The organism is Alteraquisediminimonas sediminicola (genome assembly GCF_019740335.1).
Taxonomy (GTDB): domain Bacteria; phylum Pseudomonadota; class Alphaproteobacteria; order Sphingomonadales; family Sphingomonadaceae; genus Alteraquisediminimonas; species Alteraquisediminimonas sediminicola.
Genome location: NZ_JAHXZS010000001.1, coordinates 398866 through 456536, shown reverse-complemented (window position 1 = coordinate 456536; position 57671 = coordinate 398866). Strand labels below are relative to the sequence as shown.

Sequence of the window (57671 nt, the reverse complement as noted above, 5' to 3'; positions counted from 1 at the left end):
CAGCGCATGGTGGCTTCGCACCGCCTGATCGCGAAGATGCCGACGATTGCGGCCATGGCCTATAAATATTCGGTCGGTCAGCCGTTCATCTATCCGGACAACAATCTGAGCTACACCGGCAACTTCCTGCGCATGACTTTCGGCGTGCCGGCAGAGCCTTATGTCGTCGATCCGGTGGTCGAAGATGCGATGGACAAGATTTTCATCCTCCATGCCGATCACGAACAGAATGCATCGACCTCGACCGTGCGTCTCGCCGGTTCGTCTGGCGCCAATCCGTTCGCGTGCATCGCGGCGGGCATCGCCTGTCTGTGGGGTCCGGCACATGGCGGCGCGAACGAAGCTGCGCTCAACATGCTGCGTGAAATCGGCACTGTCGATCGCATTCCGGAATATATCGCCCGAGCCAAGGACAAGAACGATCCGTTCCGTCTGATGGGCTTTGGCCATCGCGTGTACAAGAATTACGATCCGCGCGCGAAGGTCATGCAGAAGACCGCGAACGAAGTGCTTGAACGCCTTGGCGTCAAGGACCCGATCTTCGACGTGGCCCGCGAACTGGAACAGATTGCGCTGAACGACCCGTATTTCGTCGAAAAGAAGCTCTACCCGAATGTAGACTTCTATTCCGGCGTGATCCTGTCGGCCATCGGTTTCCCGACCACGATGTTCACCGTGCTGTTCGCACTGGCCCGCACCGTCGGCTGGGTTGCACAGTGGAACGAAATGATTTCGGACCCTGAACAGAAGATCGGTCGTCCGCGTCAGCTGTATACCGGCGCGACCCATCGTGATTATGTGGCGGTCGAAAAGCGCTAAGCTTCGATCACACCGATCTGCTTAAGCGGATTTGAAAAGACCCCGCTCTCCTTGATGGAGGGCGGGGTTTTTTTATGGGTAATGTAAAGGTCGCAATGTCGAGATTAGTTTGCTGGAGTGCAGCGATACTCTCGAGCACTGTTCGCGCGCTTTAATCCTGTTATTGCCTTCTGGCATTCATCATAATCGCCCAAATACCCAAAGATGAGCCCGGTTCTCTCCCATTCTCCGGATATATTTCTCATCTCTATCCAATTGTCAGAGTCCTTTCCGACACGATTGTGTGTAACGAGAACCTCAAGGTTGTCGTAGCCGGGGACATTGTCCTCGTTTCCACAGGAGGTAAGCAGCAGTAATACCGTGCTGATGGCGAGCGTCGTAAACCTCATTCCGTCTCACCCTTTACTTGTCCTGAAGTGAGGTCCTCAATACCGGCGCAATAGTCCGGCCAAGCGGCCCTGAATGCGGACCTGACGCGGGTCATAACGCTGTGGGTCATAAGCGCGATTGGCCGGGTCGAGGCGGACCATCGAGCCTTCCTTGCGGAAATATTTCAGCGTCGCTTCATTCTCGTCGATCAGGGCTACGACGATTTCGCCATCGCGCGCGCTTTCGGTACGGCGGACCAGTGCATAATCGCCATCGAGAATTCCGGCGTCGACCATCGAGTCCCCTGCGACTTCAAGCGCATAATGTTCGCCGGGGCCAAGCAGGGCGGCGGGGACGGCGAGGTGGGAATGGCCCTCCAGCGCCTCGATCGGCATACCAGCGGCAATGCGGCCATGCAGCGGGATTTCGAGCACGTCATTGGCAGCGGACGCGCCTGTCTGCGGCTTGGGCGTCGCGGTGCGGGCAGGGGCGAGTTCGACTACATTGTTGTCCGCGTGATCGGCCTGCACATGGCCACGTGATTTGATCGGTGGTGCGCCCTCCGGCACTTGCAGCACTTCCAGCGCGCGGGCGCGGTTGGGCAAGCGGCGGATGAAAGCGCGTTCTTCCAAGGCCGAGATCAGGCGGTGAACGCCCGATTTGGATTTCAGGTCCAGCGCCTCTTTCATTTCCTCGAACGAAGGAGATACCCCGGTCTCGACCAGTCGGTCACGGATGAAGCAGAGCAGTTCAAGTTGCTTGGCAGTGAGCATGGCCATACCTTCGTTCATCTGGAACAATATTCGAACGTATAGGCAACATATTGGAACAGGTCAAGCCGGTAGCCGCTAGATCTAGGATGCGTGGCAATAATGCGGGGGCTTTGTCTTGACCCTTTGCGGGCGGGGGTTTAGAGCGACTTATCTCTCCCGAACCATCCGGGACCGGCGGTGCATGCGCAGTATTGCCACAGAATAGGATGGATCGGGTTCTAAATGCGTTAGAAGCTGCTGTCGCTCATATGAGTGGCTGGCGGCTTTTTGTGCGTTACTGCGCAGGTCAATCGACTGAAGTGCAACGGTTTTTAGCGAAGAAGGCGAAACGCTACATGGCAACCAAGGCAGCCCCATCGGGCTCATCCAAGCGCATCCGCAAGGTGTTCGGCAACATCCACGAAGTCGTGGAAATGCCCAACCTGATCGAGGTGCAGCGCGAATCATATGAACAATTCCTGCGCTCCAATCCAGCGATCGGCTATGTGTCCGGTCTCGAAAAGACGCTGCGCAGCGTGTTCCCGATCCGCGACTTCGCAGGCACTGCGGAACTGGATTTCGTCAATTACGAACTGGAAGAGCCGAAGTACGACATTGAGGAATGCCGCCAGCGCGGGATTACCTATGCCGCACAGATGCGCGTGACCCTTCGTCTGATCGTGTTTGAAGTCGACCCGGATACGGAAACCCGCTCGGTGCTCGATATCAAGGAGCAGGACGTATATATGGGCGATATGCCGCTCATGACCGGCAACGGTACGTTCGTGATCAACGGGACCGAGCGCGTTATCGTGTCGCAGATGCACCGTTCGCCTGGTGTGCTGTTCGACCATGATCGCGGCAAGACCCATGCATCGGGCAAATATCTCTTTGCTGCCCGCGTTATTCCGTATCGCGGTTCGTGGCTCGATTTCGAATTCGACGCCAAGGACATCGTGAACGTCCGCATCGACCGCAAACGCAAATTGCCGGTCACATCCTTGTTGTTCGCCCTTGGCATGAACAGCGAGCAGATCCTGCATCACTTCTACAATCTGATCGTGTGGGAACGTGGTCAGGGCGGCTGGCGCATTCCGTACACCGCCGAAGCATGGCGCAACCAGAAGCCTGCGTTCGACGTGGTGAACGCCGAAACCGGCGAGATCGTGTTCGCGCAGGGCCAGAAGGTCAGCCCGCGCGCTGCCAACAAGGCGGCCAAGGATGGTCTCAACACGCTGCTGATCCCGACCGAGGAAATCTTCGGTCGTTATGCCGCGAATGACCTCATCAACGAAGAAACCGGTGAGATCTACATCGAGGCTGGTGATGAAGTGTCGCCGGAAAATCTCGAAAATCTCGATAAGGCGGGGATTGATCGTCTCGAACTGCTCGACATCGATCATGTCAACACCGGCCCGTGGATCCGCAACACCCTTGGTGCCGATAAGGCCGAGGAACGCGATCAGGCGCTGGATTCGATCTATCGCGTGATGCGTCCGGGCGAACCGCCGACGAAGGAAACCGCCGAGGCGCTGTTCGCTGGCCTGTTCTTCGATGGCGAGCGTTATGACCTGTCGGCAGTGGGCCGCGTGAAGCTCAACATGCGTCTTGGCCTTGATTGCGCCGATGATGTGACGACTTTGCGTTCGGAAGATATTCTGGCCGTGGTCAAGACTCTGGTCGATCTGAAGGACGGCAAGGGCGAAATCGACGATATCGATAACCTCGGCAACCGTCGTGTCCGTTCGGTCGGCGAATTGCTGGAAAACCAGTATCGCGTCGGCCTGTTGCGGATGGAGCGTGCGGTCAAGGAGCGCATGTCGTCGGTCGATGTGTCGACGGTGATGCCGAACGACATGATCAACGCCAAGCCTGCGGTGGCTGCGGTGCGTGAATTCTTCGGCTCGTCGCAGTTGTCGCAGTTCATGGATCAGACCAACCCGCTGTCTGAAGTGACGCATAAGCGTCGTGTTTCGGCGCTCGGGCCGGGCGGTTTGACCCGCGAACGCGCTGGCTTTGAAGTCCGCGACGTTCACCCGACCCATTATGGCCGTATCTGCCCGATTGAAACGCCGGAAGGCCCGAACATCGGTCTGATCAACTCGCTGGCATCGTTCAGCCGGGTGAACAAATATGGCTTTATCGAAACGCCATATCGCAAGATCGTGGACGGCAAGGTGACAACGGATGTCGTCTATCTGTCGGCGATGGAAGAAGCCAAGCACACGATTGCGCAGGCATCGGCAGCGTTGAGCGAAGACGGCAGCTTCATCGAGGAACTCGTGTCCTCGCGTCAGGCTGGTGAATTCCTGATCAGCCCGCGTGAAAACATCACGCTGATGGACGTTTCGCCCAAGCAGCTTGTGTCGGTCGCGGCCTCGCTCATTCCGTTCCTGGAAAACGATGACGCCAACCGCGCACTCATGGGTTCGAACATGCAGCGTCAGGCTGTGCCGCTCGTCCGCGCCGAAGCGCCGTTTGTCGGCACCGGCATGGAATCGACCGTGGCACGGGATTCGGGCGCGGCCATCACGGCCAAGCGTTCGGGCATCGTCGATCAGGTCGATGCGACCCGTATCGTGGTGCGTGCATCGGGTCAGGTCGAAGCGGGCAAGTCCGGCGTCGACATCTACACCTTGCAGAAGTTCCAGCGTTCCAACCAATCGACCTGCATCAACCAGCGTCCGCTGGTGAAGGTGGGCGACATTGTGACCGGCGGCGACGTGATCGCCGATGGCCCGTCGACCGAATTGGGTGAATTGGCGCTGGGCCGTAACACGCTCGTCGCGTTTATGCCTTGGAATGGGTACAACTACGAAGATTCCATCCTGATCTCGGAACGGATCGTGAAGGACGACGTGTTCACGTCGATCCATATCGACGAGTTCGAAGTCATGGCCCGTGATACGAAGCTCGGGCCGGAAGACATCACGCGCGACATCCCGAATGTCGGCGAGGAAGCGCTCCGCAGCCTCGACGAAGCGGGTATCGTGTACATCGGTGCGGAAGTTGAGCCGGGCGATATTCTCGTCGGCAAGATCACGCCAAAGGGCGAAAGCCCGATGACGCCGGAAGAAAAGCTGCTGCGCGCCATTTTCGGCGAAAAGGCATCGGATGTGCGCGATACGTCGCTCCGTCTGCCGCCGGGTGTATCGGGTACGGTCGTCGAAGTGCGCGTGTTCAACCGTCACGGCATCGACAAGGACGAACGTGCCATGGCGATCGAACGCGAGGAAATCGACCGTCTCGCCAAGGATCGTGAAGACGAACGTGCCATCCTCAACCGCGCCACTTATGGCCGTTTGAAGGACATGCTGCTGGGTCAGGTCGCTACGGCGGCCCCGAAGGGCGTGAAGAAGGGCGTGGACATCACATCGGAGCTGCTCGACGAAGTCGAAAAGCATGAATGGTGGAAATTCTCGGTGGCCGATGATGCGGTGCAGGCCGATCTCGAAGCGGTGAAGGCGCAGTATGACGATGCCGTTGGCATCATCACCCGCAAGTTCGAAGACCGACGCGAGAAGCTGGAACGGGGTGATGATCTCGCGCCGGGCGTGCTGAAGATGGTCAAGGTGTTCGTCGCGGTGAAGCGCAAGCTGCAGCCGGGCGACAAAATGGCCGGTCGTCACGGGAACAAGGGGGTTATCTCCCGCATTCTGCCGCAAGAAGACATGCCGTTCCTCGCGGATGGTACGCCGGTTGATATCGTGCTGAACCCGCTGGGCGTGCCTTCGCGTATGAACGTCGGTCAGATCTTTGAAACCCATCTGGGTTGGGCGGCGCGTGGTCTGGGTCGCCAGATCGCGACGGCGCTGGAAGATTGGCGCGATCAGAACCGTGGCGTTGAAGCGGGTTCTGCCCCAAGCGCGGTGCGTGAGCGGATGAAGACGGTCTATGGACCGATCTATGCCGCCGACATTGATAAGCGTTCGGATGCGGAAATCGTCGAAATGGCGGGCCTGTTGACCAATGGCGTGCCGATGGCGACGCCGGTGTTCGATGGTGCGCGTGAATCCGATGTGGCCGATATGCTGGCGCTTGCTGGTCTCGATAGCTCGGGTCAGGTGGAATTGTTCGACGGGCGTACCGGCGATCAGTTCGACCGCAAGGTGACCGTCGGCTATATCTATATGCTGAAGCTGCACCATCTCGTTGATGACAAGATCCACGCCCGTTCGATCGGGCCGTACAGCCTCGTCACCCAGCAGCCGCTGGGCGGTAAGGCCCAGTTCGGTGGTCAGCGCTTCGGGGAAATGGAAGTGTGGGCGTTGCAGGCTTATGGTGCTGCGTACACGCTGCAGGAAATGCTCACGGTCAAGTCGGATGACGTGGTTGGCCGTACCAAGGTCTATGAAGCAATCGTCAAGGGTGACGATACCTTCGAGGCTGGCATTCCGGAAAGCTTCAACGTGCTGGTCAAGGAAATGCGTTCGCTCGGCCTCAATGTCGAATTGAAGTCGATTGAAGAGGGTGACGGTCTGGCCGAAGCGGCCGAGTAACCGCCACCTAACGCACATCTTGAATTATAACCCCTAACCCCTCCCCAATGCGGGAGGGGGCCGGAGTAAAAAAATGAACGAACTGACCAATTTCGCCAATCCGATTGCCAAGCCGGAAACCTTCGACCAGATCCAGATCGGCATTGCGTCGCCAGATCGGATCCGTAGCTGGTCCTATGGTGAGATCAAGAAGCCGGAAACCATCAACTACCGCACGTTCAAGCCAGAACGTGACGGCCTGTTCTGCGCCCGCATCTTTGGTCCGATCAAGGATTATGAATGCTTGTGCGGCAAGTACAAGCGGATGAAGTACAAGGGCATCGTCTGCGAAAAGTGCGGCGTGGAAGTGACCGTTTCGAAGGTCCGTCGCGAACGTATGGGCCATATCGAACTGGCGGCGCCGGTTGCGCATATCTGGTTCCTGAAGTCGCTGCCGAGCCGCATCGGCCTGTTGCTCGACATGCAGCTCAAGCAGCTTGAGCGCGTGTTGTATTTCGAAAACTACATCGTGCTGGAGCCGGGCCTGACCCCGCTTGAAAAGTTCCAGTTGATGAACGAGGACGAACTTCTCGACGCGCAGGACGAATATGGCGAAGACGCTTTCTCTGCCGGGATCGGCGCAGAAGCCGTGCGCGTCATGCTCGAAAATCTCGATCTCGTTGGCGAACGTGATGATTTGCTTAAGGAGTTGGCTGAAACCAAGTCCGAACTGAAGCCGAAGAAGATCATCAAGCGTTTGAAGGTCGTTGAAAGCTTTATCGATTCCGGCAACCGCCCGGAATGGATGATCCTTGAAGTCGTGCCGGTCATTCCGCCTGAACTGCGTCCGCTCGTGCCGCTCGATGGCGGTCGTTTCGCGACCTCGGATTTGAACGATCTGTATCGTCGCGTGATCAACCGTAACAACCGTTTGAAGCGTCTGATGGAACTGCGCGCGCCGGACATCATCGTCCGCAACGAAAAGCGCATGTTGCAGGAAGCTGTTGACGCATTGTTCGACAATGGTCGTCGTGGCCGTACCATCACCGGTGCGAACAAGCGTCCGTTGAAGTCGCTGTCCGACATGCTGAAGGGTAAGCAGGGCCGCTTCCGTCAGAACCTTCTCGGTAAGCGCGTCGACTATTCCGGTCGTTCGGTCATCGTGACCGGTCCGGAATTGAAGCTGCATCAATGCGGTCTGCCGAAGAAGATGGCGCTCGAACTGTTCAAGCCGTTCATCTACTCGCGTCTCGATGCCAAGGGTCTGTCGATGACCTTGAAGCAGGCGAAGAAGTGGGTCGAAAAGGAACGCAAGGAAGTCTGGGACATTCTGGACGAAGTGATCCGCGAACACCCGGTCATGCTGAACCGTGCGCCGACGCTGCACCGTCTTGGCATTCAGGCGTTTGAACCGGTCTTGATCGAAGGTAAGGCGATCCAGCTTCACCCGCTCGTCTGCTCGGCATTCAACGCCGACTTTGACGGCGATCAGATGGCCGTTCACGTGCCGCTGAGCCTTGAGGCGCAGCTTGAAGCCCGCGTCTTGATGATGTCGACCAACAACATCCTGTCGCCCGCGAACGGCAAGCCGATCATCGTGCCGTCGCAGGATATGGTGCTGGGTCTCTATTATCTGTCGATGTTGAAGGAAAATGAGCCGGGCGAAGGCTCGCTGATGTCCGACATCACCGAAGTGCATCAGGCTTTGTTCAACAAGGCTGTCACGCTGCACACCAAGATCATCAGCCGCGTTCCGCAGGCCGATGAAAATGGCAACCAGTATATGAAGCGTTACGAAACGACGCCGGGTCGTATGTTGCTGGGCGAATGCCTGCCGCAGAACCACAAGGTGCCGTTCGATGTCGTCAATCGCCTGCTGACCAAGAAGGAAATCGGCGACGTCATCGATATCGTCTATCGTCACGCCGGTCAGAAGGAAACGGTGCTGTTCGCCGATGCGATCATGTCGCTGGGCTTCCGTCACGCATTCCAGGCCGGTATTTCCTTCGGTAAGGATGACATGGTCATCCCGGCTGAAAAGGATGCGTTGGTCGATGAAACCCGCACCCTTGTGAAGGATTTCGAGCAGCAATATCAGGACGGTCTGATCACGCAGCAGGAAAAGTACAACAAGGTGATCGATGCGTGGTCGCGTTGCGGTGATCAGGTCGCGAACGCGATGATGAAGGGCATTCAGGCCGTTAAAAAGGGCCCGGATGGTCGTGAACTGCCGATCAATGCGATTTACATGATGGCGCACTCCGGTGCCCGTGGTTCGCAGGCACAGATCAAGCAGCTCGCCGGGATGCGCGGCCTGATGGCCAAGCCATCGGGTGAAATCATCGAAACGCCGATCATCTCGAACTTTAAGGAAGGTCTGACCGTCCTTGAGTACTTCAACTCGACCCACGGCGCCCGTAAGGGTCTGGCCGATACAGCGCTCAAGACGGCAAACTCGGGTTACCTGACCCGTCGTCTGGTCGATGTGTCGCAGGATTGCACCGTGATCGAAGAAGATTGCGGCACAGAGCGCGCATTGTTGATGAAGGCGATTGTACAAGGCGGCGCGACCATCGCTTCGCTGGGCGAACGTATTCTTGGGCGTACGACCGCCGAAGACATCATCGACAGCAAGAATGGCGAGATCATCATTCCGGTCGGCACGTTGCTCGACGAAGCAATGATCCTCGAAATCGAAGCCATCGGCACCCAGTCGGTCAAGATCCGTTCGCCACTGGTCTGCGAAACCCGGATGGGCGTGTGCGGCAAATGCTATGGCCGTGACCTTGCCCGCGGTACCCCGGTCAACATCGGTGAAGCTGTCGGCGTTATCGCGGCACAGTCGATCGGTGAACCGGGCACGCAGCTGACCATGCGTACCTTCCACATCGGTGGTGCGGCGCAGGTGAACGAAACGTCGAGCATCGACGCGATTTCGGATGGTACGATCGAACTTCGTGACATGCCGACCCTGATCGATCCGTCGGGCAAGCGCATCTCGATGGCGCGTAATGCCGATCTCGCGATCATGGATAGCGAAGGCCGCGAACGCGCCACCCATAAGATCGCTTATGGTGCGACCTTGCTCGTCGAGCATGGTTCGAAGGTGACCAAGGGCCAGCGTCTGGCCGAATGGGATCCGTTCATGATGCCGGTCATCACCGAAAAGGGTGGTGTCGTGAAGTTCCAGGACATCATCGAAAACAAGACGATGACGGAACAGACCGACGAAGCCACCGGTCTTGTCCAGCGCGTGATCACGGAAAACCGTGGCACCGGCAAGAGCAAGGAAGATCTGCGTCCGCGGATTACCTTGCTGGACGATGCCTCGGGCGAAGCCGCACGCTACATGCTGGCGGCGGGCGCGATCCTGTCGGTCGAAGATGGCGCGATGGTGGAAGCAGGTACGGTGTTGGCGCGTGTGTCGCGTGAAGCAGCCAAGACCCGCGACATCACCGGCGGTCTGCCGCGCGTTGCCGAACTGTTCGAAGCACGCAAGCCGAAGGAAAATGCGATCATCGCCAAGGTGTCTGGCCGCGTCGAATTCGGTAAGGACTATAAGGCGAAGCGCAAGATTGCGATCCGTCCGGACGATGGTTCGGAACTGGTCGAATATCTGGTGCCGAAGTCGAAGGTCATCGACGTGCAGGAAGGCGATTACGTCAAGCGCGGCGACAATCTGATCGGTGGTTCGCCGGATCCGCATGACATTCTGGAAGTGCTGGGGATTGAGCCTTTGGCTGAATATCTCGTCGCGGAAATTCAGGAAGTCTATCGTTTGCAGGGCGTGAAGATCAACGATAAGCACATCGAAACGATCGTTCGTCAGATGTTGCAGAAGGTTGAAATCACCCATGCCGGCGACACGACGTTGTTGCCTGCGGAACAGGTCGACCTTGAAGAAATGCGTGAAATCAATGCGAAGGTTGAAGCCACTGGTGGTCAGCCTGCGCAGGGCAAGCCGATCCTGCTTGGGATCACCAAGGCAAGCCTGCAGACGCGCAGCTTCATCTCGGCGGCATCGTTCCAGGAAACGACCCGCGTGCTGACCGAAGCATCGGTACAGGGCAAGATCGATACCCTGACCGGTCTGAAGGAAAACGTCATCGTTGGCCGTCTGATCCCGGCAGGTACCGGCGCTGGCATGAACCGCATGCGCATTGCTGCAACCTCACGCGATGCAGCGCTCCGCGCCTCGCAGCGTGATTGGCAGGCGCAGCTTGAAGCCAAGGCCCAGGCGGCACGCGCCGCTGCGGCTGCACCGGCACCGGCACCTGTTGCCGATGTGGTGGTGGAAGAGGTGGATACCGACGGCGAATAATTCGCTGTTCGGCTTTCCGAGCCTGATTAAAAACCCCGTCGGTGCGAGCCGGCGGGGTTTTTGTTTGGGGGTGGAAGGTGAGCCCTTGTGCATAGGGGAAGATCAAAAACGAAAAAGGACCGCCGGGCGTGTTGCCCGGCGATCCCCTAACATGGTCAGCGGCCGAATAAGTTCCAGCCCGGGAAACCATGGCGCGAACCTAAGGGAGTGTCCCTTAGCCGCACATCTCCCGAATGAACCGAACCGACCTCTTAACTGAACCATGAGACATCGGATCACCTCCTTTCGCGCTGTTGATTGCAGATCGAAGGTGACGCAGATTCGAAAAAACAACAAGACTTGTAATAAGTTCTAGATTCGGCAATCCTCGACGGCCCGCGCGGATTCGCCAGATGTCGGTAAAACGAGATCCAGACCGCCTTCTACCTGCACCATGAAACGCCCCTGACTATGGACAATCGCATCCAGTAACGGCGCATTCGCGTCGATATCTTGCGTTGCTATGCGGCTGGGGCTGGCTTGATTTGCGACCATATCGAGCTTTGATGTCACGCTGGTGGTGGTGACGGTGACATGCGCAAGGGCGGGCGAGGGGACCGCTATGGCGGTTGGCGTGGGGGCAGGCATCGGCACGTTGAGCGTGAGTCGCCGGTTTGCGCGGTCGCAGTTGAGGATGACCAGCGCCGGGGCGTTACGCACACCAAATTGCGCGGTGGAATTGCGAACATCGCTCGACCATGTCCACACACCGGGGGTGAGCGGGACATCGCGCCATGTCTCGGCGGTCGGCGCGACCAAGGCAGGGGGCGCAGGCTTAGGTGGCGCGGGGGGCGCAGGGGGTGTCGGCGCGCCTGCGCAGCCTGCCAATACCAGTATGATTGAGAAACCGGGGATCAATCGGGATTGGCGGCTACGCATATCTCAGTTCCTTAATCGACGTCTTCGACCTCGACCTTTTCGCCGGTGACGCGCTGCGACAGGGCGGCGGCCATAAATTTATCGAGATCGCCGTCCAACACATCGCCCGGCGCGGTGGACACAACGCCGGTGCGCAGATCCTTCACCATCTGATAGGGTTGCAGGACATAAGAACGGATCTGATGGCCCCAGCCGATATCGGTCTTGCTGGCGGCGGTGGCGCTGGCTTCGGCCTCGCGACGCTGCAATTCCGCCTCATACATGCGGGCGCGCAGTTGGTTCATGGCCTCGGCCTTGTTCTTGTGCTGCGACCGCTGGTTCTGGCACTGCACGACGATATTGGTCGGGATGTGCGTGATGCGGACGGCGGAATCGGTCGTGTTGATGTGCTGACCGCCCGCGCCCGAGGCGCGATAGGTGTCGATCCGCAAATCGCTTTCGTTGATCTCGATGTCGATATTATCATCGACGACCGGATAGACCCAGACGCTGGCGAAGCTGGTGTGGCGGCGCGCGTTGCTGTCATAAGGCGAAATGCGGACGAGACGGTGGACGCCGCTTTCGGTCTTGGCATAGCCATAGGCGTTTTCGCCCTTGACCAGCATGGTCGCGGATTTGATCCCGGCCTGTTCGCCGCCATGATAGTCGATCAGTTCGACCTTCATGCCGCGACGTTCGGCCCAACGGGTGTACATGCGCTGGAGCATGCTCGCCCAATCCTGGCTTTCGGTGCCGCCTGCGCCCGCATTGACCTCGATATAGGTGTCATTGGCATCGGCTTCGCCCGCCAAGAGCGCGGAGACCTTGTCGCGTTCCGCACGTTCGGACAGCTCGGCCAGCGCTTTCACGCCCTCATCGGCCAGTTCTTCGTCGCCTTCGGCTTCGGCTAATTCGATCAGCTCAATATTATCGGCCATTTCGCGTTCGATATTGCGGGTGGCCGAAATGGCTTCATCCAGACGGCGACGCTCGCGCATCACTTCTTGCGCCGCTTTGGGATCGTTCCAAAGCGCCTGATCTTCGACCTTGGCGTTCAGTTCATCCAGACGGCGCAGCGCCTTGTCCCAGTCGAGAAAACGACGGAGCAGGGCGAGGGCCTGGTTGATCTGATCGACTGAGCTTTGCGCTTCGGCGCGCATATGGAATGTCCTTATCGTCTTAAGTGCGTGGTGATCGTTGTCGGAAAGGCGTTAATAGATGCCTTCGGTGCGATCAAGGAATTGGCTGTCGCGCGATTGCCGTGCGGCCTGCGGGTCGAGCTCGGTTTTTTTCTCAACCTTTTTGTCTTTCAGCTCATCGCGGCGGATCGAGCGGACGGGTTCGCTTTCCGGCTTGAATGCTTCCCAGATCACCGGGGCCTTGGGGTCGTCGGTCGGCCATGTGCCGAACACCTTGCGGCCCGAACGGCGGTCGATGCGAACCATGCGAATACCGGCTGGCGCACGGAAGGGGACGACATCCATGCCCGCGAACACATTGCGCGCGAATTGCTTGAAGATCGGCGCGGCGACCGTGCCGCCTTGTGCATAGCCGCCCAGCGAACGAGGCTGATCATAGCCCATATACACGCCTGCCACGATGTCAGCGGAACCGCCGACGAACCAGACATTTGTCGGGCCGGACGAGGTGCCGGTCTTGCCGAACAACGGGCGGTTGAGGTCGCGCAACACGGTCGCCGTGCCGCGCTGGACCACGCCTTCGAGGATGTGGACGACCTGATAAGCGGTCATCGGATCGAGCGCCTGTTTGGTAAAGCGGGCAGGCGGGCGCGGCATCGGCTGGCCATTCCAATCGCGGGCCGAGCAATTCCGCATGGCCTTGCACCGTTCATCGGCGCGGAAGATCACGCGACCGCGCCGGTCCTGAATATAGTCGATCAGGGTCGGCGCCATTTTGCGCCCGCCATTCGCCAGCATGGCATAGGCGTTGGTGAGTTTCATCACCGTGGTTTCGCCTGCGCCCAGCGACATCGACAGCACCGGCTGATAATCGCCGATACCCATGCCGCTGATCGTTTTCACGACATTTTCCATGCCGGTCTGGGTGGCGGCGCGGACCGTCATCAGGTTGCGCGATTGTTCGACGCCCCAACGCATGGTTTGTGGCCCGGCACCGGCCTTGTTATCGAAGTTGCGGAAGCATTTCTGGCCGAGACGCGCCGATTGATAGATGCAGAACGGGCCGTCGACGATGATCGAGGCGGGCGTCATGCCATTGTCGAGCGCGGACGCATAGACGAACGGCTTGATCGTCGAGCCGGGCTGGCGCAGCGCCTGTGTCGCCCGGTTGAATGATGCGTTGCCAGAGGTCGCAAAGCCGCCCTGCATCGCGATCACGCGGCCTGTGGCGACCTGTTCCGCGACCATGCCGCCCGATACTTCCGGAATGCGTTGCAGCGTCCAGACATTGCCGGATTTGGCGACGGGGATGACATCGCCGGATTTGAGCGTCGAAAAAGCGATGCCGCCGCCGCGCCGTTCGAACCGCGCACTCCATTCGGGCAATTGCCCGGTAGAGCCATCGGCAAAACCGATGCGGAGCGTCAGGCCGCTACGGCTCAACACTACGGCGGTGCGCCATTCGGGCGAGCCGGAACCGATATTGGCGGCGGCCAGACGGCTGGCCCATTTATCGTCGCTGGCATCGATCCGGCCTTCCGGGCCTTTCCACGGCTTGCCGCGATCATAGCGCATCAATCCTGCGCGCAGGGCTTGTTCTGCCGCGGCTTGCGCCTTGGGGTCGAGCGAGGTCCGCACCCATAGCCCGCCGTCATAGACGCTGTTCGGGCTGGTTTTGCTGTTTTCGCCATAAGAGGCTATCAACTGGCGGCGGACTTCTTCGAGATAATAACCGCCGATGTCACGATGCTTGCGCGCGGCGCGGGCGACGATCGACAGCGGCATGGCCTGTGCAGCCTGCATTTGCGCGGTCGTGATGAAGCCGTTTTCGCGCATCTGCTTCAACACCCAATTGCGGCGGATCAGGGCGCGTTCGCTATGGCGTTCGGGGCTGTAATTGCTCGGCGCCTTGGGCAGGATCGCGAGATAGGCCATTTCATGCAATTGCAGGTCCGCCACATCCTTGTCGAAATAGGCGCGCGAGGCGGATTGCACGCCATAGGCATTGCGACCGAGGAATATTTGGTTGAGATATAATTCCATGATCTGCTGCTTGGTCAGCACGCTTTCGATGCGATAGGCGAGAATGGCCTCCCGCAATTTCCGCGAGATCGAATATTCGTCGCTGAGCAGCAAATTCTTGGCAACCTGTTGGGTGATGGTCGAGCCGCCGCGCGCGCGCTTGCCAGAGCCGAGCTTGGTCACATAATCGAACACCGCGCCCGCAAGACCCGGATAATCGATGCCGCCATGGGAGAAGAACGTCTTGTCTTCCGCCGAAATATAGGCGTCGACCAATTGTTTAGGAAATTCGTAAAAAGCAAGTTCGACCCGCTGTTCACGGGCGAAGGAAGAGACCGGCACGCCATCCAGACCACGCACATTGCTGGGCAGGGCGGGCTCGTAATTCAGCAATTTGTCCGCATTGGGCAAAGCGCGCATCAGGACGCCCCAGACCAGCAACAGGATCAACAAGGCGCCGCCGCCTCGGATCATCAATCGGCGCGCGCGTGGGATTTGCCATTGCGCCCGCAGCCAATCGATCGCGCCCGATAACTCGCGGCGCAGGCGATTGCTGAACGGTTCTGGCTGTCTGGGCGTTTCGGACTCCATGCAGGCGCGTCTACCTGATGCAGTGGCGCATGTCCATTTCTGCGCGCGGTAATATCGCCCGTATTAATATCCGCCGGATCAGCGCGAGGCGAGAGCGATGCGGCGGGCGAAATGCGCCTGAATAGCACTGGCAATGCCGCGGCCAATGCGTTGCTGGCCGTCGCTGGAAAACAATTGGCGGGCATCGTCTTCATTGCTGAGATAACCGGTTTCCATCAGCACGGAGGGGACGTCCGGGGCCTTCAGCACGCGGAAATTCGCGAATTGGTGGAAGTCGGTGCGATATGGCACCGTCGATGCCGTTTCGCGGCGCAGGACCATCGCAAAGGCCGATGACATGTTCATCGTTTCACGCTGGGCAAGATCGATCAGGATCGACTGGACATCGCTTGATTGGCGGCCAAGGTCGACGCCGCTGATGACATCCGCCTTGTTTTCGGCTGCCGCGAGACGCGCGGCTTCTTTATCGGATGCCACATCGGACAGGGTGTAGATCGATGCGCCGCGTGCCTGTGGAGAGGCGGCGCTGTCGGCGTGGATCGAGATGAACAGATTGGCCTTCATCCGGCGCGCAATGTCGACGCGTTCCGGCAGCGGCAGGAATGTGTCGCTGTCACGGGTCAACGCGACCCGAACTTGGCCAGAGCGGACCAGCGCATCACGGACGGCGCGGGCGATGGCGAGGGTGGCGTTCTTTTCTTGACGCGAATCGAGCACCGAAATCGCGCCGGGATCATGGCCGCCATGGCCTGCGTCGATCACGACCAGCGGGAGCGAGAGATCGTTCGGGCCAAAGGTCTTGGGCAGCGCGGGCTTGCGATAGGGCGAGGTCTTGGGCAGCGGCACGTTGACGGCGTTGCGGTTGTTGCTGACGCTGGTCGCTGCGGCGCGAAACGCGAGCGGCGGCAGGAATGATGTGCGTCCCGCCTGTGCGGCGGAGGCGAAGCGGACCTGATCCACCGGCTTCAGATTGAGCGTCAGCGTGCGGCCATCCTTGCCATAATTGGCGGCACTGACGATGGCAGGACGGGCAAGGTCAAGCACGATGCGCGCGGTTTGGGCGTTGAACTGGCCCAGACGCGAGGCGGAGACGAGGCCGCCGCTTGAGCCTGAAGTGCCGGGCGTTGCGCCGTTAATGTCGATGGCGATGCGTTGCGGACCGACCAAGGCAAAGGTCGATGCTTTTTCGATCATGCCGTCAAAGGCAAGGGTGATCGCGTTTTCGGTGATCTGCATGTCGCGGATCGTCGCTGCCTCTACCGGTGCGCCAAAAGACAATGCAGGGAGCAGGGTCATCAGCAGCGACATCGTGCGACGGATGCCAGAAATTTGGCCAAAGGGCGAACGGAGTAACATCGGATACGGCGCACCATAATGGGGTTTCGTGTATACGCATTACTGTTACGCCGAGTTACTGTTCACCCTGATGAAGCAAAATGGTTAACAACCCGTTACCCATTTTCAAGGCGTTGTGCGTTAATTTCGTTTAATATGCTTTTTATCGGGGAGTTGCTGTCTGGTGCGGATGCTGCTAGCTAGTCATGTCGGCCCGATGATGGTGCCGATTATCCAGGTTGACGCCGCAATGCAGCATTTTTCTCTCCATTCAGTTCAGACGCGGGCTTTTAGCCGCGCCGAATGGAGCAGGTTTGTCCCGGCCCAGAGTGCCGGACATGCGCAAGCGGCAGAGGCAGTTATCGTCCACAATTATGTACTGGTGCAGCGCCGCAACGCGGCAGTCCTGCCCGGTAATCCCCTATATATGGCAGCTTGCCGGACGGCTTTGCCGCGCCGCAGCCGCCTCCGGAGAATTTTAAATGCCAATTCAAATGCTTATCGATGCCCGCCACCGGGAGGAAACCCGCGTGGCGGTCGTCAAAGGAAACCGGATTGAAGAGTTCGACTTCGAATCGGCGGAGCGCAAGCAGCTCAAAGGGAATATCTATCTCGCCAAGGTAACGCGCGTAGAGCCTTCGTTGCAGGCCGCGTTTGTCGATTATGGGGGGAACCGTCATGGTTTCCTCGCCTTTAGCGAAATCCATCCCGATTATTACCAGATTCCGAAGGAAGATCGCGAAGCCCTGCTGCGCGAAGAAGCCGAATATGCCGCCGAGGAAGATGCGCTGCGGGCAGAACATGGCGATCTGGAGCCGATTGACGGCCATCATGACGATGACGGCCATGATGACGATCGCCCGGAAGCACAGGCTGAATCGCAGAGCGCTGATCATGATAATGGCGAACAGGGCGAAGAAGATCGTCCGCCTGCTGCGATGCAGCTTGGCCGTGATGATGAAAGCCCCGCTGAAAATCTGCGTCAGCGTCGCATGTCGCTGCGTCGTCGCTACAAGATTCAGGACGTTATCCGCCGCCGTCAGGTGTTGCTGGTGCAGGTCGTCAAGGAAGAACGCGGCAATAAGGGCGCAGCGCTCACCACCTATTTGTCTTTGGCGGGCCGTTATTGCGTCCTGATGCCGAATACGTCGCATGGCGGTGGCATCAGCCGGAAGATTTCCTCTGCCGCCGATCGCAAGCGGTTGAAGGCCATCATGGCTGATTTGAACCTGCCGTCGACCATGGGCTGCATCGTCCGCACCGCCGGGTTGCAGCGCACCAAGACCGAGATCAAGCGCGACTTTGATTATCTTGCCCGCCTCTGGGATGAGATCCGCGATAATACGCTGAAATCACAGGCGCCGGCCTTGGTCTATGGCGATAATGACCTGATCAAGCGCGCCATTCGCGATATTTACAATCGCGACATCGACAGCGTGATCGTCGAGGGCGAGGAGGGCTATAAGGCCGCCCGCGCTTATATGAAATTGTTGATGCCGAGCCATGTGCGGCGCATCACCGGCTATGCCGATCCGGTGCCGTTGTTCCAGCGTTATGGCGTCGAAAACCAGCTTGCGGCGATGTATTCACCGACGGTGCAGTTGAAATCGGGTGGCTATCTCGTCATCAACCCGACCGAAGCCTTGGTGTCGATTGACATCAACTCCGGTCGTTCGACGCGCGAGCATAATATCGAGCAAACTGCGCTTTCGACCAATCTTGAAGCCGCCGATGAAATCGCCCGTCAGTTGCGCCTGCGCGACATGGCCGGGCTGGTCGTGATCGATTTTATCGACATGGAAAATCATTCGAGCGTCCGCAAGGTCGAAAAGGCGATGAAGGCCGCGCTCGCCAATGACCGCGCGCGCATTCAGGTGGGCCGTATTTCGTCCTTTGGTCTGATGGAAATGAGCCGTCAGCGTCTGCGCACCGGCGTGTTGGAAGCATCGACCAAGCCTTGCCCGCATTGCGAGGGTTCGGGCCTGATGCGGACGGCGTCGTCGTCCGGCCTGTCGGCCCTGCGCCTGTTGGAAGAAGAAGCCGCGCGTGGCCGTGGCAGCCAGTTGGTGCTGCGCGTCGGTCAGGAAGCGGGGATTTACATCCTCAACAAGAAGCGCGCCGAACTGGCGGAAATCGAAGTGACCTATGGCGTCACGATCGAAGTGCTGATTGAGGTGTCGCTTGAAGGCGCACGGATGGCGGTCGAGAGCTTTGGCCCGCCGCCCGCCCATGCCCCGTTGATCCATGCCATCGTCCCGATTGAGGATGATGACTTTGTGTACGACGAGGAAGAGGAAGAAGAAGAGGTCGAAGAGGCCGCTGCCGATGCGCGTTCGGAAGGACGCGGTGAAGGCCGTTCGGAAGCTCGGGGCGAAGAGGGCGAGGGTCGTAAGCGTCGCCGTCGCAATCGCCGTGGCCGTCGTGGACGTCGTGAAGATGGCGGTGTTGAAGACGAGAATGGCCAGGAAGCTGCGCGTGCCGAGGGCTTTGCCGATGAAGGCGAAGATGAGGAAGGCGAAGATCGCGCTGAAGGCCAATCTGCGGAAGAACGCGCTGGCGAAGAGCGTAGCGCGGAAGGTGGCGAAAACGGCACTCGTCGTCGTCGCAATCGTCGTGGTCGTCGCGGTAATCGCAATCGCGATCAGTCGGCAGTAGCGGCAGAAGTTTCCGCCGAAGCTGGCGAGACTGGCGCGGAAGTGGCGGAAGTGGCTGTGGCGGTTGAAGCTGCCGAACCTGTTGCAGAAGTCGAAGCTGCTGGCGAAGAAAAGCCGAAGGCGCGTCGTCGTCCTCGTGCGCGTAAGGCAGAAGCCGGGGCTGAGGCGGTTGCGGAAACTGCTGCTGCCAAGCCGGTAAAGGCACCGGCAAAGACCCGGGCCAAGGTTGCGCCAAAGGCGAAGGCTGAGGTGGCAGAAGTCGTTGTCGAAGCGACGACGCCAGCGGCTGAGCCGGTCGTGGTGGAAGCTGAAGCCGCGGCCAAGCCCGCCCGCAAGCCGCGTGCCCGCAAGCCAAAGGCAGAGGCGACGGTTGAAGCTGCGTCTGAAGCGGAAGCTGCGCCAGTGGCAGTTGATGCTGAAGTCGCCGCGAGCGATGAAAAGCCCAAGCGCAAGCGCGTGAGCCGCGCTAAGGCCAGCGCCACGGCGGTGCCTGCTGACACGACCGTATCGGCGGAACCTGCTGTAAGCGCGGATGATGCAGACGGGCAGGATAGCAATGAAAATCCGCGTAAAGGCTGGTGGCAGCGCACCTTTGGTGCGTAACACCAGCATGCGGTGAATTAAGGTAAGCGTTGGATGCGTAAAGATGACAGATGAAGCGAAAATCGTTCCTGTCATCTTGTCTGGCGGGTCGGGGACACGGTTATGGCCGGTTTCCCGACCCGACAAGCCCAAGCAGTTCTTGCCGCTGACATCGGCGGACAGCATGTTTCAACTGACATTGGGCCGGGTGGCGGGGCATATTGATTATGCGCCCCCGGTCATTGTCGCCAATGGCCAGCATGCGGCCTTGGTCGAGGCGCAACTAGCGGCCAAGGGCCATGCGCCCCAAGCGATCATCCTTGAACCCTGCGCGCGCAATACCGCCCCGGCGATTGCGTTGGCGGCTTTATCATGCGCCGCCGATGATGTGATGCTGATCATGCCCGCCGATCATGTGATTGCGGATGAGGGGGCTTTTCATGCGGCGGTCGCACAGGCTTTGCCTTTTGCTTCAGACGGGTGGATGATGACTTTCGGTATTGCGCCCAATGGCCCTGAAACCGGCTATGGCTATATTGAAATGGGCGATGCGCTTGGGCCGATAGCGCAAGACGGGGCGCGGCGCGTGTTGCGCTTTGTTGAAAAGCCGGATGTGGAGACGGCGGCGGGCTATCTCGCGACGGGGCGGTTTGCATGGAATGGCGGGATATTCCTGATCCGCGCCGATTGTTATCTGGCCGCGTTGCACGAGTTTGCGCCCGATATCCATCACGCGGTCGCTAAGGCGTGGCAGGCCCGCGATGTGGACGGCAAGATGACCCGCCCCGATTCTATGGCCTTTGCTGCGTCCCGATCGGATTCTATCGATTATGCGGTGATGGAGCGGGCCGAACGGATCGGCGTCGTGCCGGTGTCGATGGGCTGGTCGGATGTCGGCAGTTGGGATGCGCTCTATGACATTGGCGACAAGGATGCCTGCGGTAATGTCGCCTTGTCCGGTACGCAATTGGTCGATGCGCATGGAAATTTTGTCTGGGCGGATGGGCTGGAGGTCAGCCTGATGGGCGTGGACGACCTGATGGTGGTCGTCGGCGATGGCAAGTTGATGATTACGCGCCGGGGCGAGGGACAGCGCGTGAAGGCGCTGGCGGGGTAGCGCTTGCTAATGTGGCGGGTGATTTGGGCTTAGGGGCCGCTCCCGGCCTGACCGCCAGCAATTGCGACAGATTGGAACGGAAACGGGCAAGCTCTGCACCATTCAATTGCGACATCATCGTGTAGCTCACGGCATTCGGGTTGATCGCCTGACCGTTGCGGTAAAGTTCGTAATGGAGATGAGGCCCGGTCGATAGGCCCGTGGACCCGACATAGCCGATGACCTGCCCTTGTTGCACGCGCATGCCGGGACCGGCGGCGATCCGGCTCATATGGCTGTAGCTGGTGGCGAGGCCGCTATTATGGGCGATGCGCACTTGCAGGCCATAGCCGCCCGCTCGGCCCGCTGACTGCACTACGCCATCGGCGGCGGCGACAATCGGTGCGCCATAAGGCGCGCCAAAGTCTACGCCCCGATGGAAGCGATTATATCCCAGCAACGGATGGCGGCGCATGCCGAAGGTCGAGGTCATATGGCCGTTGACGGGCTGGCGCAGCATGCCGCGGCGCTGGCCGACGCCCGAGGCTTCGAACCATTGTACGCTGCCATTACTTTCCCAGCGGACCATCTGGACCTTGCGGCCCGCGCGTTGCAGTCCCGCGTATAGCAGTTCGCCGAATTCCGCCTCTCCCGTTTCGGCCTGCCTGTGCGAGATGATGAGATCGAAACGGTCGTCGGCATAGATGTCCGAGCCGACGGATACCTGCTGGCTGATCGCGCGGATATAGCTTTGCACCGCAGAGACGGGTGCGCCTGCCGCGCGGGCGGAGAGGTAGAGGCCGCTGCCGACCTGACCTTGGATGCGTAGCGGCGTATTATCGACCGCTATCGGGATCGGGCGGGCAATGAGTTGGCCGTTCACGCGTTCGATGGCCAGTTTCAGATCGAAACGCGCGCGCAGCAGCATGTAATCGAGCGGGCGCGGGCGGCCCGGCGCCATGCGGCGGCCCAGCGTGATATTGACCCTGGTGCCGGATCGAATGTCGGCAGGCGGGACATAGCGCGCAATCATCGCCGTCACTGCGCCCGCATCATTGGCGGCGACCCCTGCGCGTTGCAGCGACCGGCCAAAGCCATCGCCTTGGCCGATGGTGGCGGTGAGTTCCAATGTCGGACGTTCGGGCGCATCTGCCAGCATTTCCACCCGCTGGGTCGCGGCCATGCGGCGACCGGTATCGGCTCCGGTCGCCAGCGGCATAATCGCGAGCGAGCGGCTTTCTTCCCAATGGGCGCGGGGCATGGGCTGGATATCGTCGGCGGCGATGGTTGAAAGATCCGGGCCAAGGCTATAGGCGGTCAGGCACAAGGCAGTGCAGGTGGCCGCACCGCGCCACCAAATACGCGAGCCGATGTTGCTGCCGAGATCGACGACCAGATCAAGATCATGGAAAAAGGCGCGAATGTGTTGCCAATGATCGGCGCGAGACAATTTGACGATCACCGACAAGGGTCGAGCTTGACCATCGGGAGAGCCTTGTCCGGCATCAGACGCCAAAGATTGGAACAATGCGCGCGAACTCCCCCTATATTGCCAAGAGGCACTTGCAATCAGTCCCGGCACTTCAGCTTTGTAGCCTGATTTGGTTAAAGGTACATAAACCTATGCCGGTTTTTCGCCGTTTGCAGCTCCTATTTATCGCGGGGATGGGGATCGGACAATGAGGATAATACGCCGCGCAAAGTGCGGACTTCATTGCTGTTCCAGCCGGGCTTGGTCAGCACGGAGCGCAAGGTCCGCCTTGTAGTCGGTGCACGGTCGGGCGGATAGAAATAGCCTGCCGCGTCCAGCATTTCCTCCATCCGGTTGATCAGCCCTTCCAATTCCACCTGCGGCGCGGGCGGATCCAGCGGCAATTTGGGCGGGGAGGCAAGCGTTTCACCGCGCGACCATTCATAGGCGCACAAGATCACCGCCTGCGCCAGATTGATCGAACTGAAATTCGGGTTGACCGGCACCGTCAGGACAGTGCGGGCCAATGTCACATCCTCTGCGTCCAGACCGGAACGCTCCGGCCCGAACAAAATGGCGCTTTGCCCCGGTTCGGCCCGCATCGCCTTAGCGGCGTCTTCGGGTGTCATCACCGGCTTGACGATATCGCGGCGGCGCACGGTGGTGGCGAATACATGGGTGCAATCGGCGGTGGCTTCGGCGACAGTTGCGAAGACCTCGGCCTTTTCCAGTACGATGTCCGCGCCCGCCGCCGCAGGCCCGGCGGATGGATTTGGCCAGCCATCGCGGGGGCTGACCAGTCTCAGCCGGGTCAGCCCGAAATTGAGCATGGCGCGGGCGGCTTTGCCGATATTTTCGCCGAGTTGCGGGCGGACAAGGATGATGATGGGCGGGTTGGTCATGTGGTGCGTTGCAGCTTATGTTCGGATTGAGTTGAAAAGCGCCTACAACCCGCATTTCGGTACGGCAAGGGACTTCCCCTTGGGCGGGGGTGTGGCTATAGCCTGCGACGTCTTTTATTTCAGCACTTAGGAGGGCGGCAAGATGAGCGAAACCGACATCCGCGACGCCCAGATCCCAGAGCTTGATAATAATTTCGATGAAGACGATCGGTTGAAGCCGGAATTCGTGCGCGGGATTATCGACCTGCTGCACGATGACAAGACCGATCAGGTGCGTGAGCGCGTAGAACCGCTCCACCCCGCCGACATCGCAGATCTGTTCGAATTGGTCCCTGCCGAAATGCGGCATCCGCTGGCGGCGGCGCTTGCCGACCTGCTGGATGGCGATGTGCTGGCGGAGATGAACGATTATGTGCGCGAAGCACTGATCGATGCACTGGAACCCTATCAGGTTGCCGAAATCGCGACCCAACTCGATACCGACGATGCCGTCGCGATTATTGAGGACATGGAAGAGGGCGAGCAGCGCGCGGTGTTGCGCGCGCTGGCGCCGGACGATCGCGCGGCGATTGAAGAGGCGCTGAGCTTCCCGGAAGAATCCGCCGGTCGTTTGATGCAGCGCGAATTGATCGCGGTGCCGGAACATTGGACCGTCGGGCAGGTCATCGATTATCTGCGCGAACATCGCGAATTGACGACCGATTTCTGGGAAATCTTCGTCACCGATCCGGGCCATAAGCCGATCGGTAGTTGCAAGCTCAGCTGGATCATGCGCACCCCGCGTAACATTCTGGTATCGGATGTGATGCAGCGCGAACAGACGCTGATCCCGGTCGATATGGACCAGGAAGAGGTCGCGCTGCGGTTTCAGAAATACGCGCTGATTTCGGCGGCTGTTGTGGATAGCGATGGCCGTCTGGTCGGGATGATCACGGTCGATGACATCGTCCACATTATTCAAGAAGAGGCCAGTGAGGACATTCTCAAACTGTCCGGCGCGGGCGATGGCGATATTAACGAGCCGGTGTTGGACAGCTATCGCGGGCGCGTGCGCTGGCTGGTGGCGAATCTCGGTACGGCGTTGGTCGCGTCCACCATCATCGGTTTCTTTGAAGCGACGATCCAGCAGATGGTCGCGCTGGCGACATTGATGCCGATTGTGGCGGGTGTGGGCGGCAATGCCGGGACGCAGACCATGGCCGTGACTGTGCGCGCCATCGCCACCAATCAGTTGACCGAATCCAATACCTTGCGGACGATTATGCGCGAGATCCGGGTGGCGATTTTGAATGGCGCGACGATTGCGCTCATCATCGGCATTGGCGTCGCCTTGTTCTTCCGCAATCCGGAATTGGGCGGGGTGATCGCGGCAGCGATGATGACGAATATTCTGGTCGCGGGCATGGCCGGGGTTATCCTGCCGGTCGCTCTTGATCGTTATGGCGCGGACCCGGCGGTGGCATCGTCGGTGTTCGTGACGATGACCACGGATTCTATCGGCTTCCTTGCATTTTTGGGGTTGGCGACGGCGGCGGGCCTGTCGGGGTAATTAGTTTGCAGGGCTTTTCGGGCTAAGGCCTGTCCATCAAGCCAAAAGGGGATCGACGCGTTATGTGTGGTATTATCGGGATTCTCGGACGTGATGCGGTGTCGGATCGGCTGGTCGAAGGACTGCGACGGCTGGAATATCGCGGCTATGATTCCGCCGGGGTCTGCACCGTGCATGATGGCCTGCTCGACCGCCGCCGCGCCGAGGGCAAGCTCGATAATCTCGCGAAGAAGCTGCTGGCCGATCCCTTGCCGGGGGCCATCGGTATTGCGCATACCCGCTGGGCGACCCATGGCGCGCCGACCGAGGACAATGCCCATCCCCATGCGACCGAACAGGTGGCACTCGTTCACAATGGCATTATCGAAAATTTCAAGCCATTGCGCGAGGCGCTGCAAGCCCGTGGTCGCGTGTTCACCAGCCAGACGGACACCGAAGTCGTCGCCCATCTCGTGTCCGAAAAGGTCGAGGCCGGGGTCGATCCGGTGGAGGCGGTGCGGACCAGCCTGAAGGAAATTCACGGCGCATTCGCGCTGGCGATCCTGTTTCGCGAGCATCCGGATTTGTTGATCGGGGCGCGGCTCGGTTCGCCTTTGGTCGTTGGTTATGGTGAGAATGAGACCTATTTGGGGTCGGATGCGCTGGCGCTGGCACCTTTGACCCAGAAGATCGCCTATCTTGATGAAGGCGATTGGGTCGTCATTACCCGCGACAAGGTGCAGATTTTCGACAAGGATGATCAGCCGGTCGAACGTCCGGTGACGTTGAGCGGCGTGACCGGCGCGTTGATCGACAAGGGCAATTATCGCCACTTCATGTTGAAGGAAATCTTTGAACAGCCGGTGGTGGTGGCGCAGACGTTGCAAAGCTATTTGCGCCCATTGGAAGAACAGGTCGCGCTGCCGGATCGGGATTTCGATTTTTCCAAAATTTCGCGGGTGACCATCGTCGCCTGCGGCACGAGCTTTTATGCCGGGATGGTCGCCAAATATTGGTTTGAGCAATTCGCCCGCATGCCTGTCGATATCGATGTGGCGAGCGAGTTTCGCTATCGCGCGCCTGTGCTTGATCCGGGCGGCCTGGCGCTGTTCATCTCGCAATCGGGGGAAACCGCCGATACGCTGGCGGCGCTGCGCCATGCGCGGGCCGAGGGGCAGACCATCGCGGTGGTCGTGAATGTGCCGACCAGTTCAATGGCGCGCGAGGCGGATTTGCTGTTGCCGACCTATGCCGGACCGGAAATTGGCGTGGCATCGACCAAAGCCTTTACCTGCCAATTGGCGGTGCTGGCGGCGCTGGCTGCGAATTTGGCGCGGGCCAAGGGGCGGTTGTCGCCGGATGCGGAGCGCGAGATCGTCAAGCATCTGGCCGAAGCCCCGGCGGCAATGAATGCCGCGTTGAGCCATGACAGCGAGATCGAGGCGCTGGCCCCATTGATCGCGCCTGCGCGGGATGTGCTGTATCTGGGCCGGGGGCCGGATTATCCGATGGCACTGGAGGGTGCGCTCAAGCTCAAGGAAATCAGCTATATTCACGCCGAGGGCTATGCCGCGGGCGAGATGAAGCATGGGCCGATTGCGCTGATTGACGATAATGTCCCGGTGATCGTTATCGCACCATCCGGGCCATTGTTCGAAAAGACCGTGAGCAATATGCAAGAGGTGCAGGCGCGCGGCGGCAAGGTGGTGCTGATTTCCGATGCGGAAGGGATCGCGCTTGCCGGAGAGGGCTGCATGGCGACGATTGAGATGCCCAAGGTCCATCCGCTGATTGCGCCATTGGTCTATGCGGTGCCGGTGCAGTTGCTGGCCTATCATGTCGCGGTCGTGAAGGGGACGGATGTCGATCAGCCGCGCAATCTCGCCAAGAGCGTGACGGTGGAATAATTCGCCCCATAGTGATGATATAAAGAATTCTTTATATTGAGGTTGCCAAATTGCCCCGCTGGCTTTAGGGGCGTTGGCCATGAACGCTAAGGCAGATTGCGCCTTGCGGTGTTGATGCTGCTTTATTTCAGGAGATTCTCGTGTCCCATGATTATGTGATTGCCGATATCGGTTTGGCGAATTTTGGCCGCGCGGAAATCGCGATTGCCGAAACGGAAATGCCGGGCCTGATGGCGCTGCGTGCGGAATATGGCGCATCCAAGCCGCTGAAGGGCGCGCGCATCACCGGTTCGCTGCACATGACGATCCAGACGGCTGTGTTGATTGAAACGCTCGTCGCGCTAGGTGCGGATGTGCGTTGGGCGACCTGCAATATTTTCTCGACCCAGGATCATGCGGCGGCGGCGATTGCTGCAAGCGGCGTGCCGGTGTTCGCGGTGAAGGGCGAAACCCTCGCTGATTATTGGGATTATGTGGGCCGCATCTTCGATTGGGGCAATGACCAGACCTGCAACATGATCCTCGACGATGGCGGCGATGCCACCATGTTCGCACTTTGGGGCGCGCGTCTGGAAGCAGGCGATACGCTGGGCGAGCCGGGCAATGAAGAAGAAGTCGAATTCCAGCGCGCGCTCAAGGCATTTTTGAAGGACAAGCCGGGCTATCTCTCGCGCACCGTCAACGCGATCAAGGGCGTTTCGGAAGAAACGACGACCGGCGTGCATCGCCTGTATCAGATTGCCAAGGACGGCAAGCTGCCGTTCCCGGCGATCAACGTCAATGACTCGGTCACCAAGTCGAAGTTCGACAATCTTTATGGCTGCAAGGAATCGCTCGTCGATGCGATCCGTCGCGCGACCGATGTGATGCTGGCCGGTAAGGTCGCTTGCGTTGCCGGTTTCGGCGATGTCGGCAAGGGTTCGGCGGCGTCGCTGCGTCAGGGCGGCGCACGCGTGATGGTGACCGAAGTCGATCCGATCTGCGCGTTGCAGGCGGCGATGGAAGGCTATGAAGTCGTGACGATGGAAGAAGCCGTCACCCGTTCGGACATCTTCGTCACCGCGACCGGCAATGAAGACGTCATCACCGCCGATCATATGAAGGCGATGAAGCCGATGTCGATCGTCTGCAACATCGGTCACTTCGATAGCGAAATCCAGATTGCGGCTTTGTCCAATTACAAATGGACCGAAGTGAAGCCGGGTACGGACCTTGTCGAATTCCCGGATGGCAAGCAGATCATCATCCTCGCCAAGGGGCGTCTGGTGAACCTTGGTTGCGCCACCGGCCACCCGTCGTTCGTGATGTCGTCGAGCTTCACCAATCAGGTGCTGGCGCAGATCGAATTGTTCACCAAGGCGGCGCAGTACAAGAATGAAGTCTATGTCCTGCCGAAGCATCTCGATGAAAAGGTCGCGGCGCTTCACCTTGATAAGCTGGGCGTGAAGTTGACGACGCTGACGCCAAAGCAGGCCGCCTATATCGGCGTGTCGAGCGAAGGCCCGTTCAAGCCGGATCATTATCGTTATTGATATATTTTGTCGGCTTTTACCGGGCTGATGAGATAGATAGTCGAGTTCAAAAGGGGTGGCAGCGATGCCGCCCCTTTTTTATGTTCATCCCCGCTTCATCCAAGAGGGCCTTTATGCGTATCAGGGACAAAGTTGCACTTACAGGAGGGCGAAGATGAAGAACTTACAGAAGCTTGGAACTGCCGCAGTAATCATGAGCTTGCTGGCGAGTGCCGCCTGCACGACCAACCCGGAGACCGGGAACAAGCGCATCTCCAAGGCGGGGATCGGCGCGATTGGCGGTGCGCTTGGCGGTTATCTGCTTGGCGATGTTGTCGGCGGCAAGCATGACCGGACCGAAAAGATTGTGGGCGCGGGCATTGGCGCGCTCGCGGGCGCGGCTATCGGCAATTATATGGATCAGCAGGAAAAGAAGCTGCGCGAAGAGACTGCAGGCACCGGGGTCGATGTGGTGCGTGAGGGCGATGACATCAAGCTTGTCATGCCATCGGGCATTACCTTTGACACCAACAGCTATGCGATCAACCCGGCGTTCAACGTGACGCTCGACAAGGTGGCGCAGACCTTGGTCCAATATGAAAAGACCTTTGTCGATGTGTACGGCCATACCGATTCCACCGGCAATGATGCGATCAACATTCCCTTGTCGAAGAATCGCGCCCAGTCGGTCAGCAATTATCTGACGCTGCGTGGCGTGAATTCGGCGCGCATCGGGGTGCAGGGCTTTGGCTCGTCCCAACCGGTGGCGAGCAACGACACCGAGATCGGACGTCAGGCAAATCGCCGCGTCGAGATCAAGCTGGTGCCGATCCGCGAAGGCAATTGATCGGGTAACAACCGGTTAAAGCTGATTTTCAGGAAAAGAGGCGGTGCGCGCGTGCCGCCTCTTTTTTTGTGCGCAGATCATGTCCACGCTTCCGCTTTCACTGGCGAGTGGATAGGAGTGGCGCAATGACTTTTCATGCAGATACCATAGGACCGCTCATCACCCGATGATCACGATTTATCCGACCGCTGCTTTTTTGATCGCCATGGCCATGATGCTGTGGATGATGCTGGCGGCGTGGTTGACGATCCGGGCCGGACGCGTGCTGCATCAACAGGCGCATTTACTGGGCGAACATGATCGCGTGGCGCAATTGCTTGATGCAAGCCCCGTGGCACTGCTGGTGCTGAAACCCAATGGCGAATTGACGGGGGGGCATCGTTTTGTCCAATGGCTTGGGCTGGAACGCGCACCTACGACCCTGTCTGAATGCCAGCGCGGCACCTTGGGCCTGACGGATGAATCACTTGCCCAGTTGATGAGCGAGACTGCCGCCGCCGCGCGCAGCGGCAAGCGTTTTTCGCTGCCCTTATATGTGCAGGGCGGGGAGCGTGTGTTGCGGGTCGAGGCCGGGCCAGCACCATTTGCGCAGGGCGGGGCGGGGACGTTGATATTGTGGTGTTTCGATGAAACGACACAGGCTTTGGAACGCCATTGGCTGGAAAAGGAATCGAACGAGCGGGCAGACGCGCTGGAGGCGCTGTCGAGCCTGATCGAGGCCGCGCCATTCCCGATCTGGCATCGCAATCAGGCGTTGAAGCTGACCTTGGTCAATACCGCTTATGTCCGCGCGGTGGAGGCGCGGGATGCCGCCGATGTGATTTCCCGCGATGTGGAACTGGTCGATAAAGCGAGCCGCACCGATCCGCTGGCGATTGCGCGCGAGGCGCAGGAAATGAACGTCGTGCGTTATCAACCGGCGGTCGCGACCATCGGCGGCCAGCGCCGTTCGTTGAAGATCGCGCATGTGCCATTGGGACCAGCCGGGGTGGCGGCCTTTGCGCTGGATGTCACCGATGTCGAAATGGCGCGGGCGGATTTATCGCGCTTTGCGGGCGCACAGCGGGCGATGCTCGATCGATTGTCGGCGGGCGTGGCGCAATTCGGGCCGGATCAGGCCTTGCGCTTTACCAATCAGCCGATGCAGCGGATTTTCAACCTGCGTCCCGATTGGCTGGCCGAACATCCCGCCTTTGATCGCGTGTTGGAAAAGATGCGCGAGACCGACCGTTTGCCGCAGGTGCGCGATTTTCCGGCGTGGAAGGCGGAACGGCGCGACTGGTTCCAGATTGCGGGTTCGGCCAATGAAGAGGGCTGGCTGCTGCCGGATGGCACCCATTTGCGCGTTGTGGCCCAGCCCTTGCCTGATGGCGGTTTGCTGCTGATTTTTGAAGACCGGACCGAGCATGCCCAATTGGCGAGCGCGCGCGATACCTTGTTGCAGGTGCGGACGGCGACATTTGATAATTTGTTCGAATCCGTCGGCGTGTTTGCGGCGGATGGGCGGTTGCATCTGTGGAACAATCGCTTCCGCGAGGCATGGGGGATGGAGGAGGAAGAACTCGCCGATCATCCGCGCATCGATCATCTCGCCCGCCGGATCGCGCCGCATCTTGCCGACCCGGAACGCGCGAGCGATGTGCGCGAATTGATCCGCAGTGCGATTTCGGATCGGCGACATAAGAGCGGGCGGATTGCGATGGCGGATGGCCGTCATTTCGAATGCGCCGCCGTGCCGTTGCCCGATGGCAATGCGCTGTTTACCTTGCTCGATGTGACGGCCAGCCGCGCCGCCGAACAGACATTGATGGAGCGCACCGCGACATTGGAAGAGGCGGACCGGATCAAGACCGCCTTTATGTCCAATATCAGCTATGAATTGCGGACCCCGCTCACCAGCATCAGCGGTTTCTCGGAAATGCTGGCGAGCGGCCTTGCGGGCGATCTCCCGCCTGCGGCCCATGATTATGCGCTGGCGATTACCGAGGCGGCGGCCAAGCTTGGCGCATTGATCGATGATGTGCTGGACCTTACCCAAGGCGATGCGGGCAATCTGCCCTTGTCGATGGAAGAGGTGAATATTCCCGGCCTTGTCGGGCAGTTGGTCGGCCAGCATCGCACGGAAGCGGCGGAGCGCGGACAGGATTTCGTTATCGAGATTCTGCCGGGGAGCGGATCGGTGCGCGGTGATCGGCGGCGGATCAGGCAATGCGTCGATCATCTGTTGCGTAATGCGATCCAATATACCCAAGCACATGGCCGCATCCTGCTGCATGTCGATGGCGATGCGGCACAGGCGCGGATTGTGGTGTCTGACAATGGCCCCGGTATTGCGCTCGAAGAGCATGAACATGTGTTCGACCGCTTTTATCGCGCGCGTAATGCCCTACATGGCGGCGGCACGGCGGCGGGGCTTGGATTGCCCTTGGTCAAGCATTTCGTCGAGGCGCATGGCGGGCATCTGGAACTGCTGTCGGAAGTGGGCGAGGGGACATGTGTCACCATTACCCTGCCGCGTGGATCGAGCATATGAGCGTGGCACAGACTGTCCGATTGGCGGGGCCGGAGGCGATGATGGCCTTTGGTGCGCGCATTGGCCGAGTGTTAAAACCCGATGATGCGATTGCTTTTTATGGTGATTTGGGCGCGGGCAAGACGACGCTGGTGCGCGGGATATTGCAGGGACTTGGTTGGGACGGCGATGTCGCCAGCCCGACCTTTCCGATCATGCTCGGCTATGACATGCCGGATGTCCGCCTGCCGGTCTGGCATGTCGATCTCTATCGGATCGAAGATCGCGATGAGCTGGAGGAATTGGGCCTTGATGAACTGCGCTTTGGATCGGTGATGCTGATCGAATGGCCGGAACGGATGGGCGATTGGCTGTGGCGCGATGCGCTCTGCCTCAGGATTGAAAATGAGGGGCCGGATGCGCGTGTCTTGACAGCGACCTGCCCGCCCGCTTGGGAAGGACGATGGCCAGCATGATGATACCGCCCGATACAGCCCCGCAATTTCTTGCCTCATTAGGCTGGGGAGGGGCGGAGATCCGCCCGCTTGCCGGGGATGCGTCGTTCCGCCGCTATTTCCGGGTGCATCTGGGCGAAAGGGTGGCGGTGTTGATGGATGCCCCGCCGCCGCATGAAGACCCGCGCCCGTTTATCGCGATTGCGAATGTGTTGCGGGAACGCGGTTTTTCCGCGCCGGAAATTCTGGGCGTCGATCTTGATCATGGTTTGGTCCTGCTGGAGGATTTCGGTGATCGGCTGGTGCGCCCGGTGATCGATCAAACACCAACGAGCGAAACCGGGATTTATGAGGTCGCCTGTGATCTGCTGGGGGCATTGGCGGCAGCGCCAGCGCCCAAAGATGTCGCGCCTTATGATGATGCGGTGATGTTGCGCGAGGTTAATCTGTTTCCCGAATATTATGCGCCTGCCACCGGGCTTGCGGTTGATGCGGCCGCGTTTGAGGCGGCGTGGCGGACGTGCTGGGCCGAGGTGGAGGCCGTGGCGTTGGCGGAGCGGACCTTGGTGCTGCGGGATTATCATGCGGAAAATATGATCCTGCTCGATCGGCCCGGCTTGCGGCAATTGGGCCTGCTCGATTTTCAGGACGCGCTCGCGGGCCATCGGGCTTATGATCTGGTGTCCTTGTTGAAAGATGCGCGGCGCGATGTATTGCCTGCGTTGGAAGAGGCGATGCTTGCGCGGTATATCGCCGCCAATAACATCGCGGATGAGGCGGCGTTTCGCGCCCATTATGCCGTGTTGGGCGCGCAACGGAATACCAAGATTCTCGGCATTTTTACCCGGTTGTGGAAGCGCGATGGCAAGCCGCATTATCTGAGCTTCCAGCCGCGCGTCTGGGCCTATCTCGAACGCGACCTTGCCCATCCGGCGCTTGCGCCAGTGAAGGCGTGGTTCGATCTCTATGTGCCGGAGGCGGCGCGTGCGGCCTATTGGCAGGAGCATGTCGCGGCATGACACAGGCGGTCGTCAATATGCCGGAAACGGCGATGATCATGGCGGCGGGCCTTGGCAAACGGATGCGCCCGTTGACCGCCACCCGGCCAAAGCCATTGGTGGAGGTCGCGGGGCGGACTTTGCTCGATCATTGCCTTGATCGCTTGCGCGCAGCCGGTATCCATAAGGTCGTGGTCAATGTCCATTATATGGCCGATGCGCTGGAGGCGCATTTGCGTAATAATGCGCGTGATCTCGATATTCGGGTGTCGGATGAGCGCGCGCAATTGCTGGAGACGGGCGGCGGGTTGATCCATGCGCTGCCGCTGATCGATGGCGATCCGTTTTTCTGCATCAACAGCGATAATCTCTGGGTCGATGGTCCGGCCAACAGTTTTGAATTGCTGGCCCGGCATTGGGACGATGCGCGGATGGATGCGTTGTTGTTGCTCGTGCCATTGGCGCGGGCGGAATGCCATAATGGCATTGGCGATTTCCAGCTGGATGGCTGGGGCCGGGTATCGCGTCGCGCGCCCTCCAAGGTCGCGCCCTTTGTGTTTACCGGCATTCAATTATTGTCGAAAAGACTGTTGGTCGATGCGCCCGAAGGCCCGTTTTCGACCAATTTATTCTGGAACCGCGCGATTGAGGCGGGGCGTTGTTTCGGCGTGACCCATCAAGGCCTGTGGTTCGATGTCGGCACGCCCAAGGCCATTCCTGTGGTGGAATCGATGCTTGGGCTAGGGCATGGCTGATGCTGTGCATCCATCGGTCTGGACAATCCCGGCGCATCGCAGCTTTGCCGACGCCTTGGCGCGGGGATTATTGGAACGTCATGGCGATGATGCCTTGGGGCTGGCGCGCGGCCTGTTGATCCTGCCGAATAGCCGCGCAGTGAAAGCGGTGACCGACGGCTTTATCCGCGTGACCGGCAAGGGGGCGTTGCTGCCCCGGATGATCGTGATCGGTGATGAGGCGCTGGATGAGCGGCTGGGCGTGCATTTCGATCCGCTGGAGGGTGAGGCGCTGCCGCCTGCGATTCAGCCGTTGGAGCGTTTGTTCGTGCTGGCGGAAATGGTTGGCAAGGCGCGGCCCGGTATTTCGGTGGCCGAACGCTTTCGCCTTGCGCGGTCCTTGGGCCAGTTGATCGATCAGATGCAGGTCGAGGAATTGGGCGTGGATGCGCTGGCCACGCTCGATCCCGGCATGTCGCTCGCCGGGCATTGGCAGGAAACCTTGGGTCAGCTTGATGTGTTGTTGCATGTCTGGCCCGCCTATCTCGCGAGCCGGGGCCTGATCGACGCGACCGCGCGGCGCAATTTGCAACTTCATGCGATTACCGATCAATGGCGGGTGAACCCACCAAGTGCGAGCTTTATCATCGCCGCCGGGATTACGACCTCGGCCCCTGCGATTGCGGGGCTGTTACGCACGATTAGCCGCCTGCCCCAAGGTGGGGTGATCTTGCCTGCGCTCGATCTGGAGATGGACCCTGTCGATTGGACGGCGCTTGGCCCGTTTCCGGCGACCGAGGCGGGCGAACGGCCCAAACGACCGCAGGAAAGCCATCCGCAATATCATCTCAAGCGCCTGCTTGATCGCATGGGCGTGGGCCGGGGTGAGGTGGAGGTTTGGCCTTATCCGGGCTTGCTCGATAGCGATGAGGGCCGGGATCGGATGATCGCGCAGGTCATGCTGCCGCCGCCGCTCACGACCGCGTGGAGCGATCTGGATCAGTCCGCACTCGCGCTTACCGGCATTCACGCGCATGAACTGGCGCATGGCGGGGATGAGGCGCAGTTGATTGCGATTGCGATCCGCCATCAGCTTGAAACGCCGCGCCGCACGGTCGCGTTGGTGACGCCGGACCGCATTCTGGCGCAGCGCGTGACCGCGCATTTGCGCCGTTGGGATGTGGAGGTGGACGATAGCGCGGGCGTGCCTTTGGCCGATACGGTGCAGGGCGCGTTGTTGCTTGGGCTGGTTGAATTGCTGGAAACGCGATGTGCGCCGGTGCCGTTGGTGAGCGTGTTGCAGCACCCGCTGGCGATGAAGGGCGAACGTCGCCAGATCTGGCTGGATCGTGTGCGCGGGCTGGACAAGATGTTGCGCGGGCCGCGACCTGCACCGGGGCTGGGCGGCATCTTGCCCGCGCTGGATGACCGGATCGACAGCGCGCGCAAACGTCATCTGCGGGTCGATGATGAGGTGTTGATCCGGGATTGGTGGCAGGATGAGCTGGTGCCGATGCTCACCCCTGCATCTGCATTGATGCACCATAAGGCGCAGGTCAGTTTTTGCGATTTGCTTCAGCATCTGGTGGCGCTGGGCAGCGCATTGACCGGGGAGCTGCTTTGGGCCGGGCCGGTCGGGCGGCGATTGGGGGATGAGATCACGCGGCTGCGGGCCTATCTCGCGGACAATGACATATCGGTCGAGATTGCCGATGCGCGGACCTTGCTGGTGATGTGGCTGGGCGATGTCGCGATCCGGCCTGCCGATCATGGCCATCCACGGGTGTTTATCTGGGGTCTGTTGGAGGCGCGGTTGCAGCGGGCGGACCTGATGATCCTTGGTGGGTTGAATGAGGGGAGTTGGCCTGCCGTGCCGACGCCCGATCCGTGGCTGTCGCCCGGTATTCGTCGCGCGATTGGCCTGCCATCGACCGAGTTTCGCATCGGCCTTGCCGCCCATGATTTTGCAACGGCATTGGGGGCGCGGCGGATCTTGCTGACCCGCGCGCGCAGGCAGGGGCGCAGTCCGATGCTCGCGTCGCGTTTTTGGCGGCGGCTGGAGGCGATGACCGGGGGCTTGCGCGAGGATAAACATCTGGCGGCTTGGGCGCATGGGCTGGATCGCCGTCTTGACGTCACCCCGCGCGCGCGCCAACCCCGCCCGCAACCGCCGCTGGCGGCGCGTCCCGGCAAATTATCGGTGACGGCGGCAGAACGGGCCTTGGCCGATCCTTATGCCTTTTATGCCTATTCGATCCTGAAATTGCGCAAGTTCGATCCGCTGGATGCCCCGGCGGAACGGCGCTGGATGGGGACGATCATTCATGAGGCGTTTGAGCTTTGGGTAAAGGACGGGGCCAAGGCCAAGGCGCTGGAACCGGCGATTGATCGGGCCTTGGCGCATGATGCGATTGACCCGGTATTTCGGATGCTGGCGCGGCCTCGGTTGATGCAGGCCGCGCAAACGCTGGAGGCGCAATTGATCGCCGACCGGGAAGAGGGACGCGTGCCTTGCGCGACGGAAGCGGAGGGCGAGGGCCGGATTGCGGGCGTTATCGTGACCGGCAAGGCGGATCGCATCGACCGCTTGCCGGATGAGGATGGCAACATCGTGTATGCGATTGTCGATTATAAGAGCGGCAAAATGTCCAAGGGGCCGGTGGTGGCCGGGAACAGCCTGCAATTGGGCCTGTTGGGCGAGATATTGGAACAAGGCGGGTTCAAGGATCTGGCCCCCGGTAAGGTCGATAAGCTTGAATATTGGTCGCTGGCGCGTGGTGGTGCGGGCAAGTCGCTTGGCCATGTGATCGATATTGGCAAATGGTTTGAAAAAGACGCGTTGCCAGAGGCGCGGGCGGTGCATGTCGCGGCGTTTGAAGGGCTGGCACGGCGCTGGCTGTTGGGCGATGCACCGTTTATTGCCAAGGAATTTGGGCAGGGCCGGACATATGATGAGTATGACCAGTTGATGCGGCTTGATGAATGGCTGGGGCGTGACGATGCGTAGTTCAAAGCCATTGCCTGAGAAGCAGAGCAAGTCACTGCAAAATTTGAGCGAATCCCAGAAATGGGCATCCGATCCGGCAGAACATGCATGGCTTTCCGCCTCGGCAGGATCGGGCAAGACGCAGGTGTTGACCAGCCGGGTGTTTCGCTTGCTCTATCGTGGGGTCGATCCGGCCAGCATCTTGTGCCTGACCTATACCAAGGCGGGGGCCGCCGAAATGGCCAACCGCATTAACGAGACATTGGCCCGTTGGGTCCGACTTGATGATGCGAGCCTTGCCAGCGATTTGCGGGCGATTGGTGAGACGGTGGATGATGCCAGCCGCGCCCATGCCCGCACCCTGTTTGCCCGTGTCCTTGATGTGCCGGGCGGATTGCGGATTCAGACGATCCATAGCTTTGCCCAGTCGTTGCTCGGCAGCTTTCCGGTCGAGGCGGGCTTGGTCCCCGGTTTTGAGCTGATTGAGGGCGAGGCGCAGCGCGAATTGGTGGAAGAGGCGATTTCTTTATCCATTCAAGACAATGGCTTCATCGCGGATGTTGAGCATTTGTCTTTGCGGATGGGGAGCGATGAGGCGCGCGCCTTTTTAGTGCGTTGCGCGCAGAACGGGCCAGCTTTTCATGATCTTGGCCCAGAAGAATTGATCGCGGATCGGGTCTGGCGCGGCCTTGGCCTGCAGCCGGGCAGCACGGCGCAATCGGACCTGTCGCGCTTTCAGGATGCGGCCATCGACCGGGAGGGTTTGGGCCTGTTGGCGTTGCTGGCCAAGGGGATCACTAGTGGCACGACCGGGCCGAAGCTGGCGGATGCGGTGCTGGCATTTTTGGGGTGGAGACCGGAACAGCGGATCAACTCTTGGGCGCCCTTATATGCGACCGTTATCACCAAAGATGGTAATGTTAACAAGAATGTGCTTGGTCTTGTTAAGAAAGAACCGAGCATGGGTGATCCGCTCGCGCGGCTCGCAAATTGGTTGCTAGAGACCCAAAGATTGGTCTCATGCTATCGTTTGGCGGCGCATCTGGCGGCTTGTTTGCGGGCCGGGGCCAAGGTCGCGCGGCATTATCGGGCGTTGAAACATGCGCGGGCAGCCGTCGATTTCAACGATTTGATCCACCATCTGCATCAATTGCTGACCCGCCCCGGCATGGGGGAATGGGTGCGGTTCAAGCTCGATCAGCAGACCGACCATGTGCTGATCGATGAGGCGCAGGATACCAACGCCCATCAATGGGAGATTATCGAGGCGCTGACGGCTGAATATTTCGCGGGCCTTGGCGCGGTGGCGCGTGATCGCAGCCTGTTTGTCGTCGGCGATTTCAAACAGGCGATTTTCTCATTTCAGGGGACCAATCCTGCGGCCTTTCAATCCGCGCAGGAAAAATTCGCGGCGATGGCGCGGGATGTTGAAAAGCCTTTTAAAGAACTTAGTCTGGATACTTCATACCGATCGTTAAGTGCGGTGTTGGAATGTGTCGATGCGGTATTGGCGCATCAGGGCGCGCCGTCCTTGGGGTTGGCGCATCAGCCCAATCGCCATTTGAGCTTTCGCGAGAAAGCGGGCGGCACGGTGTTGTTGTGGAAACCGGTCGGGCCGGAGGATGTGGCGGCGATAGCGGCGCAGCCCGGCCTGAATGTTGTTGAGGGCGATGAGGCCGAGGGCGATAATAATGGTGACGGCAATAATGATGCCGATGAGAGCAAGCGCGGTGCAGAGGCGTTGTTGGCGCGGCGGCTGGCGCTGCAAATTCGTCGCTGGCTGAAGGAGGAACCCTTGTTCCTCAGCCATAAAAATCGGGCGGTTGAGGCCGGGGACATCATGATTTTGGTGCGAAGCCGGGGTTTTCTCGCCCGCCAGATCATCGCCCGCCTGCATGATTATGGCGTACCGGTCGCCGGGATCGATCGGATGCAGTTGCAGGATGCGCTGGCGGTGAAGGATTTGCTGGCGGCGATGCGCTTTGCGATGCAGCCGGAGGATGATCTCAACCTTGCGGCCTTGTTGATGTCGCCTCTGTTCGGCCTGACCCAGCAGGATTTGTTCGATGTGGCGTGGAATCGCCCATCGGGCCTGTGGCGGGCGTTGCGCAATCGCGAAGAACCGCATTTTATCGCGGCGCGAACCGGGTTGGAGAGCCTGTTGGCGATGGCCGATCTGGTGTCGCCTTATGGCTTTTTCGAGCGCGTTTTGTCTGGGCCGATTGCGGGCCGGGCCAAGATGGTGGCGCGATTGGGGCTGGAGGTGCTCGATCCGGTGGAAGAGCTGATGGTGACCGCGCTCGATCATGAACAACAGGGCGTGGCCTCATTTGCGGCGTTTTTATCGGCGATGGACAAGGCGCAAGACGACATCAAGCGCGAACAGGAAGGCCCGCAGCATCAGGTGCGGATCATGACGGTGCATGGTTCCAAGGGCTTGCAAGCGCCGATTGTCATCATGGCCGATGCGATGGGTGATCCGGATGACCGGCATGAAAGCCAAATCGCGCTTGAGATCGACGACGATGCGGCGGCGATTGCGGTGCCGCTTGGCACGAATGAGCGCTGTCATGATCGGGTGGAACAGGCCATGGCCCGCGCCAAGACCGCGCGGGATGAGGAGCATCGCCGCTTGCTCTATGTCGCGCTGACGCGGGCCGAAGAGGTGCTGTGCCTTGCGGGCGCGGTCGGCAAGAAAAAGCAGCGCGATGGTGGGGCGAATTGCTGGCATGAGATGGTGCGCCGCGCACTGGAGGCCGAATTGGAGGTGACGGCGCAGGCTGATCCCGATTGGGGCGAAATCTGGTGCTATGGCGCGTTTACCGCACCCAAGGCGGGCCGCACCGAAACGCGCGCGCAAGCGCGACAAATAGCGGATTCAATCCCCGAATGGCTGGATCGGACTGCGCCGGAAGAGGCGCGACCGCCCAAGCCATTGGCCCCGTCGAAATTGGGCGAGGATTTGGTGATCGACCCGCCGGGCGACGATCCCCGCGCCGAGGCGATGTTGCGCGGGACGTTGCTCCATGGCCTGTTTGAACGCTTGCCCGGTGTCGCGCCAGATCGACAGGCGGCGCTGGCCGAGGCGTGGTTGCGCGGACAGGTGCCGGAGCGGGCCGCTGATTGGCGGTCTAATCTGGTCGTGCAGGCGCTCGCGATCATTGGCGACCCGGCCCATCAACAGGTATTTGGCGCAGACAGCTTGGCGGAAGTGCCATTATCGGCGGTGGTGGGCGAGAAGGTCATCTCCGGCGTGGTGGATCGGCTGCGTATTGCCGGTGAGGTGATCGAGCTGGTGGATTTCAAGACGGGACGGCGGGTGCCTGCATCGGTGCATGCGATTTCCAGCCATCATGTGCGGCAGATGGCGGCCTATCGCGATGCGTTGCGGGTGATTTTTCCGGGCAAATCGGTGCGGGCGTCGTTGCTCTATACGTCCGGGCCACGCTTGTTCACGCTGGATGATGACATGCTCGATCTGGCGGCGGCAGCAGTTGCGGCAGGGACCGGTCAATAAATTCTATCCGCTGTGTGGGTTGAGCCGGATCGCGGCTTTCCCTAGATTGCGGGCAAATATCAGAAACAAGGAATCGTCCAATGGCTACTAAATCCGTCACCGATGCCAGCTTTGAAGCCGATGTCATTCAGTCGAATGAGCCGGTACTTGTTGATTTCTGGGCAGAATGGTGCGGGCCATGCAAGATGATTGCGCCTGCGCTCGAAGAATTGTCGGCGGAACTGGCGGGCAAGGTCGTGATCGCCAAGATCAATATCGATGACAATCCAGAGGCTGCATCGAAGTTCGGCGTCCGCAGCATCCCGACGATGATCCTGTTCAAGGATGGCCAGCCGCTTGCGACCCAGGTCGGCGCTGCGCCGAAGAGCCACCTCAAGAACTGGATTGAAACCCAGATTTAATCAGTCTTCCGCGCGTTCCTCGACGCGTTGGAAAGTGACAGCCAGACCCAGTTCCGGATAGCGGACACGCACCCGGGCTGGGTCTTTTTCTGCGTCTGCCAGCGCCATAACGGCCAGCCTGCGGTTGATTTTCTGCCGCCAGTTCATGCGGGCGGTATTTTCCTGCCCGACATAACAGCCCTTGGTGAAGCTGACGCCATGCAGCTGGTCGGCATTGCATTCCAGCCATAAAATCTGGTCGCTGCCCAGTTCGGCCAGACCTTCCGTCACGCCCAGCGACAGGCGATGCGCGTGCCAGCCCGTGGCGGGCACACTGGGGGCGGCGATCCAGCGATGGCCAAGACCGGCATGACGCGGGTCTGGTGCGCCCTGTGTGTCGGTCAACGACCAATGGACGGCAAGCTGCTCATCCCGCTTGATCGTGATTGCGCGGCGCAAGCGATAGATGCTGAGGCGCTTGACCAAAGCCTCGGCGGCCTCGGCCTCGCAATCGATCAGCAGATCATCCCCATCGGCCCAGATGATAAAGTCGAACAACGCCTTGCCCTGCGGGGTCAATAGTCCGGCCCAGACCGGCAATGGTCCCATGACGTCATTGGTGACAAGGCCGTTCAGAAAACCACGTACATCCTCTCCCGACAGGCGAATGACCGCGCGATCGGCCAACATGGTCCCGCTGGCACTATGCACGTCAATGGCCATGATACAGGTCCTCCAGCCGCGCGCCATAAATTGCGCGGATCTTGTGGCGGCGGATTTTCATTGAAGGGGTGAGCATCTCATTTTCCACGGTAAACGGCGCATCGGCGAGGCAGACCCGGCGTATCTTTTCGATCACCGACAGGTCGCGATTGACCCGGTCAACCGCCGTCATCACGGCGCGATGAAGCGCATTGGCATCAGTCGGGTCATGGCTCTGTGCGGTCCAGCCCGCCAGCCATTCCGGGTCCACCACGACCAGCCCGACGAGATGCGGGCGATTGTCGCCCAGCACCATCGCTTGCAGAATTTCGGGCTGGAGCGTCAACATCCCTTCCACCCGGGCAGGCGAGATATTGTCGCCCTTGTCGTTGACGATCAGGTCTTTCTTGCGGTCGGTGATGATGATCCGGCCTGCATCGTCAAAATGGCCAATGTCGCCGGTATGGAGCCAGCCATTCTGAAGCGCCTTGGCAGTTTCGACCGGATTGTTCCAATAGCCGTGCATCACGCATTCGGAGCGGACGAGGATTTCGCCATCGTCCAGCATCTTGACCTCGACGCCGGTAATCGGCGTGCCGACCGTGTGCATCGCAAGGCCGGTCTTGGGACGGGTGACGCTGATCACCGGGGCGGCCTCTGTCTGGCCATAGCCTTGCAGCAAGGTCATGCCCATCGCGGTGAAAAAGCGCCCGACTTCCGGGTTGAGCGGTGCGCCGCCCGAGACCATCGCCTTCATCCGTCCGCCAAAACGCGCCCTGATTTGCGGGCGGAGCGAGCGTTCGAGCAATAGTTCCAACGGGCCATTGAACAGACTGCTGCGGCCATTGGCCTGTTGATCGGTGATCTTGATCGCCTGTTGCATCAGCCAATGGGCGATGCCGCCCTTTTTCTCGATTAATTTGACGATTTTTTGGCGCAGCACCTCGAACAATCGCGGCACGACGACCATGATCGTCGGCTGTACTTCCTCAATGTTGTTCGCGAGCTTGTCCAGACCTTCGGCATACCAGATTTCGCCGCCAAGGGCGATGGGCAGGAACTGGCCGCCAGTATGTTCATAGGCATGGGACAAGGGCAGGAAGGAGAGGAAGCGTTCGGTGTCGATGCCGAAATCTTCGGCCATAATCTCAAATGGCCCGGCGACGTTGAGTAAGATTGCGCCATGATGCTGCATCACCCCGCGCGGTACGCCGCCGGTGCCGCTGGTGTAGATGATGCAGGCGAGATCATTGCGGCCCGCCACGGGTTGATCGCGTAAGGCGGCGATTTCTTCATCGATCACCGGGCGGTTGAGTAGGTCGGACCAAAGGAGGTGGCGGAATTCGCCTTGGCCGAATTTGACTGGCTCCATCGAAATGACGGTTTCGATGGCGGGTGCGGCCAGTACGGCGGGCAAGAGATTGGCGGCGATTTTCTGGTTGGAAAAAATGACGAAGCGCGCGCCGCTGTCGCTCAAAATATGGGCGTGGTCGCGTGTCGTATTGGTGGTGTAGGTCGGCACGGTGACGCCGCCCGCCGCCATGATCGCCAGATCGGCGATGCACCATTCGGGCCGGTTTTCCGATACGAGCATGACGCGGTCGCCCGGTTGCAGGCCAAGGCCGCGTAGCGCCGATGCCAGTACGGCTACTTGCCTTGCGGCATCGCGCCAACTGATCGGCTGCCATTGCTTGTCGCGCTTGGCGATCAGGAACGGCTGGTCGCCCCGGCTGTCTGCGCGGATAAAGAACATCTCAACGAGACTGTTGAACTTCTCCAGCTCACGCACACAGGATGTTGGTTCGCCCATTCGGCTCTACTCTTAATTATTCTTTTAATGCTTTGCCTTCGCTACGCGGATCCGCTGCGCCGCGCCAGTGGCTTTGATTAAATTCGATAGCATTTAACTTTGAATCAAGCGGTGTTGAAAGGATTGTGCGTCCTTTTCGCGCCAATTCACGCTCTCTCGCCGCCAATTCTGTGCCGGATTCGATTTGTACTGCATCGCCCGCCATGAAAATATTTGGCAGGGCGATGGCATCGTTGATCGGTAGTTTCCAATCGATCACGCCGACAAGCGCCTTTAACACATGCATGATGATCCGTTTGCCACCCGCCGAACCAACGGCCAGCACGACCTTGCCTTGGGGGTCATAGACGATGGTTGGGGACATGGCCGACATCGGGCGCTTGCCCGGTTCGACGCGATTGGCGACGGGCCTGCCATTCAATTCCGGTGCGAAGGTAAAATCGGTCAATTCATTGTTGAGGAAATAGCCGTTCACGATCAACGCGCTGCCGAATGGCCCTTCAACGGTAGAGGTCATCGAGGCGACGTCACCCCATTTATCCGCCGCGACGAAATGCGTTGTCCCCGGCACATCCGGCGCGAGGGCGGCAGTGCGGGGGGCGCTGCCCGGTGGGTTGCCCGCAGGATAATCCGCGCGCGCGGCATCTTGCGAGATGAGCGCGGCGCGTTGCGCCAAATAGGCGGGATCGAGCAAGCCCTTGACCGGGACGGAGACGAAATCCGCATCGCCAAGATAGAGGTCGCGATCGGCATAAGCGAGGCGCATCGCCTCGGAAATCAGGTGCCAACTGGTCGGGCTGTCCTTGCCCAGCGCCGGGATCGGAAAATGTTCCAGCATGCCGAGAATGCCGAACACCGTGGTCGCGCCGGAGGAGGGTGGTCCCATGCCGCATAATTTATAGGTGCGATAGGTGACGCAGACCGGGGGGCGTTCCTTGGCCTTGTAACCGGCGATGTCCTTTGCGGTGACCGGGGCGGGGTTGCGCTTGGCCGAGGCCGTCGCCGCGATGATCGCTTTGGCATTATCGCCGGTGTAAAAGGCCTTGGGACCCGCCTTGGCGAGCTTGCGCAGAAAAATGCCGAGCGCCGGATTACGGACAGTAGCGCCCACCGGCAAGGGCTGGCCATCGCGCCAGTAAATCGCTTGCGCCTCGGGGAAGTCGACCCAGATTTTGGCCATCATATCGAGCCGTTGACGCAGGATCGGGGTGACTTGATAGCCCTGTTCCGCCAGCCGGATCGCGGGGGCGAACAGGTGCTTCCACGGCAATTTTCCCCATTTATGATGGGTCATCGCCATTAATGCGATATTGCCGGGAACGCCCACCGATTTGCCGCCCGGCATCGCCGCCATAAACGCAAGCGGCTTGCCATCCGGTCCCATGAACCGATCCGGGCGGGCCGTGGCGGGCGCGGTTTCGCGGCCATCGATGGTGGAAAGCGTGTTGGTCCGGCCATCATGATAGAGCAGAAATCCGCCGCCGCCGATCCCGGATGATTGAGGTTCGACCACCGTCAGCGCGAGCATCATCGCCATCGCCGCATCCGCTGCGCTGCCGCCTGCGCGCAGCATTTCCTGCCCGGCCTCGCTCCCGTGGATATTGGCCGAGGAGACGATGCCCTTTTCGAGGGTTTGAGTTTGCGGAGGGGCCGCCGCAATGGCGGGGACGAGGGGGAGCGTGGCGGTAAAGGCCAGCATCATGGGGAGGAGGATGCGCATAGCCCGGACTATAGGCGAGGCTTTGTCAGAGCGCCAATAGCCGATCTTCGCCTAATGTAGCCAAAATGCTGGCTAAACCACCGAATGTGCAGCGCGGATCGAATTGATCGGCACGGGCATTGGTGAGATGCAGGCCGGTCTGGCACAGAATCAGCTCCATCCCGCTGATGAGCGCATCATCGACCAAGGCCGCAAGCGGGGGCAGACCGGCGGCGATATGGCCCGGATCGGCGCTGGCGATGATTGGCGGCTGGAGCAATGCCACGGACTCGAACTGAAAGAAGATACGGGCGCGGCCACCCAAGGCCTGATGGGTCAGCGCGATCATCAAGGCACCGCGCAACCGTTCGGGCGCGTTTTCGGTGAGGATGATCGTCAGCCCGCGCATGTCGGGCATCCGGGGTCTTTGGGCAGATCGAGCGTGCGGAAACGCGCGGACAGCAGATCGAACAGCATCAACTTGCCCGCAGTGTCATCACCAAAGCCGATGATCTGGCGCAGGACCTCTATCGCGGCCATTGCGCCGATCATCCCGGCCATTGCGCCCAATACGCCTTGATCGCCGCAATTGATGTCATCGCGTCCCGGCGCATGGCCGACGAGGCAGCGATAGCAGGGCTTGTTCTCTTCCCAGCCGCGAAAGGTCGCGACCTGCCCGTCGAACCGGCCAAGCGCGGCGGAAATGAGCGGCTTTTTCAGCGCAAGCGCGGTATCGGCCACGATCAGCCGGGTCGCGAAATTATCGCAGCCATCCAGCACCACATCGCAATCGCGCAAAAGAGCAGCGGCATTATCGGCGGTGAGGCGCTGGATAATGGGCGTAGCGTTGCAATCGGGGTTGAGGCGATGGACGGCAGCGGAAGCGCAATCGGCCTTGGGCTGGCCGATCTGGTCGTCATTGAACAGGATCTGGCGTTGCAGATTGGAACGGCTGACCACATCGTCATCGATGATGCTGATCTGGCCGACACCCGCCGCCGCGAGATAGGCAAGCGCCGGGCAGCCGATGCCGCCCGCGCCGATCACCGCGACATGGGCGGCGAGGAGCTTCGCCTGTCCCATCCCGCCAATATCGGGCAGGATGATATGGCGGGCGTAACGGTCGAGCTGTTCGTCGTTGAGACTCATACCCCGGTGGAGCCAAAGCCCCCGGTGCCGCGTGCGGTATCATCGAGATCGGCGACAGTGCGGAACGTCGCGCGTTGAACGGGGGCGACCACCAGTTGCGCGATGCGATCGCCGCGCTTGATCGGGAAGGGCTGATCACCGAGATTGGCGAGAATGACCTTCACCTCGCCGCGATAATCGCTGTCGATCGTGCCGGGGCTGTTGAGGCAGGTGATGCCGTTTTTAAGCGCAAGGCCCGAACGCGGGCGGACCTGAATTTCATAGCCCGCAGGGATCGCGACGGCAAAGCCGGTGGCGACCGCATGGCGCGCGCCGGGGTTGAGGGTCAGTTCCTCTGCCGCGACGACATCCATGCCCGCCGCGCCTTCGGTGGCATAAGCAGGCGCGGTCAGACCTGCGCCATGTTCCAGCCATTTCAGGGCAATATCGATATCAGGCCAGCGCATCTGCAATCCTTTGGGCAATCTGGCGGGCGACTTCGGCCTTGTCGGTATCGGGCCAGCTTTCCACGCCTTGGTCGGTGATAATATGCACGCTGTTGCGGTCGCCGCCCATGACATCGCCCGACACATCATTGGCGATGATCCAGTCGCAGCCCTTACGCATGCGCTTGGTCGTCGCATAGTCGATTACCTGCTCAGTCTCGGCAGCAAAGCCGATGACGAGCCGGGGACGCAATGGCGACCGGCACAGCCCCGCGAGAATATCGGGGTTTTCGCTGGGTTCGAGGACGGGCGGTGCGCCATCCTGTTTCTTGATTTTCTGATCGGCGCTGGGGAAGCGCCAATCGGCCACGGCGGCGACCATGACGGCGGCATCGGCAGGCAGATTGCCCGCGACCGCCGCTTGCATCTCCACAGCGGTTTCAACGTCGATGCGATGCACGCCTTTGGGGGTGGGCAAATGCACCGGGCCGGATACCAAGGTGACGCGCGCACCCAGTGTGGCCAGCGCCTCGGCAATGGCATAGCCCTGTTTGCCGCTGGAACGATTGGCGACATAGCGCACGGGATCGATCGGTTCATGGGTCGGCCCGGCGGTGACGATGACATGCTGGCCCGCCAAGGGCTTGGGGCTACCGCCGAGCATCGCAATGATCGCGTCGAAAATCGACTGCGGCTCCGGCAGGCGACCGGGGCCGAATTCGCCACAGGCCATTGCGCCTTCATCGGGCTCAAGAATTTGAATGCCATCGCCGCGCAGGGTCTCGATATTGCGCTGTGTCGCGGGATGCAGCCACATGCGGACATTCATCGCGGGCGCGATCAGCACGGGCTTGTCGGTCGCGAGCAATAATGTGGTGGCAAGGTCATCCGCCATGCCCGCCGCCATGCGCCCGATCAGATCGGCAGTGGCGGGGACAACGGCAAGCAGATCGGCCTGACGGCTGAGTTGGATATGGCCCATTTCCACCTCGTCCTTGAGATCGAAAAGCTCGGTATAAACCTTGTCTTCGCTCAATGCCGCGAGGCTTAAGGGGGTGACGAATTGCGCCCCGGATTTGGTCAGCACACAACGCACCTGATGGCCTGCCTTGCGTAACAGGCGGACAAGCTCGCAGGATTTATACGCCGCAATGCCGCCGCCGATGATGAGCGTGATCCGTTTTCCGTTCATGCGCTTCTCGTAACCGGCAGCGGGGGGATTGGCAATTGGGCTTGCGTGAGGACGGCACGACCAAACGGCGGCATCGCCGCCGCAAGGCCGAACGGCCGCCCGAGCTTATTGCGAGGAAGCCAAGGCGGCGGATGCCGCCGCCCGGCGTTTGAGGCTCAAAACAGAAGTCTTTACCGCTCGTTCAAATAATAACGATCCAGCGCGTTGAGATTGTCGTCGAGCTGGTACACGATCGGCTGGCCGGTCGGGATTTCGAGGCCGGTGATCTCATCGTCCGGGATGTTGGACAGATGCTTGACCAAGGCGCGCAGCGAATTTCCATGGGCGGAGATCAGCACGCGCTTGCCCGCTTTCAGTTCCGGCGCGATGCGGGCTTCCCAATAAGGGAGCACACGGGCGATGGTGTCTTTCAGGCTTTCGGTGTTGGGAATGTCGATTCCGGCATAACGGCGGTCGGTCGACAGATCGAATTCGCTGCCAGCCTCCAGCGGGGGCGGCGGCACATCGAACGAACGACGCCAGATCTTGACCTGATCATCGCCATGCTTGGCGGCGGTTTCCGCTTTGTTGAGGCCGGTCAGCCCGCCATAATGGCGTTCGTTCAAGCGCCAGTCCTTTTCGACCGGCAGCCACAAACGGCCCATTTCTTCCAACGCAATGTTGAGCGTCTTGATCGCGCGGGTCTGGAAGCTGGTGAAGCAGCTATCGAAATCCAATCCCTTGTCGCGCATCAACTGGCCTGCGGCGCGGGCTTCGGCAACGCCCAATTCGGTCACGTCCACATCCCACCAACCGGTGAAGCGATTTTCCAGATTCCAGGAGGATTGGCCGTGGCGGATAAGGACGAGCGTTGGCATGTGCATGTTGCTCCAAAAGCGATGAAGATATTGGGTGGGCCTCTAGCGCTAGAAGCGCCTGCTTTCAATCATTCTTGATGCGCCGCGCGACGCAGCCGGTCGTTGATCGCGAGGCCGAGACCTTCATCCGTGATCGGCGCAATGGCGATACGAGGCTTTGGCGCGGCATCGGCCCGGTGCAGCAGATCGAACAGATTGGCGGCGGCTTGGGTAAGGTCGCCATCCACCGACAGGCTCGCATCGCCCGCAACTGCGCCAAAGCCGATCAGATATTCATCCGGAGCGGGCGAGGTGACGTTCAGCCGCACAGGCTTGGACGGCGCATAATGGCTGAGCAACTGGCCGGGGGCGGTGATCGCCTCATCATGGCGGCGCTCGGTGACGGGCAAATGGGACGCCGCCGTTAAGGCTTGTGCCGTGATCGGGCCGGGGCGGAGCAGGTGAATGTCATCCGGGCCAAAAGAGATGATCGTCGATTCCAGCCCCAGCCCGGTCGCATTGTCATCAATGATGAGCGGGATGCGGCCTGTCAGGCTGAGCGCGACATGATCGGCGCGGGTCGGGCTGATCCGGCCAGAGGCATTGGCGCTGGGTGCGGCAAGCGGGCGGTCTGCGGCAGTAAGCAATGCCCGCATCGCACGGTGCGCCGGCACCCGGATCGCGACGGTGTCTAGCCCTGCGGTGACCAAGGAGGACAGGCCGCTATCGCCACGCACCGGCAGTACCATGGTCAATGCGCCGGGCCAGAAGGCATTGGCAAGCGCACGGGCGCGGTCATCGAACACCGCCAGACGTTCGGCATGGGCAAGGTCCGGCACATGGACGATGAGCGGGTTGAAGCCGGGGCGTCCCTTGGCCTCATAGATACGCGCCACCGCCTCACCATTTTGGGCGTCCCCGGCAAGGCCATAGACGGTCTCGGTCGGGATCGCGACGACCATGCCCTTGGCGATCAGCCGAGCGGCCTCGGCGATGTTCTCATCACTAAAAGGCAGGATGCGCGTCTGGAGTGTGGTGGCGGTGTTCATGCGCTCAACCTGTAACGGGCAGGCCGATAACCGACATTTGTCGGCCATAGCCCGGCTCGCCACGCAAGGTGGATCGGCGATAGGAGAAGTAACCCTGTTCATCGGCGCAGGTGTCGATCCCGACCCATTCGGCCTTGCGAATGCCCGCTGCCGCAAGCCGCGCCAGTACATAGCCCGCGATGTCGAACATCAAATGGCCCTTGCGCCGTGCATCGGTGAAGAATTGCTCATGCGCCGGGTTCTGTTCGAGAAACGGGAGGGCGAAGGCATCCGACACTTCATAGCTGGCGCGCGCAATACAGGGGCCAAGTGCCGCGACGATGCGGCTGCGGTCTGCGCCCAAAGCCTCCATCGCGGCGATGGTGTTATCCGTCACGCCGTGGATCGCGCCTTTCCATCCGGCATGGGCTGCACCGATCACGCCCGCGTCCAGATCGGCGAACAGCACCGGCACGCAATCGGCGGTGAGGATGCCGAGCAACAGCCCCGGTGTATTCGTCACCAGCGCATCCGCCTCTGGCCGGGCATCATGGGCAATGGGGGCGGTGACAGTCACCACATCGGCGCTGTGGATTTGGTAGAGGGTGACCAACTCGCCGCCGGGGAGAATCGCTTCGCGAATCCTGTGGCGATTCTCTGCGATGTCGGCTGGCACATCGTCCGAACCGGGACCAATGTTCAGACTGGCATATTGGCCGGTCGAAACGCCCCCTTGGCGCCCGAAGAAACCATGGGGTAATCCGCCGAAAACGGGCGATTGTATAAAGGGCGGGGCCGGGGTGTCAGACATGACTGTTCCTTTAGCCCGCAGGTCAAGGGCTGACTAGGTTTAGTTGTCATGCAGCTGGCGGTGACGATATTCAACAAACAGCCGATCGCGGCAATGCCGCACAATTGGCCGCGTAAAGGGTGATTAGCACCAAGCTGGTGGTAAAATTTTAAAATACCCTCTTGCGCCGAAATATAATTCGGACACTATAGGTGGTGTCGTTCAGGGGGCGGCACCCCAAACTTTGTGGTCGGGCCTGTGTGGGTCAGTCATAGCTTCAGGCGTTTGTCAATCGGCAATCTGGCTGTGAATCGCAAATAATAAGGTGGTTTTCACCCCTGTCGGCAATGTGAATCATGTTGGACATGATGGGCGCGTTACGCTAGAACACAAGCAGAACATTGCTTGGGGTCGACGACCGGTGTCCGGTGCTGTTGGCCGGTTTTGGCGGGGGTAAGCGTTCACCATGTTTATTAGCGGCTAAGGGGGTCAGGAGAATGGATTTGGCAGGCACGGAAACAGTGATGACTGGGGATGTGGCAAGTCATGGTCCAACAGGCGGCGATCAGCTTGATTCGTCGAAGGTGTTGACCCCGCGCTTTACGCTCGTGCTCGATCGCGAGCGTGATGCGTTGCTGACCGACTTTGGCAAGGAAACATTGATCGATCGCTATTTGCTGCCGGGCGAGTCCTATCAGGACCTGTTTGCGCGCGTGGCGTCGGCTTATGCGGATGATGCCGAACATGCCCAGCGCGTCTATGATTATATTTCGAAGCTGTGGTTCATGCCCGCAACGCCGGTATTGTCCAATGGCGGCACAGGCCGTGGCCTACCGATCAGCTGCTATCTCAACTCGGTCGATGACAGCCTGAACGGCATTGTCGATACATGGAATGAAAATGTCTGGCTCGCGAGCCGGGGCGGCGGCATCGGCACCTATTGGGGTTCGGTGCGTGGCATTGGTGAACCGGTCGGCCTGAATGGCAAGACCTCGGGCATCATTCCGTTCGTTCGCGTGATGGATTCGCTGACGCTGGCGATTTCGCAAGGTTCGCTGCGTCGCGGTTCGGCGGCATGCTATCTTGATATTTCGCACCCGGAAATCGAGGAATTCCTCGAAATTCGCAAGCCATCGGGCGATTTCAACCGCAAGGCGCTTAACCTGCACCATGGCGTGCTGTTGACCGATGCCTTTATGGAAGCGGTGCGCGACGGCAAGGAATGGAATCTCACCTCGCCGAAGGACGGCTCGGTCCGCGCCACGGTCGATGCGCGTTCCTTGTTCCAGAAATTGGTCGAAACCCGTCTGCAAACGGGCGAGCCCTATATCGTGTTCTCCGACCATGTGAACAACGCGATGCCCAAGCATCACCGCGATCTGGGGCTGAAGGTTTCGACCTCCAACCTGTGTTCGGAAATCACGTTGCCGACCGGTCGCGACCATCTCGGCAATGATCGGACAGCCGTGTGCTGCCTGTCGTCGGTGAACCTTGAAACATGGGATGATTGGAACGGCGACAAGCAGTTCATTGAGGATGTCATGCGCTTCCTCGACAATGTCCTGACCGATTATATCGATCGCGCCCCGCCGGAAATGGCGCGCGCCAAATATTCGGCCGGTCGTGAACGTTCGGTCGGCCTTGGCGTCATGGGCTTCCACAGCTTCTTGCAGGCGCGCAGCATTCCGTTCGAAGGCGCGATGGCCAAATCGTGGAACATGCGCATATTCCGCCATGTCAGCGCCAAGGCATCGGAAGCGTCGATGCTGCTCGCGAAAGAGCGCGGGCCGTGCCCGGATGCCGCCGATATGGGCGTGATGGAGCGTTTTTCGTGCAAGATGGCGATTGCCCCGACCGCGTCGATTTCGATCATCTGCGGCGGCACCTCGGCGTGCATCGAACCGATCCCGGCCAATATCTATACCCATAAGACACTGTCCGGCTCTTTCTCGATCCGCAACCCGTATCTGGAAAAACTGTTGATGGAGAAATCGAAGAATTCGGACAATGTCTGGAATTCGATTCTCGAACAGGGTGGTTCGGTGCAGCATCTCGATTTCCTCACCCATGAGGAAAAGGACGTGTTCAAGACCAGCTTTGAAATCGACCAGCGTTGGCTGATCGAACTCGCGGCCGACCGCACGCCCTATATCGATCAGGCGCAGTCGCTGAACCTGTTCATCCCGGCGGATGTGGAGAAATGGGATTTGCTGATGCTCCATTTCCGCGCATGGGAATTGGGGATCAAGTCGCTTTATTATCTGCGGTCCAAATCGGTGCAGCGCGCCGGTTTTGCGGGCGGGGTAGAGGCCGACAACACGATCGACCTCAAACAGATTGAAGTTGAGGTGAAGGATTATGATGAGTGTCTGGCCTGTCAGTAATCTTGGCCAATAACGCTCAGTCCGTCCGTTTCAGTCAGTACGCTTAAGGGTTGTTTGAGGATGCTTGATAACGGGCATCCTCGCACCCATTTTCAATGTCTGGTTGGGCATTGATGACATCCAGTTGATAAGTAGGAATAGCCGCCATGTCCCTTCTCGAAGCCCGCACCCAGTACAAGCCCTTCGAATATCCATGGGCTTATGATTTCTGGAAACGTCAGCAGCAGATCCACTGGATGCCAGAGGAAGTGCCGCTGGGCGAGGATTGCCGCGACTGGGCGCAAAAGCTGACCGATCATGAACGCAATCTGCTGACCCAGATTTTCCGCTTCTTCACCCAGGCGGATGTCGAGGTGCAGAATTGCTATCATGAAAATTATGGCCGGGTGTTCAAGCCGACCGAAGTGAAGATGATGCTTGCGGCATTTTCCAACATGGAAACGGTCCATATCGCCGCGTACAGCCATTTGCTCGACACTATCGGCATGCCCGAAAGCGAATATGGCATGTTCCTTCAATATAAGGAAATGAAGGACAAGCATGATTATCTGAGCACCTTCGGCGTTGATACCGACGAAGACATCGCCCGCACATTGGCGATGTTCGGCGGCTTTACCGAAGGTTTGCAGTTGTTCGCATCGTTCGCGATGCTGATGAACTTCCCGCGCTTCAACAAGATGAAGGGCATGGGCCAGATCGTCACTTGGTCGATCCGCGATGAATCGCTGCATTGTGAAGGCATTACCAAGCTGTTCCATGCGTTCGTCAAGGAACGCGACTGCCTGACCAAAGCGGTCAAGGAAGACATTATGGACTGCTGCCAGAAGACGGTGCGTCTGGAAGATGCGTTCATCGACCTCGCGTTTGAACAAGGGCCGGTGCCGGGCATGAACCCGAAGGAAATCAAGAAGTACATCCGCTATATCGCGGATTGGCGTTTGGGCCAGCTTGGGTTCCAGCCGATCTACATGATCGACGACCATCCGCTGCCTTGGCTCGCGCCGCTGTTGAACGGCGTCGAACATGCCAATTTCTTCGAAACCCGCGCCACCGAATATTCCAAGGCGGCTACGCGTGGCACTTGGAACGATGTCTGGGACAGCTTCGACCGCCGCAAATCGGCCAAGCCGAACAATGATGTCGTGCAGGAAATGGCCGAAGTGCCGGAAGTCGACATGTTCGCGGCGGCAGGTGTCGCTGCGGAGTAAGGTTTGATCCGGGGCGGTCGCCCCGGATCGCTGACAATCGAGGGGCGCGGGATTATTCCTGCGCCCTTATTTGTTACGGCGTTATCAAGCTGTCATTTGGCGTGAATCTAGCTGAAGCGCTCATGCGTTCTTGATCTAAATCAAAGCCTTGCCTTAAGCTCTTCGGCAATATTCTCCGCGTCAGCGCCATCATCGCAAGAGGGCGCGTAGTGGAGAGATATCATGACACCTGAACTGATGCAGACCGGCGTGATTGTGCCGGTAGTGACAGCCGCTGCCTTTGCGGTGGTTTTGCTTTTTTGCTCGATCGAGGATGCGTTTCGCAAACGCTGACCTCTGTCAAAGTGGGCGGCCAGCGTTGATCGCTGGCCTCATCCCATCGGATAGCGGATGTCCTTCGACACCGCATCAATCGCGGTCAGCACATCCTGTGGCAGAATGACATCGGCTGCGGCGAGGATTTCCGGCATCTGATCGACATGGGTGGCCCCCACAATTGTGGAGGCGACGAAATCATGTTGCTTCGACCATGCGACAGCAAGGGTGACGGGCGATAGGCCCGCGTCTTGCGCGATTGCCATAAAGCGTTCGGTTGAAGCCAATGTCCGTTCGTTGACGAAGCGATTGGCCATTGCCTGCTGGCGCGGCGCGAGGCCTTGATAGGCGGTGAAGCGGCCATCTTTGGGCCATGCGCCGCCTTGATATTTGCCCGATAATACCCCGCCTGCAATCGGCGAATAGGGGATGAGGCTCACCCCTTCGCGGCGGCAGATATTCGCGAGTTCATCTTCGAACCGGCGATTGTTGAGGCTGAAATTATTCTGGATCGTCTGATACCGCGCGGTGCCGAGACGTTCGGCGGTCGCGAGGCTTTTCATCAGGCCCCAGCTATTTTCATTGGAACATCCGGTAATCCGAACTTTGCCCGCGCGCACCAGTTCGTCGAGCGTGTCCATGATCTCATCTTGCGGCGCGTCCGGGTCCGGCCAATGGGTCTGGTACAAATCGATATAATCTGTGCCGAGCTTGCTGAGCGACCCCTCAACCGCGCGGGTGATATTGTGGCGGTCGAGCGCGGTCATTTCGCCCCGCAATGGCGCGTTGATCCAGATATGGCTCGGCCCCGCAACCTTGGTGGCGAGAATGATGGAATCGCGGTTCTTGGTTTTCAGCCAGCGCCCGACGATGTCCTCGGTCAGGCCGACATAACGGGCGTGGACGGGGACGGGGTACATTTCCGCCGTGTCGAAAAAGTTGATCCCGGCATCATAAGCCATGTCCATGATGCGAAAGGCCATGGCTTCATCGGCTTGACTGCCGAAGCTCATCGTTCCCATGCAAATATCGGAAACGTTGATGGCGCTTTTGCCGAGACGCTTGAACTGCATATATGATGCCTCCCTGTGAATCTGCCCGTGTTGTAACGCGGCATTTCACAAGCGCAATGGGGAGGGCGGATTAGGCGAGGTCGAGGGTGAGGGTCACTTCATCGCCTGCCGCTATATCTTCGCGGCGGCGGACATCGGCCTTGATCGGGAGGATATAGCCGCCGGTTTTACGGTCCGGAAATACCGAGGTCTGCCAGCGGGTCTGGCCGATCTGGACGGACACTTTGACCGACCCGAAACCGCCACGCATGCCCACGCTTTGCAGTTTGATCTCGACGGCCTGTTCAGGCGGGATCGTCAGGAAATGCCAACTGCCCTTGCCCGGATTCCACATCCAGACAAAGGCAGTGACTTCTAGCATTTTTAGCGCGTCAGCTTTTTATAAGCGAGGCGGGTCGGGCGGTCCGCCGCATCGCCGAGGCGACGGCGCTTGTCTTCTTCATAGGCCTCGAAATTGCCTTCGAACCATTCGACATGGCTATCGCCTTCAAAGGCGAGGATATGGGTTGCCAGACGATCGAGGAAGAAGCGATCGTGGCTGATGACCACGGCGCAGCCCGCGAAGTTTTCGAGCGCGTCTTCGAGGGCGCGCAGGGTTTCGACATCAAGATCGTTGGTCGGTTCATCGAGCAGCAGCACATTGCCGCCCTGTACCAGCATCTTGGCCATGTGGACGCGGTTGCGTTCACCGCCCGAAAGCTGGCCGACCTTCTTTTGCTGATCGACGCCCTTGAAGTTGAACGCGCCGCAATAAGCGCGGGTCTGGACTTCATGCTTGCCGAAATAGAAGCGTTCATTGCCGCCGGAAATTTCTTCCCAGACATTATGGTTCGGGTCGAGCGCATCGCGCGACTGATCGACATAGCCGAGCTTGACGGTGTCGCCGACTTCGATCGTGCCGCTGTCCGGCTTTTCATGGCCGGTGATGAGCTTGAACAGAGTCGATTTACCCGCGCCGTTCGGCCCGATCACGCCGACGATGCCGCCGGGGGGAAGGGTGAAGCTCAGATCTTCGAACAGCAATTTATCGCCATAGGATTTGGTCAGATTATGCGCCTCGATCACCTTGCCGCCGAGACGGGCCGGGATCTGGATCAGAATCTGCGATGCGCCGGGGCGACGATCTGCCTGCTTTTCAACCAGTTCATCGAACGCCTTGATACGCGCCTTGGACTTGGTCTGGCGGGCCTTGGGCGATTGGCGAATCCAGTCGAGTTCTTCGCGGATCGCCTTTTGACGACCGGCTTCTTCGCGATCTTCCTGATCGAGGCGCTTGGCCTTGGCTTCGAGCCATTGCGAATAATTGCCTTCGAACGGCAGGCCGCGGCCACGGTCGATTTCAAGCACCCAGCCCACGACATTGTCGAGGAAGTAGCGATCGTGGGTGACGAGAATGACGTTACCGGCATAGTTGATCAGATGCTGTTCCAGCCAAGCGACCGATTCCGCGTCCAAATGGTTGGTCGGTTCATCGAGCAGCAGGATTTCCGGCTTTTCCAGCAACAAGCGGCACAAGGCGATTCGGCGCTTTTCACCGCCGGACAGATTATCGACGGCCCAATCGCCCGGTGGGCAGCGCAAGGCTTCCATCGCGATTTCGAGCTGGTTGTCGAGCGTCCAGCCGTCCACGGCGTCGATCTTTTCCTGCAACGTGCCCATTTCTTCCAACAGGGCATCGAAATCCGCATCTTCGGGCGGGTCGGCCATGATGTTCGAAATTTCGTTGAAGCGATCCATCATGTCGGCAACGTCGCGCACGCCGTCCATGACGTTTTCCTTGACCGTCTTGGTCAGGTCGAGCTTCGGCTCCTGCGCGAGATAGCCAACGCGCACGCCTTCACCGGCCCAGGCTTCACCGGTATATTCGGTGTCATAGCCGGCCATGATCTTCATGAGCGTGGACTTACCCGCGCCGTTCACGCCGATGATGGCGATCTTGGTGCCGGGCAGGAATTGCAGGTTGATGTTGTTGAGCACCGGCTTTTGCGCGCCGGGGAAGGTCTTGGTCAGACCCTTCATGACGTAACTATACTGGACGGCCATTCGGTCGGACTCCGGATCAATAGAATATATGAGGTTGCGCGCTCCCTAGCGGATCAGGGGCCGTTTTGGGAAGGAAATTATGCGTCCGGGTCGATGTCTTGGGCCGCAGGAGGTGCAGGCGATATGGCCTGCACCCCTGAATTAATACTGTAATATTACCACAAGCCGTGGAAAGCGCAGATCTTGTTGCCGACAGGGTCGCGCAGATAGGCGC

39 protein-coding genes (2 of these 39 only partly in view) are annotated in these 57671 nt (G+C 59.8%); 18 read left to right on the top strand and 21 right to left on the bottom strand.

Going from position 1 to position 57671, the window contains the following annotated elements; genetic code table 11:
- Nucleotides 1-819 carry the 3' portion of a citrate synthase gene (locus tag K6117_RS02250; protein ID WP_221792129.1) on the top strand. The gene continues 468 nt to the left of window position 1, outside the view, so only the last 819 of its 1287 coding nucleotides appear in the window; its start codon lies beyond the left edge, outside the window; it ends in the stop codon at nt 817-819.
- Nucleotides 820-1244: 425 nt separating this feature from the next.
- On the opposite strand, the gene lexA is transcribed toward K6117_RS02250, so the two are convergent.
- Nucleotides 1245-1961 (bottom strand): transcriptional repressor LexA, encoded by a 717-nt coding sequence (gene lexA, locus K6117_RS02245; protein ID WP_221792832.1) that lies wholly within the window; start codon nt 1959-1961, stop codon nt 1245-1247.
- Nucleotides 1962-2296: 335 nt separating this feature from the next.
- Between lexA and rpoB the strand changes: the two genes are divergently transcribed.
- Nucleotides 2297-6439 carry a DNA-directed RNA polymerase subunit beta gene (rpoB, locus tag K6117_RS02240; protein WP_221792128.1) on the top strand — a complete coding sequence of 1381 codons (4143 nt, stop codon included), beginning with the start codon at nt 2297-2299 and terminating at the stop codon, nt 6437-6439.
- A gap of 73 nt (nt 6440-6512) precedes the next feature.
- Nucleotides 6513-10739, top strand: a complete 4227-nt coding sequence (gene rpoC, locus K6117_RS02235; protein ID WP_221792127.1) for a DNA-directed RNA polymerase subunit beta' — start codon at nt 6513-6515, stop codon at nt 10737-10739.
- A 351-nt stretch (nt 10740-11090) separates the two neighbouring features.
- On the opposite strand, the gene K6117_RS02230 is transcribed toward rpoC, so the two are convergent.
- From K6117_RS02230 to K6117_RS02215, 4 genes are all read right to left on the bottom strand, one after another.
- On the bottom strand, nt 11091-11657 hold the full coding sequence (locus K6117_RS02230) for a hypothetical protein (RefSeq protein ID WP_221792126.1): 567 nt from the start codon (nt 11655-11657) through the stop codon (nt 11091-11093).
- 11 nt (nt 11658-11668) lie between these two features.
- A complete protein-coding gene (gene prfB / locus K6117_RS02225) occupies nt 11669-12796 on the bottom strand; it encodes a peptide chain release factor 2 (protein WP_221792125.1) in 1128 nt (375 codons plus the stop codon).
- A gap of 51 nt (nt 12797-12847) precedes the next feature.
- A complete protein-coding gene (locus K6117_RS02220) occupies nt 12848-15388 on the bottom strand; it encodes a penicillin-binding protein 1A (protein WP_221792124.1) in 2541 nt (846 codons plus the stop codon).
- A gap of 78 nt (nt 15389-15466) precedes the next feature.
- Complete coding sequence (locus tag K6117_RS02215; protein WP_221792123.1) at nt 15467-16696, bottom strand: N-acetylmuramoyl-L-alanine amidase; 1230 nt, start codon at nt 16694-16696, stop codon at nt 15467-15469.
- 509 nt (nt 16697-17205) lie between these two features.
- Here K6117_RS02215 and K6117_RS02210 point away from each other — a divergent pair.
- Both K6117_RS02210 and K6117_RS02205 read left to right on the top strand, forming a co-directional pair.
- A complete protein-coding gene (locus tag K6117_RS02210) occupies nt 17206-19980 on the top strand; it encodes an Rne/Rng family ribonuclease (RefSeq protein WP_246604763.1) in 2775 nt (924 codons plus the stop codon).
- A gap of 43 nt (nt 19981-20023) precedes the next feature.
- A complete protein-coding gene (locus K6117_RS02205; RefSeq protein WP_221792122.1) occupies nt 20024-21076 on the top strand; it encodes a mannose-1-phosphate guanylyltransferase/mannose-6-phosphate isomerase in 1053 nt (350 codons plus the stop codon).
- Here K6117_RS02205 and K6117_RS02200 read toward each other — a convergent pair.
- Together K6117_RS02200 and K6117_RS02195 are read right to left on the bottom strand one after the other, a co-directional pair.
- Nucleotides 21030-22583: a M23 family metallopeptidase gene (locus tag K6117_RS02200; RefSeq protein WP_221792121.1), complete on the bottom strand. Its 1554-nt coding sequence runs from the start codon at nt 22581-22583 to the stop codon at nt 21030-21032. The two genes, K6117_RS02205 and K6117_RS02200, sit on opposite strands and share 47 nt — an antisense overlap.
- A 122-nt stretch (nt 22584-22705) precedes the next feature.
- Nucleotides 22706-23428, bottom strand: a complete 723-nt coding sequence (locus tag K6117_RS02195) for an RNA methyltransferase (RefSeq protein ID WP_221792120.1) — start codon at nt 23426-23428, stop codon at nt 22706-22708.
- Between the two features lie 142 nt (nt 23429-23570).
- Between K6117_RS02195 and mgtE the strand changes: the two genes are divergently transcribed.
- The 11 genes from mgtE (at nt 23571) to trxA (ending at nt 40824) form a co-directional block, all read left to right on the top strand.
- Nucleotides 23571-24977: a magnesium transporter gene (gene mgtE / locus K6117_RS02190; RefSeq protein ID WP_221792119.1), complete on the top strand. Its 1407-nt coding sequence runs from the start codon at nt 23571-23573 to the stop codon at nt 24975-24977.
- 62 nt (nt 24978-25039) lie between these two features.
- The gene (gene glmS, locus K6117_RS02185; RefSeq protein ID WP_221792118.1) at nt 25040-26863 is read left to right on the top strand and encodes a glutamine--fructose-6-phosphate transaminase (isomerizing); all 1824 of its coding nucleotides are present in this window, start codon (nt 25040-25042) and stop codon (nt 26861-26863) included.
- A gap of 134 nt (nt 26864-26997) precedes the next feature.
- Complete coding sequence (ahcY, locus tag K6117_RS02180) at nt 26998-28395, top strand: adenosylhomocysteinase (protein ID WP_221792830.1); 1398 nt, start codon at nt 26998-27000, stop codon at nt 28393-28395.
- Nucleotides 28396-28549: 154 nt separating this feature from the next.
- Nucleotides 28550-29221: a YiaD family glycine zipper/OmpA-like lipoprotein gene (locus tag K6117_RS02175; RefSeq protein WP_221792117.1), complete on the top strand. Its 672-nt coding sequence runs from the start codon at nt 28550-28552 to the stop codon at nt 29219-29221.
- Nucleotides 29222-29387: 166 nt separating this feature from the next.
- On the top strand, nt 29388-31754 hold the full coding sequence (locus K6117_RS02170; RefSeq protein ID WP_246604762.1) for an ATP-binding protein: 2367 nt from the start codon (nt 29388-29390) through the stop codon (nt 31752-31754).
- Nucleotides 31751-32209, top strand: a complete 459-nt coding sequence (tsaE, locus tag K6117_RS02165; RefSeq protein WP_221792116.1) for a tRNA (adenosine(37)-N6)-threonylcarbamoyltransferase complex ATPase subunit type 1 TsaE — start codon at nt 31751-31753, stop codon at nt 32207-32209. Before K6117_RS02170 ends, tsaE begins: the two co-directional genes overlap by 4 nt.
- On the top strand, nt 32209-33207 hold the full coding sequence (locus K6117_RS02160; RefSeq protein WP_221792828.1) for an aminoglycoside phosphotransferase family protein: 999 nt from the start codon (nt 32209-32211) through the stop codon (nt 33205-33207). Before tsaE ends, K6117_RS02160 begins: the two co-directional genes overlap by 1 nt.
- 17 nt (nt 33208-33224) lie before the next feature.
- Nucleotides 33225-33941: a nucleotidyltransferase family protein gene (locus K6117_RS02155; RefSeq protein WP_221792827.1), complete on the top strand. Its 717-nt coding sequence runs from the start codon at nt 33225-33227 to the stop codon at nt 33939-33941.
- The gene (gene addB / locus K6117_RS02150; RefSeq protein WP_221792115.1) at nt 33934-36927 is read left to right on the top strand and encodes a double-strand break repair protein AddB; all 2994 of its coding nucleotides are present in this window, start codon (nt 33934-33936) and stop codon (nt 36925-36927) included. The genes K6117_RS02155 and addB overlap by 8 nt, the downstream gene beginning before the upstream one ends.
- A complete protein-coding gene (gene addA / locus K6117_RS02145) occupies nt 36899-40423 on the top strand; it encodes a double-strand break repair helicase AddA (RefSeq protein ID WP_246604855.1) in 3525 nt (1174 codons plus the stop codon). The genes addB and addA overlap by 29 nt, the downstream gene beginning before the upstream one ends.
- 80 nt (nt 40424-40503) lie before the next feature.
- Nucleotides 40504-40824 (top strand): thioredoxin, encoded by a 321-nt coding sequence (trxA, locus tag K6117_RS02140; RefSeq protein WP_221792113.1) that lies wholly within the window; start codon nt 40504-40506, stop codon nt 40822-40824.
- Here the strand turns inward: trxA and ygfZ are convergent, their stop codons facing one another.
- From ygfZ to pgeF, 10 genes are all read right to left on the bottom strand, one after another.
- Nucleotides 40825-41526: a CAF17-like 4Fe-4S cluster assembly/insertion protein YgfZ gene (gene ygfZ / locus K6117_RS02135; protein WP_246604761.1), complete on the bottom strand. Its 702-nt coding sequence runs from the start codon at nt 41524-41526 to the stop codon at nt 40825-40827. It lies immediately after the preceding gene.
- Entirely contained in the window at nt 41516-43315 is a 1800-nt protein-coding gene (locus K6117_RS02130) for an AMP-dependent synthetase/ligase (RefSeq protein ID WP_246604760.1), read from the bottom strand. Before K6117_RS02130 ends, ygfZ begins: the two co-directional genes overlap by 11 nt.
- 16 nt (nt 43316-43331) lie before the next feature.
- Nucleotides 43332-45035, bottom strand: a complete 1704-nt coding sequence (ggt, locus tag K6117_RS02125) for a gamma-glutamyltransferase (RefSeq protein WP_246604759.1) — start codon at nt 45033-45035, stop codon at nt 43332-43334.
- 25 nt (nt 45036-45060) lie between these two features.
- Nucleotides 45061-45423, bottom strand: coding sequence for a peroxiredoxin (locus tag K6117_RS02120; RefSeq protein WP_221792112.1), 363 nt, complete (start codon nt 45421-45423; stop codon nt 45061-45063).
- Complete coding sequence (locus K6117_RS02115; protein WP_221792111.1) at nt 45411-46163, bottom strand: HesA/MoeB/ThiF family protein; 753 nt, start codon at nt 46161-46163, stop codon at nt 45411-45413. The genes K6117_RS02120 and K6117_RS02115 overlap by 13 nt, the downstream gene beginning before the upstream one ends.
- The gene (dut, locus tag K6117_RS02110) at nt 46160-46609 is read right to left on the bottom strand and encodes a dUTP diphosphatase (protein WP_221792110.1); all 450 of its coding nucleotides are present in this window, start codon (nt 46607-46609) and stop codon (nt 46160-46162) included. Before dut ends, K6117_RS02115 begins: the two co-directional genes overlap by 4 nt.
- On the bottom strand, nt 46596-47780 hold the full coding sequence (gene coaBC / locus K6117_RS02105; RefSeq protein ID WP_221792109.1) for a bifunctional phosphopantothenoylcysteine decarboxylase/phosphopantothenate--cysteine ligase CoaBC: 1185 nt from the start codon (nt 47778-47780) through the stop codon (nt 46596-46598). Before coaBC ends, dut begins: the two co-directional genes overlap by 14 nt.
- 170 nt (nt 47781-47950) lie before the next feature.
- Entirely contained in the window at nt 47951-48637 is a 687-nt protein-coding gene (gene gpmA / locus K6117_RS02100) for a 2,3-diphosphoglycerate-dependent phosphoglycerate mutase (protein WP_221792108.1), read from the bottom strand.
- Between the two features lie 68 nt (nt 48638-48705).
- The gene (locus K6117_RS02095; RefSeq protein WP_221792107.1) at nt 48706-49665 is read right to left on the bottom strand and encodes an L-threonylcarbamoyladenylate synthase; all 960 of its coding nucleotides are present in this window, start codon (nt 49663-49665) and stop codon (nt 48706-48708) included.
- 4 nt (nt 49666-49669) lie between these two features.
- On the bottom strand, nt 49670-50455 hold the full coding sequence (pgeF, locus tag K6117_RS02090) for a peptidoglycan editing factor PgeF (protein WP_221792106.1): 786 nt from the start codon (nt 50453-50455) through the stop codon (nt 49670-49672).
- Nucleotides 50456-50958: 503 nt separating this feature from the next.
- Here pgeF and K6117_RS02085 point away from each other — a divergent pair.
- Both K6117_RS02085 and K6117_RS02080 read left to right on the top strand, forming a co-directional pair.
- Nucleotides 50959-52818: a ribonucleoside-diphosphate reductase subunit alpha gene (locus tag K6117_RS02085; RefSeq protein WP_246604854.1), complete on the top strand. Its 1860-nt coding sequence runs from the start codon at nt 50959-50961 to the stop codon at nt 52816-52818.
- 146 nt (nt 52819-52964) lie between these two features.
- The gene (locus K6117_RS02080) at nt 52965-54026 is read left to right on the top strand and encodes a ribonucleotide-diphosphate reductase subunit beta (RefSeq protein ID WP_221792104.1); all 1062 of its coding nucleotides are present in this window, start codon (nt 52965-52967) and stop codon (nt 54024-54026) included.
- Between the two features lie 371 nt (nt 54027-54397).
- Here K6117_RS02080 and K6117_RS02075 read toward each other — a convergent pair whose 3' ends face one another.
- From K6117_RS02075 to K6117_RS02060, 4 genes are all read right to left on the bottom strand, one after another.
- Entirely contained in the window at nt 54398-55414 is a 1017-nt protein-coding gene (locus K6117_RS02075) for an aldo/keto reductase (protein WP_221792103.1), read from the bottom strand.
- 70 nt (nt 55415-55484) lie between these two features.
- A complete protein-coding gene (locus tag K6117_RS02070) occupies nt 55485-55775 on the bottom strand; it encodes a DUF1905 domain-containing protein (protein ID WP_221792102.1) in 291 nt (96 codons plus the stop codon).
- 2 nt (nt 55776-55777) lie between these two features.
- Nucleotides 55778-57457 (bottom strand): energy-dependent translational throttle protein EttA, encoded by a 1680-nt coding sequence (gene ettA, locus K6117_RS02065; RefSeq protein ID WP_221792101.1) that lies wholly within the window; start codon nt 57455-57457, stop codon nt 55778-55780.
- A gap of 155 nt (nt 57458-57612) precedes the next feature.
- Nucleotides 57613-57671, bottom strand: partial view of a VOC family protein gene (locus tag K6117_RS02060; protein ID WP_221792100.1) — the final stretch only. It continues 316 nt past the right edge of the window; 59 of the gene's 375 nt are visible here — the last part of the coding sequence; its start codon lies off the right edge, out of view; its stop codon occupies nt 57613-57615.

Excerpts from the sequence above, each read along its gene's own strand:
- lexA (WP_221792832.1), bottom strand. The coding sequence starts at position 1,961 with ATGCTCACTGCCAAGCAACTTGAACTGCTCTGCTTCATCCGTGACCGA.
- K6117_RS02075 (WP_221792103.1), bottom strand. The coding sequence starts at position 55,414 with ATGCAGTTCAAGCGTCTCGGCAAAAGCGCCATCAACGTTTCCGATATT.
- K6117_RS02130 (WP_246604760.1), bottom strand. The coding sequence starts at position 43,315 with ATGGGCGAACCAACATCCTGTGTGCGTGAGCTGGAGAAGTTCAACAGT.
- K6117_RS02220 (WP_221792124.1), bottom strand. The coding sequence starts at position 15,388 with ATGGAGTCCGAAACGCCCAGACAGCCAGAACCGTTCAGCAATCGCCTG.
- addA (WP_246604855.1), top strand. The coding sequence starts at position 36,899 with ATGAATGGCTGGGGCGTGACGATGCGTAGTTCAAAGCCATTGCCTGAG.
- tsaE (WP_221792116.1), top strand. The coding sequence starts at position 31,751 with ATGAGCGTGGCACAGACTGTCCGATTGGCGGGGCCGGAGGCGATGATG.
- K6117_RS02205 (WP_221792122.1), top strand. The coding sequence starts at position 20,024 with ATGACAGATGAAGCGAAAATCGTTCCTGTCATCTTGTCTGGCGGGTCG.
- addB (WP_221792115.1), top strand. The coding sequence starts at position 33,934 with ATGGCTGATGCTGTGCATCCATCGGTCTGGACAATCCCGGCGCATCGC.
- ettA (WP_221792101.1), bottom strand. The coding sequence starts at position 57,457 with ATGGCCGTCCAGTATAGTTACGTCATGAAGGGTCTGACCAAGACCTTC.
- K6117_RS02195 (WP_221792120.1), bottom strand. The coding sequence starts at position 23,428 with ATGACCAACCCGCCCATCATCATCCTTGTCCGCCCGCAACTCGGCGAA.
- mgtE (WP_221792119.1), top strand. The coding sequence starts at position 23,571 with ATGAGCGAAACCGACATCCGCGACGCCCAGATCCCAGAGCTTGATAAT.
- K6117_RS02085 (WP_246604854.1), top strand. The coding sequence starts at position 50,959 with ATGACTGGGGATGTGGCAAGTCATGGTCCAACAGGCGGCGATCAGCTT.
- trxA (WP_221792113.1), top strand. The coding sequence starts at position 40,504 with ATGGCTACTAAATCCGTCACCGATGCCAGCTTTGAAGCCGATGTCATT.
- coaBC (WP_221792109.1), bottom strand. The coding sequence starts at position 47,780 with ATGAACGGAAAACGGATCACGCTCATCATCGGCGGCGGCATTGCGGCG.
- prfB (WP_221792125.1), bottom strand. The coding sequence starts at position 12,796 with ATGCGCGCCGAAGCGCAAAGCTCAGTCGATCAGATCAACCAGGCCCTC.
- rpoC (WP_221792127.1), top strand. The coding sequence starts at position 6,513 with ATGAACGAACTGACCAATTTCGCCAATCCGATTGCCAAGCCGGAAACC.
- K6117_RS02160 (WP_221792828.1), top strand. The coding sequence starts at position 32,209 with ATGATACCGCCCGATACAGCCCCGCAATTTCTTGCCTCATTAGGCTGG.
- K6117_RS02230 (WP_221792126.1), bottom strand. The coding sequence starts at position 11,657 with ATGCGTAGCCGCCAATCCCGATTGATCCCCGGTTTCTCAATCATACTG.
- gpmA (WP_221792108.1), bottom strand. The coding sequence starts at position 48,637 with ATGCCAACGCTCGTCCTTATCCGCCACGGCCAATCCTCCTGGAATCTG.
- K6117_RS02095 (WP_221792107.1), bottom strand. The coding sequence starts at position 49,665 with ATGAACACCGCCACCACACTCCAGACGCGCATCCTGCCTTTTAGTGAT.
- K6117_RS02175 (WP_221792117.1), top strand. The coding sequence starts at position 28,550 with ATGAAGAACTTACAGAAGCTTGGAACTGCCGCAGTAATCATGAGCTTG.
- K6117_RS02115 (WP_221792111.1), bottom strand. The coding sequence starts at position 46,163 with ATGAGTCTCAACGACGAACAGCTCGACCGTTACGCCCGCCATATCATC.
- dut (WP_221792110.1), bottom strand. The coding sequence starts at position 46,609 with ATGCGCTGGCCTGATATCGATATTGCCCTGAAATGGCTGGAACATGGC.
- K6117_RS02215 (WP_221792123.1), bottom strand. The coding sequence starts at position 16,696 with ATGTCGCTGCTGATGACCCTGCTCCCTGCATTGTCTTTTGGCGCACCG.
- K6117_RS02120 (WP_221792112.1), bottom strand. The coding sequence starts at position 45,423 with ATGCGCGGGCTGACGATCATCCTCACCGAAAACGCGCCCGAACGGTTG.
- ggt (WP_246604759.1), bottom strand. The coding sequence starts at position 45,035 with ATGCGCATCCTCCTCCCCATGATGCTGGCCTTTACCGCCACGCTCCCC.
- K6117_RS02170 (WP_246604762.1), top strand. The coding sequence starts at position 29,388 with ATGATCACGATTTATCCGACCGCTGCTTTTTTGATCGCCATGGCCATG.
- K6117_RS02155 (WP_221792827.1), top strand. The coding sequence starts at position 33,225 with ATGCCGGAAACGGCGATGATCATGGCGGCGGGCCTTGGCAAACGGATG.
- ygfZ (WP_246604761.1), bottom strand. The coding sequence starts at position 41,526 with ATGGCCATTGACGTGCATAGTGCCAGCGGGACCATGTTGGCCGATCGC.
- rpoB (WP_221792128.1), top strand. The coding sequence starts at position 2,297 with ATGGCAACCAAGGCAGCCCCATCGGGCTCATCCAAGCGCATCCGCAAG.
- pgeF (WP_221792106.1), bottom strand. The coding sequence starts at position 50,455 with ATGTCTGACACCCCGGCCCCGCCCTTTATACAATCGCCCGTTTTCGGC.
- K6117_RS02210 (WP_246604763.1), top strand. The coding sequence starts at position 17,206 with ATGCCAATTCAAATGCTTATCGATGCCCGCCACCGGGAGGAAACCCGC.
- glmS (WP_221792118.1), top strand. The coding sequence starts at position 25,040 with ATGTGTGGTATTATCGGGATTCTCGGACGTGATGCGGTGTCGGATCGG.
- K6117_RS02070 (WP_221792102.1), bottom strand. The coding sequence starts at position 55,775 with ATGCTAGAAGTCACTGCCTTTGTCTGGATGTGGAATCCGGGCAAGGGC.
- K6117_RS02080 (WP_221792104.1), top strand. The coding sequence starts at position 52,965 with ATGTCCCTTCTCGAAGCCCGCACCCAGTACAAGCCCTTCGAATATCCA.